Genomic DNA, 54,795 nt, shown 5'->3' on the forward strand with positions numbered 1-54,795 from the left:
ACCCTGTGGGAGAGTAGGACGCCGCCGAACAAATCGTGGGAAAGCCCCGCACCGATATGGTGCGGGGCTTTCTGCATTTCAGGACGGCTCGACCAGTTTCGTGTCGTACGCCAGGATCACTGCCTGGATGCGGTCCCTTGAGCCCGTCTTCGCGAGAATGCGACCCACGTGTGTTTTCACCGTCGATTCGGCGAGGTGGAGGCGGGTGGCAATCTCCGTGTTGGTCCAGCCCCGGCCGATGACCGTGAGGATCTCGCGTTCCCGCTCCGTGAGGGCGGACAGGCGTGGGTCGTCGGGGGACACGTCCACCTCGTCGCCCCCGGTCGGCAGATGGTGGACGTAGGCGTCGAGGAGGCGGCGGGTCAGGCCGGGCGCGACGACGGCGTCCCCGGTGGCGACGGAGCGGATGCCGGAGAGGAGTTCTTCCGGCTGGGCGTCCTTGATGAGGAAGCCGGAGGCGCCGGCGCGGAGACCTGCGTATGCGTATTCGTCCAGGTCGAAGGTTGTGAGGATGAGGACGCGGGTGCGGTTGCCGGTGGCGACGATGCGGCGGGTAGCCTCGATGCCGTCCAGGCCGGGCATGCGGATGTCCATCAGGACCACGTCGGGGTTCAGCTCTGCCGTCATACGGATCGCTTCCGTGCCGTTCGACGCCTCGCCGAGGACCGTGAGGTCGTCCTGGCTCTCCAGGAGCATGCGGAAGCCGAAGCGCTGGAGGGGCTGGTCGTCGGCGATGAGGACGGTGGTCACTGCGGGGTTTCCTCCGGGAGGTGCAGATGGACGCGCCAGCCCTGCTCGGGGTGTGGGCGTGGGCCGGCCTCAAGTGTGCCCCCGTACAGGGCGGTTCGTTCGCGCATGCCGGGGAGGCCGCGGCCGTCGGACGGGATGGTGGTCGGTGTGCCGCGTCCCGTGTCGGTGATGGTGGCCGTGACGGCGCCCTGGTCGCCGTAGGTGATGGTGATCTCGGAGGCCGCGTCGGGGCCGGCGTGCTTGAGGGTGTTGGTGAGTGCTTCCTGGATGACCCGGTAGACGGTGAGCTGGCGGCCCGGAGGGAGCGTGGCGTGGCCCTCGACGGTGGTGTGGACGGGCAGGCCCGCGTTACGGACGCCGTTGATGAGCCGGTCGAGGTCGGCGAGGGCGGGCTGAGGGGTGAGCTCGGCGGGGTGGGCCGATCCCTCGTCCTTCAGGACATCCAGGAGGCGGCGTAGTTCGCCGAGGGCCTGGCGGCTGGTGGTGGCGATGGCGTCCAGGGCCTGCGAGGCGCGCTCCGGGGACTTGGTGGCCGCGTACTTGCCGCCGTCGGCCAGGCCCGTGATGACGGAGAGGTTGTGGCCGATGATGTCGTGCATCTCGCGGGCGATGCGGGCGCGTTCGGCGGCGGCGGCGAGTCGGGCCTGCTGGTCGCGTTCGATCTCGAGGCGGTGGGCGCGGTCTTCCAGGGCTTCGGTGTAGTTCTGGCGGGTGCGGACCGTGATGCCGATGAGGACGGCTACGACGATGGACGTCAGCTGGGAGCCGATCTGCTGGTTCCAGTCGCCCTCGCCGTAACGGGCCGTGGAGATCACCACGGGGGTGAGCATCAGAGCGGCTGCCCACCACAGGTTGCGGAGCGGGAGGCGCAGGGCGATGTGGTAGACGGCGACGAGCTGGAGCAGGGCTGCCTGGAGGACGGCGCCGGACCAGGCGTTGACCAGGGCGAACGGTGCCATGGCGAGCAGGACCGCCGCAGGGTGGGTGCGGCGCCACAGGAGGGGGACGGACAGGCCGAGGCTCAGGACGAGCAGGAGCCGACCGGGGGCGTCCGGGTTGTGGGTGATGCTGCGCCATCCGCCGCCGACGTAGTCGATGAGGGCGGCCGTTGTCCAGAAGCCGGTGAAGTGCAGGTCCCACAGCAGCGGGTGGCGCCGGTCGAACGCGCGCACCCGCTGGTTGAGGCGCTGCATGTACTGGGTGAGGGGTTCCGCCGACCGTTCTGATGGCCGCTCCGCCGGCCGTTCCGCCGCGGGTTTCTTCTGGTCGTCGTTCGCCACGAGGTTCATGGTGGTCGGTCCGGCCGCCGGGCGGAACACGGTGGGCGCCACTGCGGTCAGACGTCCCGGCGGCGCAGGGTCACTGCCGCTGCCGCGAGGGAGGCCGCCGCCCACAGGGTCAGGGCGAGCAGGGCGGCGCCGGGATCCGCCGCATCCGGGCCGTGCTGGGCGGCGGTGAGGGACTCCAGGGCCTTGGCGGGGAAGTAGCGGACGGCGTCGTCGACGACGGAGTAGGGCAGCATCCGCAGGACCTCGGGGACGATCATGACGAGGCCGATGTAGGCGCCGGTGGCGAGGGGGATCGAGCGGGCGACGGCGCCGAGTCCGAGGGCCATGACGGCGAGGAGGGTGAGGCCGGCCGCGTTGCCGACGAGGCCGCGCAGGACGCCCGGGTCGCCGAGGGCGGCCGCCTGGTCGGTGTCGGTGAGGAAGGACTGGGCCAGCGGGAAGGTGAGCAGGTTCGTCCACAGGCTGAGGGCGAAGGCGACCACGGCCAGCACGGCGGCCTTGGACCACAGGACGGGCAGGCGGCGGGGGACCGCGGTCATCGTGGCGCGGATCTGGCCGGTGGAGTACTCACCGGCAGTGGCGAGGATGCCCAGGACGGCGAGGTTGATGGTGGCGAACTGGGTGCCGAGGAGGACGAAGACGACCGTGTCGAGGCCGCCTTCGCCGCTGCCGTCATAGGCGGCGCTGATGCCCGCGCCCATGCCGAGGGTCAGGACGGCGGTGGCGGCGAGGTTGATCCAGGTGGAGCGGAGCGTCCACAGCTTGTGCCATTCGGAGCGCAGGACGCGGACCGGAGTCACCCGGTACGAGGGGGCGGTGGTGACAGTGGCTGCGGCGGTGGAGGTCATGCTGCCGCTCCTTCCGGGATGTCCGGGGCGGTGGTGGCGGTGTACTCGACCGCGCTGTGGGTGAGGTTCATGAACGCCTCCTCCAGGGAGGCCGTGTTCGGGGTGAGTTCGTACAGGGGGATGCCGTGGGCCGCGGCGGTGCGGCCGATGTGTTCGGCGTCCGTGCCGCGCACCGTGAGGCTTCCGGGCGCGTCGGTGGCGAGGGTGACGCCGGGGGCGGCGAGAAGGCCGGCCAGGGTGGTGGCGTTCGGGGTGACGATCTTGACGGTGCCCGCGCCGGACCGGCGGACGAAGTCGGTGATGGTGGTGTCGGCGAGGAGCCGGCCGCGCCCGATGATGACGAGACGGTCGGCGGTGAGAGCCATCTCGCTCATCAGGTGGGACGAGACGAGGACCGTACGGCCCTCCGCGGCCAGGGACTTGAGCAGGGTGCGAATCCACAGGACGCCCTCGGGGTCGAGGCCGTTGACCGGTTCGTCGAGGACGAGCGCGGCCGGGTCGCCGAGCAGCGCGGCGGCGATGCCGAGGCGCTGGCCCATGCCGAGGGAGAAGCCCTTGACCCGGCGATGGGCGACCTCGGTGAGGCCGGTCCGGGCGAGGACGTGCTCGACGCGGCTCCTGGGGATGCCGTGGGTGTGGGCGAGTGCCTGGAGGTGGTGGTGGGCGGTGCGGCCAGGGTGGACCGAGCGGGCCTCCAGCAGGGCGCCGACCTCGGTCAGCGGCGCCGGGTGGGTGGCGTAGGAGCGGCCGGTGACGGTGGCGTGGCCGCGGGTGGGGGCGTCCAGGCCGAGGATCATGCGCAGGGTGGTGGACTTGCCGGCGCCGTTCGGGCCGAGGAAGCCGGTGACGGTGCCGGGGCGGACGGTGAAGGACAGGTCGGTGACGACGGTCCGGTCGCCGTAGCGTTTGGTGAGTTCCTGTGCCGTAATCATGGTTCGATGCTCGTCCGCGCGGGGGCGGTGGGCGTCGGACCACGGGCAGTATTTCGGGTGAGGGCGGTGGTACCCCGGTACTACGGTGGCCGGCATGACTACTACGCGTTCCGGGGCGGGGATCGGCACCGCCTTCGAGGACTATGTGATCCGGCAGGTGCGGGCCGAGGAGTGGGCCGCGGTGAAGGGATTGCGGCTCATCGCGCTGCGGGACCCGGTCGCGGACATCGCCTTCCTGGAGACGTACGAGACGGCGGTGACGCGGCCCGACACGTACTGGCAGGAGCGGACGGCGCGGGCGGCCGAGGGTGCGGACGGGATGCGGCAGTTCATCGCCGAGGCCGCGGACGGCACCTGGGTGGGGTCGGTCGCCGTGCTGGTCGAGGAGCCCGGTACCACGGACTTGGCCGGGTTCACCGTCGAGCGGCGGCAGGGGCATCTCCTCGGGGTGTTCGTACGGCCCGAGCACCGGGGGAACGGGCTCACCAAGGCGTTGTTCGAGGCCGCGTTGGAGTGGGCGTGGGGGGTGGGGTTGGAGCGGGTGCGGCTCATCGTGCACCCGGACAACGCGCGTGCCCTCGGCTTCTACCGCAAGGCGGGCTTCGTGGAGAGCGGGGTGAGCCTGCCGCTGGCGGGGAAGCCGGACGAGCACGAGTTGGAGATGGTCGTCGAGCGCTGACCTTGCGGCGCCTACACCGGCAGTTCGTCGTGCGGCCAGCGGGTGCGGGCCTGTTCGCGGGAGCGGAGGAGGGCCAGGGTGGGCATGCCCCGGTCCGCGCCGGTGGTCAGGAGCTCCGGGAGCTGGGGGAGCGGGGCCACGGCTGCCACGTCGTCCAGGACCAGCGTGAATGGTGGGTCGAGCCGACCGGAGGATGACCGTTCGGCCATGCGCCGGCCGTGCTCGACCACGCTTGCGGTGAGGGCCGTCAGTAACGGCATCGCACCCGGCTGGGTGCGGGGATCCTCGATGGATTCACCCACCACATAAAGCGTGCCCGTTTCGTGGACGAAGGAATCCAGGGCGAGGGCATCAGTTCGGTTCGGGGTGCAGGCCTCGCGGACGTTGACCGTCAGCAGGGCGGAGAGCGCACGCGTCGTCAACTGCTGGGCGATGTCCCGGCGTTCCGGGTACGCGGTGAGGGTCGCCTCGAGTTCGCCCGCGGCGCCCGGGGCGGCCTTGGGGTTGGTCCGCAGCACGCGTACCGCGTCCTGGACCTGGGTGCCCTGCGCCCAGCGGTGGACGTGGCGGATGGTGCGGCCGTCGATGGCGGCGGCGTGCAGGTAGCTGCGCAGGAGGGTCTGGGCGGTGTCGCTGACGGCCTGGTCGAGCCGGGAGGCGGGGCGGACCGGGGCCAGCAGGGCGGCGGCGCGTGCGACGGCCGTGTCCTTGTCCTCGCAGCCGGCCGTGGGGGACCAGTGGAGACGGTCCGGGGTGTCGCAGAGGTGGGTCGGGTCGTAGAGGTGGGTGGGGCCGAGCTTCGCCCGCGCGTCCTTGGTCTCCGTCCAGAGGGAGGGGTTGGAGGTGACGACGAGGGCGGGGCCCTCCGCGTCCCGTACGGCCGAGGCGGCGGTGGTGTGCCGGGTGTCCGGGGAGCCGTAGAACACCGGGTGGGCCGAGGCCGCCAAAGGCGGGAGGGCTTCGGTGAAGGTGGCTTCCTGCGGCGGTGCCGTGCCGGGGAGCGGCGCCGTTTCCCGCTCCTGTTCCCGTACGGGCTCGGGTGCCGCTCTCGGCGTCGGTACCTCGTGCTGGACCGGCTCCGGCGCAGCAGTCGCGCCCGCCGCCCGCTCCGCCTTCCGCCGGGCCCGTACCACCCGCCACCGGGCCACCGTGCCCAGGACGAAGATGGTGAGGACCAGCAACAGCATCAGCTGGCCGATGAACAGGCCCCAGAACAGCCCGTACCCCGAGAGTGCGGAGGCGGGGGTGTCCGGCCAGGCGCCCGGGATGTCGTGGGGTTCGGCGACGAGGTGCCGCATGGCGACCGGGGTGCGGGTGAAGGTGACGCCGGACGGCCAGGAGCCGCGGGCGACGAGGCCCGCGAGGCCGGTGGCCGTCCAGACCAGCAGGGTGATGCCGAGCAGGAACGCGAGCAGCCCGACCAGCAACCCGTCCGGGACTCCGCCCTGGCCGTTGCGCCCGTTCCCGTGGCCGTGACCGTCCGGTCTCACGCGTGTTGCCCTTCCCTGTAGTCCGACGCCCTTACGCCACCGTCGACCGGGAGTCGCCGACGTGCTGCTCCACGAAGGCCGCCGCCCGCTCCTCCGCCTCCAGTTCGGCGGCGAGCAGGGCGTCGTGGGACAGGTCGGCGGAGGACTCGGTCATCGCGCGGTCGGTGAAGACCAGCGGGCGCTCGGTCTCGGTGATCAGGTGTTTGACCACCTGCACGTTGCCGTTGACGTCCCAGACCGCGATGCCCGGGGTGAGCGAGGGGATGATCTCCACCGCCCACCGGGGCAGGCCCAGCACTCTGCCCGTCGCCCGTGCCTCGTCGGCCTTCTGGGCGTAGATGGTCCGGGTCGACGCCATCTTCAGGATGGCCGCGGCCTCCTTGGCCGCAGCCCCGTCCACCACGTCGGACAGGTGGTGGACGACCGCGACGAAGGACAGGCCGAGCCGGCGGCCGAACTTCAGCAGGCGCTGGAACAGCTGGGCGACGAACGGGCTGTTGATGATGTGCCAGGCCTCCTCGACCAGGAAGATGCGCTTCTTCCGGTCGGGGCGGATCCAGGTGTGCTCCAGCCAGACGCCGACGATCGCCATCAGGATCGGCATGGCGATGGAGTTGCGGTCGATGTGGGACAGGTCGAAGACGATCAGCGGCGCGTCCAGGTCGATGCCGACCGTCGTCGGGCCGTCGAACATGCCGCGCAGGTCACCGTCGACGAGCCGGTCGAGGACCAGGGCGACGTCCAGGCCCCAGGCCCGTACGTCGTCTATGGCGACGTTCATGGCCTCCGCCGACTCCGGTTCGGGGTGGCGCAGCCGCTCGACGATGTCGGTGAGGACCGGCTGGCGTTCGACGATCGTCTCGGTGACGTAGGCGTGCGCGACCTTGAGCGCGAAGCCGGATCGCTCGTCGAGGCCGCGGCCCATCGCGACCTCGATGATGGTGCGCAGCAGCGCGAGCTGGCCCGTCGTGGTGATGGTCGGGTCGAGCGGGTTGAGCCGGATGCCGTGGTTCAGGGCGGCCGTCGGGTCCAGCCGGATGGGGGTGATGCCCAGCTCCTGCGCGATGAGGTTCCATTCGCCGACCCCGTCCTCGCCCTGGGCGTCCAGGACGACGACCTGGCGGTCGCGGAAGCGCAGCTGGCGCAGGACGTACGTCTTCTCCAGGGCCGACTTGCCGTTGCCGGACTCGCCGAGGACCAGCCAGTGCGGTGCGGGCAGCTGCTGGCCGTAGAGCTGGAACGGGTCGTAGATGTAGCCCTTGCCGGAGTAGACCTCGCGGCCGATGATGACGCCGGAGTCGCCGAGGCCGGGGGCGGCCGTCGGCAGGTAGACGGCCTGCGCCTGGCCGGTGGACGTGCGCACCGGCAGCCGTGTCGTCTCGACCTTCCCGAACAGGAAGGACGTGAAGGCGTCGGTGACGACGGACAGCGGATCCCGCATCGGACTCAGCCCCTACCTTCGAATGCCGGTGGCGAACGGGAGCGTGTTCACGAAGGCGCGGTGGTGCTCGCGGTCGCACCACTCCAGCTTCAGGTACGACTTTCCGGCCGAGGCCCGGATGGTCCGCTTGTCGCGGGCCAGCGCCTCGGGATTGCGGGAGGAGACGGTGATGTAGCCGACGAGGTTGACGCCGGCCGCGCCGCTGGCGAGGTCCTCGCCGCGCTGGTCGAGCCTGCCGTGCGCGGCGATGTCGCGCGGGTCGACCGTGCGGTTCATCTTCGCGGCGCGGGACGCCTCGGCCTCGTCGTTGGTCTTCTCCGTCAGCATGCGTTCGATGGCGACCTCGGTGGGTTCCAGGTCCATCGTGACGGCGACGGTGCGGATCACGTCCGGGGTGTGGACGAGGAGCGGGGCGAGGAAGTTGACGCCGACCGGGGTCATCGGCCACTCCTTGATCCAGGCCGTGGCGTGGCACCAGGGGGCGCGGGTGGACGACTCGCGGGTCTTGGCCTGGAGGTAGGTGGGCTCCATGGCGTCCAGCTCGGCCGGCCAGGCGTTGCGCTTGGTCATCGCCTGGATGTGGTCGATCGGGTGGTCCGGGTCGTACATGGAGTGGATCAGCGAGGACAGCCTGCTCTGGCCCAGCGGCTGCCGTACGCGGATGTCGGCCTCCTGGAGCCGGGAGCAGATGTCGGTCAGCTCACGGGCCATGACGACGGCCAGTCCGGCGTCCCGGTCCACCTTGCGGCGGTTCTGGGTGCGCATCGCGCGGGCCATCGCGTTGGCCTCGGCGGCCAGCTCACGCGTGTAGTGCATGCAGGCGACGAGATAGGCGCGGTGCTGCTCGCTGCTGGTCGACACCATCGACTGCAGCTGGTCGTACGACTGCTGGAGCCACGGCGGTGCCTTCTCGTCCCCACGCAGGGCGACGTCCTTGGCGTGCGCGTCGGGGTCGGCGGGCAGGGTGCGGGCGAGCATCTGGATGCGGGTCACGAAGCCGTCGCCGTTCGCCACGTGCTTGAGCAGCGTGCCGAAGCGGTCGACGAGCGCCTCCTGGTCCTCGGAGTCGCGCAGGCCCACACCGGGGCCCTCGATCTCGATGGCCGCGGTGACCGTCTTGCGGTCCGCGTGCAGCTGTACGGCGATCTCGTCGGGCCCGAACGGGGCGGAGAGCCAGGTGATCCGCCCGATCCCGGGCGGCGGCCCGACCTCGACCTCCCGGCCGTCCAGCCGGGTGCCCGCTTCCACGACACCCGAGCGGTACGTCGTGCCCTGGCGCACGGTCCGCCGGTAGCTCCGGTTGATCTCGAACCACTTGTAGAACGTGCGGCCCCGGTACGGCACGTACACGGCGGCCAGCGCGATCATCGGGAGGCCCGCGAGCAGCACGATCCGTACGGACAGCACGGGGACGAGGAGACCGGCCATCATGCCGAAGAACGCGCCCAGGACGATCAGCGCGATCTCCCCGGTCTCCCGATTGCGGCCGACGATCGCGTTCGGCCGGGCCCGGCCGATCAGATACGTACGGCGGGGCGTGACCGGATGGGACAGGTGGGAATCGGTCGTCAACGCCCTTCACCTCCCGTGCTGTTGGTACTGCTGCTGTTGCTCCGGCCGGCGTGCGGCGTGCTCACCGGGCTGCCCGAGCGGGGTGCGGGTGCGGCAGGTGCGGCGGAGGGGACAGATCCGCCGCCACTGTTCGAGGGGCGCGAGCTGTGCGCGGCGACTCCGCCGGAGGCGGGGTTGGAGGGGCGCGGGCCGGACGACGAGGACTGGCCGCCTCCGTTGCTGTCGGCGCGGGTGCTGTGGGTCTTGATGCCCTGCGCGACCATGGTCGCCGGGGAGCTCATGACCGCGGCGGCCTTGCTCTCGGCGCCCTGCATGATGCGGTTGTTGCGGGAGTTGGCGATCTCGTCGCCGAAGCCCGGCACGAAGCGGTAGATCATCGCGCTGGCGAAGATGGCCAGCAGGATGATCGCCAGACCCGACACCACGGCGGAGAACGCGTTGGGCCCGTCGTCGGAGGACAGCGCGCCCGCCAGGCCCAGCACGATGACGATGACCGGCTTCACCAGGATCACCGCGATCATGATGCCCGCCCAGCGCCGGACGTGCCCCCACAGGTTCTTGTCGACCAGCCCCGCGTACACGACGGTGCCGAGCAGTGCGCCCACGTAGAGCAGGGCCGCGCGGATGACCAGCTCCAGCCACAGGACACCGGCCGCGAGGATCGACACCAGCGAGACGATGATCAGCATGATCGGGCCGCCGCCGATGCCCTCGCCCTTCTCCAGGGCGCCCGCGAACGTGCCGAAGAACGTGTCCGTCTGGTTGCCCGTCGCCGCCGCCAGGACGTCGGTCACGCTGTCCGTGGCCGACACGACGGTGTAGAGGATCAGCGGGGTGAACGCGGAGGCCAGCACCGTGAGCCAGAGGAAGCCGATGGCCTCCGAGAGGGCGGTCGTGAGGGGGACGCCTCGTACGGCCCGCTTGGCGACGGCCAGCAGCCACAGCAGGAGCGTCAGGATCGTCGACGCCGCGAAGACGACGGCGTACTGCTGACGGAACGTCGGGTTGGTGAAGTCCACGGCGGCCGTCTCGTCGACGGCGGTACTGAGCTTCTTGATCGTCCAGGCGGCGGCGTCGGCGCAGCCCCTTGCCAGGGCGGCGAGGGGGTCGAGGGCGGTGGTGGGGTCGTTGAGGCTGCCGGCTCCGCCGGACCCGCCACCGGAGCCTCCTCCGCCGTCGCGGTCGCAGTAGTCCTTGGCGGGGCCGCGGATCAGATCGCAGGGATCGTTGCTGCCCGTCGGGTTCGGTGTGGGCTCGGCGGCTGCTCGGGGGGCGAACAGCACCACTGCACCCTGTACGACGGCAACGGCGGCTGTGAGCCTGAGGAAGCGGTGGTTAGCGCGCATAGGTGAACCCTCCGAACTCCTCGACGGCCTTCGTCATGTCGTCGGCAGTGGAGGCCTTCTGATCGCGCCCGACCGGGACGGGGCCGTCCTTCTGCTGGAAGTCCGTGACCTTCCAGTCTTCGTCGATCCACGTCAGCTGATATGTGGTCGTGTACCAGCTCTCCGTCACGGGGTTGGTCGAGCCCTCGCCGGACAGGCCGAACAAGGACGTGTACCAGACCTCGACGGTGGCCTCGTCGGCGGTGGCTTTGGTGGCCTTGGTGCCCACCGGGACCACTCGGGAGACGAAGGTCTGGCCGGCGGGTGCTTTGCCGTCCTTGTCGAGACCGATGTTCGTCAGGAACTCCTGGTTGGAGTAGGCCCGGTCAAGATCTGCCTGACGAGCAGCGGCGATGCCGGGGGCGTAGACGGCGGTGACGATCTCGCGTCGGCGGTCCTTGTTGAACAACTCGGCGGAACCCAGCGCGATGGAGTAGTTCGCCGCCGCGCTCTCCGCCCCCTGGCGGTTGTGGGCGAAGCCTGAGGGGATGCCGGCTTCCTTCGACTGGACCGGCTTCTTCCCGGAGGGGGCCGTTGCCGCCGCCTTCGGGGAGTCGTCGTCCTCGCCCGTGGAGGAATCGTCTCCTCCACGGTTCGCGAAGGCGATCGCGGCGATCAGGAGCACCACCACGCCGACCACCGTGACCAGGCTGCGCGACGACGTGCGGCCACCTCTGCGCCCACCGGCGTACGGGCTGACGTCGGCCTCCGGCAGGCGGGTGTGGGTCTGGCCCGTACCGCCGTACCCACCGGAGTTCCCGTGTTCGTCTCCGAGACTCATGCCGCGTACGCCCCCTCAGCGTCGTGCGGAAACACCTCGTACTCCGCGTACTCCATGTACGACGGTAGCCGTGCTGGTCCCCGCGCGGGCGCGGTGTTATGAGTCGACATCAGGGAAACGCAACCTCAACCGGTGGGCGCGACGGGCGGGTGGGGTGGAAGGGGAGGCCGGACGGGCCCGGTCGGAGGCATGGTGGGTCTCCTACACGGCCATTCCGTACACGATGGTGAACACCGTGCCCAGAGAGCCGATGATGAAGACCCCTGTCAGGCCCGCGATGATCAGGCCCTTGCCCTGCTCCGCGCTGAAGGTGTCGCGCAGCGCCGTCGCGCCGATGCGCTGCTTCGCCGCTCCCCAGATGGCGATGCCCAGGCAGATCAGGATGGCGAGCGCCATGACCACTTCGATCATGACCTTGGCCTCGTTGCCCAAGCTGCCGAAGGGGCCCCAGTCGGGAGCGATCCCGCCGATGATGGTGTTGATGTCTCCCTCGTCGGCCGCAAAGAACATGTAAGTCACCGCCCCTGTCGGGTCGTTCCGTGCCCCCTGCGGACATGCAGAGGTCAGGCCTCATTGTCGCCGACGATGGCGCCGTCGGATGGCGACTCGGCGTCATTAGTTGGCGGGTTTCGTATGAAGAAAGTTTCTCACCGGTGTGCGCCGGTCCCCGGGAGGGGAGCGAGCCGATGGGTGATGAGTCGTATCGTCACTCTGTGTATCACGCTTCGGCCACGAAATGGTCGAACTCACCCGCGCGTACGCCGAGGACGAAGGTGTCCCACCGGTGTCGGTCGGTGGTGACGGTGGTCCCGGGGGTCGCGTCGGCGTGGATACGGACGGTGAGGTCGTCGCCGACGGTCACGTCGATGGCGGTGGGTCGGTTGGCCGCCACCTCCCGTTCCTCCTTGAGCGTCTGAAGGAGGTTCAGGAAGTCGTCCGGCGTGGTGGTGAGGATCGCTCCGCTGGGATCAGCGGACTCGGTTATGTGGATGGCCGCCCGGGGAGCGGTGGTGGCTGCGACGTGTATGCAGGATTCGCCTTCGCCGCAGTACGAGGACTTCTGCCAGTGGGACATGGGCGTGACTGCCTCTCAGATGGACTGGATGATGCGGTGGATGAGGGCTCGGGACTCGATCTCGATCAGGCTGAGGGCCAGCAGGCGATCGAGGACCTTGCGGTACTTCTCCAGCTGGGCGTCGGCGTCCAGCAGGGCGATGCCGTGGGACTGGTCGAGCTGGACGGTGTCGAGCGCCGGTACGGGGCCGTGCACGTAGTAGATCGGCTGTCCGGCTCCGGGAAAGCCGCCCGCGTCGAAGGGGATGACGTGGATCGAGATGTTGGGGTGCTCGCTCATCTTGAGCAGGTGTTTGAGCTGCCGCTTGGCCACATCCCGCCCGCCGAACCTCATCTGCAGGGCCGCCTCGTGAATGATCGCCTGGTAGGGGGCCGGCTGCTGGCGGAAGATGACAGCCTGGCGCTTGATGCGGAACGAGGTCCGGTGCTCCACATCGGGGGGTGACAGGTCGGGGACGACCTGAAGGAACACCTCGCGGGCATGGTCCATCGTCTGCAAGAGGCCGGGAATGCCGGAGGTGTGAGCAGTGCGCAGGGCGGTGCCGTGATGTTCGAGTTCGGCCAGATCCAGTAGTCCCGACGGCAGGATGTCCCGGTACTCCTCCCACCAGCCGCGTCGGCGCTCACCGGTCATTGCGGCAAGCCCTTCGACGAGATCCTTGTCGGGGCAGTCGTATTGGCAGGCCAGAGTGCGCACGCGATCGGCGCTGACTGGTTGTCGCCCTGACTCCATGTTGCTGACCTGGGCTTGCTTGGTTCCTAGGAGTTGCGCGGCCTCCGTCGAGGTCAGGCCGGCGCGCTCGCGCAGTTTGCGCAGCTCGACACCGAAGCGGCGCTGCCGGGCCGTGGGGTTGGTTCTCACGGGCATGCCCGTCGCTCCTCCGTGCCACTCGTCACCCACACAGGTGGAAAGAGTAGTTATAGCTCCGATTGGGACAAAGGAAATAGTCTCTGACTGCTAATTTCCTTCGTGGCGCTCCACCCCAGAAGTGCACTGGTCGACGGATCGGCATGCCACTGGGGAGCAACCGTACGCAACCTTCCAGCTTCCCACGGTGATCGGAGACTTCCATGCCCACCGTAGACCCGCCCTGGTCGTACGTCCTTCAACTCCCGCACGATCCCCGCGCTCCGCGCATCGCCCGGGTCACCCTGCGGACCGTGCTGGGGACGCACGGTCTCGCCGAACTCGTGCCCACCGCCGAGCTGGTGGCCGCCGAGCTCCTCGCCAACGCCCACGTGCACACCGCCGGCCCCTATGCCCTGCGGCTGCGCGCCGTCGAGGACGGGCGGCTGCGGATCGGGGTGTGGGACACGGACCCGCGGGTGCCGCCCGGGTTCGGCGACGGGGCGCCGCTCGACGTGCCGCCGGACGAGGCGGAGAACGGGCGGGGGCTGCCGCTGGTGCGGGCTTGTGCTTCCTCGTGGAGTGTGGGGGAGTTGACCGGGGGGAAGGTCCTGTGGGCGGAGTGCGGCTGACGCCGTGCGTCCTGTCCCACGCGGCACATGTGTTCCCGTCCCTCCCGTGATCACCCCGGAGAGGGGCGGGCGCCTCTATGCTGACGTGGGCAGCGGACTCCGGGGCGACGAGGGGCGGTTGACGGTGCGTAAGGCCTGGATCGCGGCAAGCGTCGCTGTGGGTTCCGCGCTCGCCTTCGTCATGCTGCTCGCCGTCGGCGTCTTCGTCATTGCCGGGAACCTCGCGGGCGGGGTCGGCGGCGGTGCCGCCAAGACGCTGGCGAAGGGGGCCGTGCCGGCCGCGTACCAGGCCCTCGTGCAGAAGTGGGGCAATCTCTGCCCGGCCATCAACCCGGCGCTGCTCGCCGCGCAGTTGTACCAGGAGAGCGGGTTCAACCCGAAGGCGCAGAGCCACGCGGCGGCGCAGGGCATCGCCCAGTTCATCCCCGGCACCTGGGCCACCCACGGTGTCGACGGGGACGGCGACGGCGACCGGGACGTATGGGACCCGAACGACGCGATTCCCTCGGCGGCGACGTACGACTGCGCCCTCGCGGGCTATGTGAAGGACGTGCCGGGGAATCTGACCGAAAACATGCTGGCCTCGTACAACGCCGGGGCGTACGCGGTCATCAAGTACCAGGGCGTGCCGCCGTACAAGGAGACGCAGAACTACGTCGAGCGCATCCTCTCGCTGGAGAAGAGCTTCGCCGCGCCGGTCGGCCGGGTCGACCCCTCCGAACAGGCCGCCGGAGCCATCGACTACGCGCAGAAGAAGCTCGGCACGCTCTACCTCTGGGGCGGTAACGGCACCGCTGACCAGGGAGGACGCTTCGACTGCTCGGGGCTGACCAAGGCCGCGTACGAGAGCGTGGGGATCACGCTCCCGCGGGTGGCGAACGACCAGTACAACGCGGGACCGCACCCCGCGCGGGACGAACTGCTCCCCGGCGATCTGGTCTTCTTCTCGGACGACCTCACCGATTCCCGGGCCATCCGGCATGTGGGCATTTACGTCGGCGGGGGGTACATGATCGACGCTCCGCGTCCGGGTGCCGTGATCCGATTCGACCCGATCGACACGCCTGACTACTTTGGTGCCACCCGCGTCACCGAAGATGGCGCGAAAGCACTCCCCACGACGGTCTGAGCGATGCGTGAACCAGCGTCCTGAGCTGCGACGACGCATCTCTCTTCGATAACGTCTGCGTGATCATTCGATGGAGGACGGAACGTATCGGCGGGGGCCGTGCGTTCCTGTTGTCGTAGCCGAACAGGCCAGCGGATCTACACCACGGGGGTGGGGTAGAGGCGTACGCACGGTGCGCCGGAAGACATGACGAAGGGGCCTCAGCACCATGGCTGGACTCGCAGATTCCGGGTCGAACCCCGACGTCGACCTGCTCTATGACATCAACGGCCTGGCGAAGGCCGCACCGCCGTGGTTCGACCACCTCATGGAGTTCGTGGGCGAGTTCGGCCTGTTGTTCGCCTTGTTGGGGTTGCTGCTGTGGTGCTGGTGGGGCGTCAGGAAGCGGGGCGGCGAGGACGCGGCCCCGACCGTGGCGGCCCTGGTGTGGGCCCCGCTCGCGGCGGGCGTCGCGGTCCTGGTGAACGTGCCGATACGTGAGTTCGTGGAGCGGCGCCGGCCCTTCCTCGACCATGAGGGGCTCGAGGTCCTGGTCGACGGCAAGACCGACTACTCGTTCGTCAGCGACCACGCGACGCTCTGCATGGCGTTGGCGGTGGGGCTGTTCCTGGCCAACCGGCGGCTCGGACTCATCGGTCTGGTGTTCGGGGTGCTGGGCGGGTTCATCCGGGTCTACATGGGCGTGCACTACCCGACGGACGTCGTGGGCGGGCTCGCGCTCGGTACGGCCGTCGCGCTGCTGCTGTCGCCGCCCGCCATGGCGCTGCTGACCCCGCTGATGCGGGCGATCGAGCAGTCACGGCGGGGCGCGTGGCTGATCAAAGGGAACGGGATCGAGGCGCGGGTGACCCCGGGAGAGGCCCGGCGGTCCGGGCCGGGGGAGCGCGACCTGGCGGCGTAGCCCGTCGTCCCGTGTGACATGTGACGTGTGTCATGAGGTGGAGTGGCCCCGGGGTGGTTCCCCGGTCCGGGTCACTCCACCGAGTGTTTCTGGGCGTCCGTACGGGCCTGGCTTCTGGCTCTCCTCGCGGGGCCGCGCCAGCCGCAGACGCAGCGGGCGACGCAGAAGCGCCCCTGCTCGGATGTGGTTGTCCTGTGTTCCTGGAGGCTTACCGGGGCTCCCTGCTGTTCCACGCGACAAAGGTACCGCTCCGGGTGTGCCTGCGTGACGGGGTCCCCCACCGGTCGTTAACCGGGAGGACAGGCGGCCCGTGTCGGACGTAGCGGGGGTAGGCGGAGCATGGCAGGACGGGAACTGCGGCGTGGGCGGACCGGTGGTGAGGTCGTCGCCCTCGGAGCTGTCGGCTGTCTGCTGCTCGGCGGCCTCGCGGGGTGCGGCGGCAGCAGCGGGGCCGCTACCGGCGGCTCGGCGGCGGTGACAGTGGTGCGGGAGGCCGCGGACACGCTGGTGGACGCGGGCAGCTCGAAGGCGCGCACCTCGATGGAGATGGCCACCGGCGGCACCCGGGTGACCATCCGCGGGGAGGGTGTGTACGACTACCGGAAGCGGCTGGGGCGGCTGAAGGTGCTGCTGCCGCAGGACCCGTCCGGTACGTCGGTGCGCCGGCCCATCACCGAGCTGCTCGCTCCGGGCGCGCTGTTCATGAAGAACCGGGGCGCCGGGGTGCCCGCCGACAAGTGGGTGCGGGTGGACACCCGGACGCTGTCCGACGGGAACCTCGTCACCGGCGGCGTCACCGACCCGTTCGCCGCGGCCGAGCTGCTGCGCGGGACGCGGTCCGCGACCTTCGTGGGCAGGACGGAGCTCGCCGGGGCCGAGGTGCGGCACTACCGGGGCACGGCGGACCTGCACGAGGCCGCGCGCGCCGCCTCCGAGGCGAACAAGGGGCCGCTGGGCGCGGCGGCGACCGGCTTCGCCACCGCCGTGGTCCCCTTCGACGTCTACCTGGACGGCGAGGGACGCATCCGGAAGGTCCGCCACCGGTTCAGCTTCATGAACGGGGAGCGGGAGGAGCCGGTCGCGGTCGCCTCCACCACCCTCCTCTACGACTTCGGCGCCCCCGCCGACGTCCGCCTCCCGGAGCCCGCCGACATCTACGCGGGCCGGATCGCCGAGGAATGACCGGCGGGAACTAGCCCTTACGTGCCATGCGCGGGGCGCGGGGTGCTGCCTACGCTAGGGGACCTCTGCCCGTATGACGGTATGGATGAGGTGACGGGTGTGGTCCCGCTCGGTGGTGGGTTGGTTCGGGACTATGTGGCCCTCGCCGAGATCGAGTTGTGCGGAGAGCTGATCATCGCCGCCTCCGCCGCCCAGGGGCGGCTCAGCCTGGAGAGCATAGACAAGGTGCTGAAGGTGGCCGAGGTGTGCACGGAGCCGGGGGCCGGTCCGGCCGGTTCGCTCAGGTCACGTCCGTAGCATGCGGGCGATCGCCTGGGTCGCTTCCTGCACCTTGGCGTCGACCTCGTCGCCGCCCTTGAGGGCCGCGTCGGCGACGCAGTGGCGCAGGTGTTCCTCCAGCAGTTGCAGGGCGAAGGACTGCAGGGCCTTGGTGGAGGCGGACACCTGGGTGAGTATGTCGATGCAGTAGACGTCCTCGTCGACCATGCGCTGCAGGCCCCGGATCTGGCCCTCGATGCGGCGCAGGCGTTTGACGTGTTCCTGCTTCTGGTGGTGGTAGCCGTGGATGCCCCGGTCGTGGTCGGTCACGACGGCCGTGGGGCCGGTCACCTCGGTCACCTCGCTCGCTCCGGGCGCGTCCGTGGTGTCCGTCACGTCCGTGGTGTCCGGGGAGGAGGGCGCGCCGGCGCCGGTCTCGGTGGTCGTCATCGCGTCCTCCTGGCGTGGTGGTGGGCGAGATATACCCCTGGTGGGTATATGGTAGCGAACTTTGCTGGGTATAGGGACTGTGGCTGATGTCCATGGGCATCAGCCGTGCTGCGGCTTGGGGACCGCCCCGTGCCCGTCGCCCGACACCTGATGGGCGACACTGGTGGGCGGCCCGACAGTCGTGGCTGGATGGTGCGCCCGGCACCAGCCTCACCGAAACCGATGCACCCCGAGGACCCCACGTGCGCTTTCGTCTGACCCCCAGGGAGACGAGCTTCTACGACATGTTCGCCGCGTCCGCGGACAACATCGTCACGGGCTCGAAACTCCTGATGGAACTGCTCGGGGCGGACGGCCCCGCCCGGGTCGAGATCGCAGAGCGTATGCGGGCCGCGGAACACGCGGGTGACGACGCCACGCACGCGATCTTCCACCAGTTGAACTCCTCGTTCATCACGCCCTTCGACCGCGAGGACATCTACTCCCTCGCCTCGTCCCTCGACGACATCATGGACTTCATGGAGGAGGCCGTCGACCTGGTCGTCCTCTATAACATCGAGGAACTGCCCAAGGGCGTCGACCAGCAGATCGAGGTGCTGGCGCGGGCCGCCGAGCTCACGGCCGAGGCCATGCCGAACCTGCGCACCATGGACAACCTCACCGAGTACTGGATCGAGGTCAACCGCCTGGAGAACCAGGCCGACCAGATCCACCGGAAACTGCTGGCCCATCTCTTCAGCGGCAAGTACGACGCCATCGAGGTGCTCAAGCTGAAGCAGATCGTGGATGTCCTGGAGGAGGCGGCGGACGCCTTCGAGCACGTGGCGAACACGGTCGAGACCATTGCCGTCAAGGAGTCCTGAGCCCCTTCATGGACACCTTCGCTCTGGTCGTGACCATCGGGGTCGCGCTCTTCTTCACGTACACGAACGGCTTCCACGACTCGGCGAACGCCATCGCCACCTCGGTCTCGACCCGTGCGCTCACCCCGCGCGTGGCCCTCGCGATGGCCGCCGTCATGAACATGGCCGGCGCCTTCCTGGGGTCCGGGGTCGCCAAGACGGTCAGTGAGGGGCTGATCCAGACTCCCGAGGGCTCGACGGGCATGGGGATCCTGTTCGCCGCGCTCGTCGGCGCGATCACCTGGAACCTCATCACCTGGTACTTCGGACTGCCCTCCTCCTCCTCGCACGCCCTGTTCGGCGGCATGGTGGGGGCGGCGCTGGCCGGCGGGACGACCGTGTACTGGAACGGGGTGCTGGACAAGGTCGTCATCCCGATGTTCGTGTCGCCGGTGGTCGGTCTGATCGCCGGTTACCTGGTCATGACCGCGATCATGTGGATCTTCCGGCGGACCAACCCGCACAAGGCCAAGCACGGTTTCCGCATCGCGCAGACGGTGTCCGCGGCGGCCATGGCGCTCGGGCACGGTCTCCAGGACGCGCAGAAGACCATGGGCATCGTGGTGATGGCCCTGGTCATCGCGGACGTCGAGGACTACGGCGACCCCATCCCGATCTGGGTGAAGATCGCCTGTGCGGTGATGCTGTCGGCCGGTACGTACGCGGGCGGCTGGCGGATCATGCGGACGCTGGGCCGGAAGATCATCGAGCTGGACCCGCCGCAGGGCTTCGCGGCCGAGGCGACCGGCGCGTCGATCATGTTCGTCACGGCGTACCTGTTCAAGGCGCCGGTCTCCACCACGCACGTGATCACGTCGGCGATCATGGGTGTCGGGGCGACGAAGCGCATCAACGCGGTGCGGTGGGGCGTCGCCAAGAACATCGTCCTGGGGTGGTTCATCACCATGCCCGCGGCGGCACTGGTGGCGGCGGCCTCGTACGGGCTGGTCTACCTGGTGATCCTCATGTAGCACGGTCCTCGTGCAGTGCCGGAAAGTGCTCGGGCCCGCCCCCGCTATCGGGGGGCGGGCCCTTCGCGTCCTCACGGTGGCACCGCCATGCAGCACCGTGAGGGGTCCGTGATCAGCCGAAGCGGCCGGAGATGTAGTCCTCCGTGGCCTGGACCGACGGGTTGGAGAAGATGCGCTCCGTGTCGTCGATCTCGATCAGCTTGCCCGGCTGGCCGACGGCCGCCAGGTTGAAGAACGCGGTGCGGTCGGAGACGCGCGCCGCCTGCTGCATGTTGTGCGTCACGATGACGATCGTGAACTGCTCCTTGAGCTGGCCGATCAGGTCCTCGATGGCGAGGGTGGAGATCGGGTCCAGGGCGGAGCAGGGCTCGTCCATCAGCAGCACCTTCGGTTCGACCGCGATCGCGCGGGCGATGCACAGCCGCTGCTGCTGACCGCCGGAGAGGCCCGAGCCGGGCTTGTTCAGGCGGTCCTTGACCTCGTTCCAGAGGTTGGCGCCCCGAAGGGACTTCTCGACGATGCCGTCCAGCTCGGACTTCTTGTACTTGCCGTTCAGGCGCAGACCGGCAGCCACGTTGTCGTAGACCGACATGGTGGGGAACGGGTTGGGGCGCTGGAAGACCATGCCGACCTCGCGCCGCACGGCGACCGGGTCGATGCCGGCGCCGTAGAGGTTCTCGTCGTCGAGCATGACCTTGCCCTCGACCCTGCCGCCGGGCGTGACCTCGTGCATGCGGTTGAGGGTGCGCAGGAAGGTCGACTTGCCGCAGCCGGACGGGCCGATGAAGGCCGTCACGGAGCGGGGCTCGACGGTCATCGAGATGTCCTCGATGGCGAGGAAGGAGCTGTAGTAGGCGTTGAGGCCGCTGATGTCGATGCGCTTGGCCATGTGGATCACTGCTTCTTTCGGGTCCGTGTCGCTGATGGCCGCGTCAGCGACCGGTCTTCGGGGCCTTCCAGCGGGCGATGCCGCGGGCCACGAGGTTGAGGATCATGATGAACGCGATGAGCGTCAGGGCCGCCGCCCAGGCACGGTCGTAGGCTGCGCCGGAGCCGCCGCTGTTGGCGTACTGCAGGTAGATGTACATCGGCAGTGACGCCTGCGGGTCGGAGAACGGGTTGGCGTTGATCACGCTCGTACCCCAGACCAGCAGCAGCACGGGGGCGGTCTCACCGGTGATGCGGGCGATGGCCAGCATGACGCCGGTGGTGATGCCGCCGATGGACGTGGGCAGGACGACCTTCAGGATGGTGCGCCACTTCGGGATGCCGAGCGCCAGGGACGCCTCGCGCAGCTCGTTCGGGACGAGCTTGAGCATCTCCTCCGTGGAGCGGACGACCACCGGGATCATCAGGATGCTCAGGGCCAGTGAGCCGGCGAAGCCGGAGTAGCCCATGTCCAGGATCACGATCCACAGGGTGAGGATGAACAGACCGGCGACGATCGACGGGATGCCCGTCATGACGTCGACGAAGTAGGTGACGGCCTTGGCGAGCCTGCCGCGTCCGTACTCGACCAGGTAGATCGCGGTGAGCACACCGATCGGCACGGAGATCGCGGTGGCGATGCCGACCTGCTCCAGGGTGCCCAGGATGGCGTGGTAGATACCGCCGCCGGGCTCGCTGTCGGCGACGACGCCCATGGAGTGGCTGAGGAAGTAGCCGTCGAGGACCTTCACGCCGCGCTTGACCGTCTCCCAGATGAGGGAGGCCAGCGGGATGACGGCCAGCAGGAAGGCGACCCAGACCAGGCTGGTCGCGGTGCGGTCCTTCGCCTGGCGCTTGCCCTCGACCGCCGCGGAGACGGCGTAGCAGCCGAGGACGAAGAGGACCGAGGCGATCAGCGCCCACTGGATGCTGCTGTGCAGGCCGGCCAGGCTGCTGATGCCCAGGCCCAGCGCGACGGAGGCCGCGGCGACCGCCCAGGAGAACCACTTGGGGAGCGTGGCACCGCGCAGGGAGCTCGCGGACTTCGGGGTGATGGTTGCGTGGCTCATGCGTTGGCCCCCGAGTACTCCTTGCGGCGGGCGATGATCAGGCGGGCGCCGCCGTTGACCAGCAGGGTGATGACGAAGAGGACCAGACCGGACGCGATCAGCGCGTCCCGGCCCGTCACGGTGGCCTCGTTGAACTTGCTGGCGATGTTCTGGGCGAACGTGCCGCCGCCCGGGTCGAGCAGGCTGGCGTTGATGTCGAAGGACGGCGAGAGCACCATGGCCACGGCCATCGTCTCGCCGAGCGCGCGGCCGAGGCCCAGCATCGAGGCGGAGATCACGCCGGAACGGCCGAAGGGAAGGACCGACATGCGGATCACTTCCCAGCGGGTGGCGCCCAGGGCGAGGGCGGCCTCCTGGTGCATCTGCGGCGCCTGCCGGAAGACCTCACGGCTGACGCTGGTGATGATCGGCAGGATCATCAGGGCGAGCAGGATGCCGACGGTGAACAGCGAGCGCGCGGCGCCGCCGTTCCACTCGAAGATGCCGGTCCAGCCGAGGTAGTCGTTCAGCCAGCCGTAGAGGCCGGCCATGTTCGGCACCAGGACGAGAGCGCCCCACAGGCCGTAGACGATGGACGGCACGGCGGCGAGCAGGTCGATCACGTACGCGATGGGGCCGCCCAGCTTGCGCGGGGCGTAGTGCGTGATGAACAGCGCGATGCCCACCGAGATCGGGACCGCGATGATCATGGCGATGATCGACGACACGACGGTGCCGTAGACCAGGACCGCGATGCCGAACTCCGGCGGGTTGCCGCTGGGGTTCCACTCGAAGGACGTGAAGAAGTTCGCCTCGTTCTCGCTGAGCGCGAGGACGGTGCGGTAGGTCAGGAAGGCCGCGATCGCGGCCATGATCGCCAACACGAGAATGCCGGACCCTCGGGAGAACCCGAGGAAGATCCGGTCACCGGGGCGGGTGGCGCCGCGGGCGGCGCGCTTCTGCTCCGCCGGGGGCGGCGGGGGGACGGAGGGTGGAGCGGTCTGCTGTGTCGATATGTCCATCAGGGGTTCTCCGGTCTGCGGGGCCTCTCACTGGTCGAGGCCCCATGGCGGCGGTGCACCGGACGGTGCGGTCCGGCCCCTGGTCGGGAGCCGGACCGCACTCGGGGTCAGCTCAGGCTCGAGATGGTGTCGCGAACCTTGGTGATGATCTCCTCGGGCATCGGGGCGTAGCCGGCGTCCGCCAGCAGGCCCTGACCGTCCTCGGAGGCCATGTAGTTCAGGAAGGACTTCGTGGCGGGCAGGGTGTCCGCCTTGTTGCCCTTGTCGCAGGCGATCTCGTAGGTCACCAGGACGAGCGGGTAGGCACCCTCGGCCTCGGGGGTGTAGTCCAGCTCCAGCGCGAGGTCCTTGCCGGTGCCGACGACCTTGGCGGCGCCGATGGCGGCCGTGGCGTTCTCGATGGTGGCCTTGACCGGCTCGGCGGCCTCGGTCTTCACGTCGACGGTGTTGATGTCCTTGGCGTAGGAGAGCTCGAAGTACGAGATCGCACCCTCGGTCTGCTTCACCTGCTGCGCCACACCGGAGGAGCCCTGAGCGGACTGGCCGCCCTTGGCCTCCCACGACTTGCCCGGCTCGTAGGGCCAGGCCTTCGGCGCGGCGGCCTTCAGGTACTTGGTGAAGTTGTCCGTGGTGCCGGACTCGTCGGAGCGGTGGAACGCCTGGATCTTCAGGTCGGGGAGCTTCGCGTCGGGGTTGAGCTTCGCGATCTTCTTGTCGTTCCAGTTGGTGATCTTGCTGTCGAAGATCTCCGAGATGGTCGCGGCGTCCAGGACGAGCTCGTCGACACCCGGGACGTTGTAACCGATCGCGATCGGGCCGCCGACCATCGGCAGGTCGATGGCCTGGCCGTCGGTGCAGATCTCCTTGGAGTCCTCGATCTCCTCCGGCTTGAGCGCCGAGTCGGAGCCGGCGAACGCGGTCTGGCCCTGGAGGAAGGCGGTGATGCCGGCGCCGGAACCGTCAGGACGGTAGTTGATCTGCACGTCCTTGCACGCGGCCGTGTAGTTCTTGACCCAGGCGTCGATCGCGTTCTTCTGCGCGGAGGAGCCGGAGGCCTGGAGCTGGCCCTTGGCGTCGTCGCACTGGATGTTGCCGGTCTGCGCGCTGGCGGAGGAGTCGCCGCTGGCGCTGCCGCCGCTGGTGTCGTCCGACCCGCACGCCGTGAGGGCCAGGGCGCCGGAGACGGCGAGAGCGCCGAGAGCGAGGGCCCGCCGGTTCTTGCGCTGAAGCTTCACTTGAGTTCCTTCCAGGTGCCGCCGTCCTGAATTCGGCGGCGTGCGAAGTCTGAAGTCAGAAGTCCGGGCGACGCTGGTGCCCGATCGGCGGGCGGTTCGCATCGCGTAAGGCCGAAATTAGGCAGAAGAGGTGACGGCGCCGATGGGCGTAAATGAACGAGAGGTGAACCCCTAGGGACGGTGTGGTGAGGTCACGGAACGCTTACGCCAAGGACACGGGTGGATACCGGGCCGGAACGGGGCAGTCCCGTACGGCGGGGGGCTGCGGCCGGGTCGTCGTCCGGGCGTCACCGGAGGGTTGTCCGCGCGTTGCCCGGAGGTGGTGCGGGTGGTGGCAGAGGGGCGGGCGGGCGCTAGCGAGTCGGGCGGAAGGTGGCGAGCAGGGCGTCCACCAGGTCCGCGTCCCTCGGCTCGGTGAGTCGGCGGCGGGCCATGTGCGGGGGGAGCCAGAGGATGCGGTCCACCTCGTCGTTGGGGGTGAACGTGCCGGAAACGGCCTCGGCGGCCCAGTACCGGACCCGCTTCGGCCGGCCGTTCGCCACGTAGTGCGCCGACGGGAGTTCCACGACCGGCACCGCCCAGTGGCCCGTCTCCTCCGCGACCTCGCGCAGCGCCCCGGCGAGCGGGTCCTCGCCGCGCTTCAGCTTGCCCTTGGGCCAGGACCAGTCGTCGTACTTGGGACGGTGCACGAGACACAGTTCGAGCGTCCCCCCAACCGGGGAGCGACGCCACAGGACACAGCCGGCCGCCTGGACGGTGAGGGTGACGGCGGCCGGGCGCGGACCCGGGTACGGGTCCGTGGGCCGGCGGGAGCTGTCGGACGGGCTCACCGGGTGCCTCCCTACAACGAGCCGACGACGTCCGTCTGCCAGCAGTGCTGGAACGCGTACCGCGCCGCCTCCACGTCGTGCCGCTGGTCCGCGTGGAGCACGCCGAGCGCGTACGCCGTGGCCGGGGTGATCCGCGGGGTACGGGCGGCGTGCGCCGCGGCCGCCGACGCCTCGGAGGCGTCCCGGTGCCGGTCCAGGGCTTCGCCCGCGGCGACGAGGCCGACGTTCGGGGGCGGTGCCGGGGCGGTGTCGCCGGTGCTTCCGGCGTGGTTTCCGGCACGGTCGGTGCGGCCCGTGGGGCCTTCGGCGGCGTACAGGACCTCGCGGGCGTACCGGTGCAGGCGCAGCAGCAGGCGGACCTGGTGCCAGGGGACGTCCTGCGGATGCGGTGCCGGGTCCGGCGACAGCCCGTGCATCAGCGCCTCCGCGTTGTACGGGCTGCCCGCGGTACCCAGGGGCAGCGCGGCGACGGCGTCGACGAGCCGCTCCCGCGCGGCCTCGGCCAGCGGGCGCAGGTCGGCGGAGCCGGCGGCCGGGATCAGCGGAACCTCGCTGGCCAGCACGGCGACCTTGTCGGCGACCGCGTGGAAACGGGAGGAGCCGAGGGCCTGCAGCGCCGTGGAGTGCGCCCGGGTCCGGGCCAGGGTGAGCTGCCGGTCCAGCAGGGCACCGGCCTTCGCGGCACCCACGGTGAGCTTGCCGCGTTCGGACACCGCGGTGGCGGCCGTCGTCCCGGCGGGGCCGGAGGCGGTCGCCGTACGCGTGCCGGTACGCGCGCTCGCCCCGGGGGCGAGGGTGGCGACGGCGGCCGAAGGGGCCGACCGGGCCGTCCCGGTTCGGCTCCCGGCGTCCGTCTGGGCCGGGAACCCTGTGCCCGACAGCCGGTGCAGGGCCAGGAGCAGCCGCTCCAGGCGTGCCGAGCAGGCGTGTTCCAGGGCCAGCGTGCCGGAGACCCAGGCCAGTTCCGGGCGCATCGCCTCGGACCAGTCGGGGTCCAGGACCGCCTGGAAGGTGTGCAGGCTGCCGCTGATCCGGCGGGCCGAGCGGCGCAGCGCGAGCGCCGCCTCGACGGAACCCTCCGAGGACGCCGCGCCCGCCCCCGCCTCCCGGTGGAGGCGCAGCGCGCGCAGGAACTCGGTGGCCTGGGCCCGCAGATAACCGGCGAGGGCCCCCGCGGGCACCGGGCCGGTCACCGGGTCGGGCACCGGGCTGATCAGGGGGCTGGGATCCGTCGGTTCAAGGTGTTGCTGTGCCACGCCGGCGCCTCCGGGCGTCAATGAGCATCTCCTGGACGTGCCGCAGGGGCCGGCCGTCCGCGTCCACCGCGTGTCGGGTCCACGTTCCGTCCGAGCCGAGGTGCCAGGACGAGGTGGCGTCGGACATGCCGGTCTCCAGCAGCCGGTTCAGCGCCGCCCGGTGGGCGGGGTCGGTGACCCTGACCAGGGCCTCGATACGGCGGTCGAGGTTGCGGTGCATCATGTCCGCGCTGCCGAACCACACCTCGGGCTCACCGCCGTTGCCGAAGCAGAAGACACGGGAGTGTTCGAGGAAGCGGCCGAGGACGGAACGGACCCGGATGTTCTCCGACAGGCCCTCGACGTCCGGCCGGATCGCGCAGATCCCGCGCACCCACACGTCCACCGGCACCCCCGCCTGCGACGCCCGGTAGAGGGCGTCGATGACCGCCTCGTCCACCATCGAGTTGACCTTGATGCGGACGTAGGCGGGGCGTCCGGCCCGGTGGTGCTGGGCCTCCTTGTCGATCCGTGAGATCAGGCCGTCGCGCAGGGACTTGGGTGCGACGAGCAGCCGCCGGTACGTCTCGCGGCGGGAGTAGCCGGAGAGGCGGTTGAACAGGTCGGAGAGGTCCGCGCCGACCTGCGGGTCGGCGGTGAGCAGGCCGAGGTCCTCGTAGAGCCGGGCCGTCTTGGGGTGGTAGTTGCCGGTGCCGACGTGGCAGTAACGCCGTAGCGTCTCGCCCTCCTGGCGGACCACGAGGGACAGCTTGCAGTGGGTCTTCAGACCGACCAGGCCGTAGACGACGTGGCAGCCGGCCTCCTCCAGCTTGCGCGCCCAGTTGATGTTGGCGTGCTCGTCGAAGCGGGCCTTGATCTCGACCAGGACGAGGACCTGCTTGCCGGCCTCGGCGGCCTCGATCAGCGCGTCGACGATCGGCGAGTCGCCGGAGGTCCGGTACAGGGTCTGCTTGATGGCGAGGACGTCCGGGTCGGCGGCGGCCTGCTCCAGGAAGGCCTGCACGGACGTGGAGAACGAGTCGTACGGGTGGTGCAGGAGCACGTCCCGGCTGCGGAGCGCGGCGAAGATGTCGGGTGCCGAGGCCGACTCGACCTCGGCGAGGTCGCGGTGGGTGCCGGCGACGAACGCGCGGTACTTCAGCTCGGGTCGGTCCAGGCGGTGGATCCGGAAGAGACCGGTGAGGTCGAGCGGTCCCGGCAGCGGGTACACCTCGGCCTCGCCGATCTTCAGCTCGCGCACGAGCAGGTCCAGGACGTCGCGGTCGATGGACTCCTCCACCTCGAGGCGCACCGGCGGTCCGAAACGGCGCCGCATGAGCTCCTTCTCCAGGGCCTGGAGCAGGTTCTCCGCGTCGTCCTCCTCGACCTCCAGGTCCTCGTTGCGGGTGAGCCGGAAGGCGTGGTGCTGCAGCACCTCCATGCCCGGGAACAGCTCCTCCAGGTGGGCGGCGATGACGTCCTCGACGGGGACGTAGCGGCCCGGGGAGCTCTCCAGGAAGCGGGACAGCAGCGGCGGCACCTTGACCCGGGCGAAGTGCTTGTGGCCGGTGACCGGGTTGCGCACGACCACGGCCAGGTTCAGCGACAGGCCCGATATGTACGGGAACGGGTGCGCCGGGTCGACCGCCAGAGGGGTCAGCACGGGGAAGATCTGGTGCCGGAAGAGGGTGAACAGGCGGGCCTGCTCCTTCTCCGTCAGCTCGCTCCAGCGGACCAGGTGGATGCCCGCGTCCGTCAGCGCGGGGAGGACGTCCTCGTGGAAGCAGGCGGCGTGCCGCGCCATCAGCTCGCGCGAGCGGCCCCAGATCATCTCCAGCACCTCGCGCGGCTGGAGGCCGGAGGCGGAGCGGACGGCGACGCCGGTGGCGATGCGGCGCTTCAGGCCGGCCACCCGGACCATGAAGTACTCGTCCAGGTTGCTGGCGAAGATCGCAAGGAAGTTGGCCCGCTCGAGCAGCGGGGTGGCGGGGTCCTCGGCGAGTTCGAGAACCCGCTCGTTGAACGCGAGCCAGCTGCGCTCACGGTCGAGGAACCGGCCCTGGGGCAGCGGTTCGCCGCCCGTCTGCGACTCCTCGTAGGCGTCGAGATCCGCGTCGATGTCGGGTGCCAGGTCGGAGACCGTACCGGCCACGGTGGGCGGCCGGTGTGCGGCGATGGAGCCCACGGAGGGCTGCGCGTGCTGTACCTGTGCCTTTGCGTCGGCGTTCGGCTGGCTCATGGATCCATTGTTCCGCGCCGGCAGCCTCACGGGCGCGTCGGAAAGCGCGGGTGGGATGGGTGGTGCCCCTGGGACGTCCCCGTCGCCCCTCCGGGGCGGCGGTGGCTCTGCGGCGGCGGGATTCATTCGCCGAGCGTCGCAAGGCTGTCTGAATCAGTGGTTACGGAGACATGACGTGCGGGATATCGGGGGGCGGCTCGCGGGGAGCGCGTCCGGGGCGCGAACCGTACATTCCCGGCGGTATGTCCCCACGTCGATCATGTGCCCCGCCCCGGGGTGACGGTCTCGCCCGCCCCGGGCCGGCCCCACGGCCCTCCGCCGGCCGTGCGCACCGGCTGCGGGCGGGCTTGCGCCGGGGGCTGGATCCGGACCCTCGGCATCCGGACCCTCGGCATCCGGGCCCTCGGCGGGGACGGCGGGCCGGAGCGGGGCGCGTCGTCCGGCACGCCCCGCGCCTGGTCCACGTCGCGTCGGCGGCGGCCCTGTGCGGACGCGGCCGCACCGCTGCTCGTCCCGCCGGGTCCGTCAGGTCTCCGTCCGGTACATCAGGTCCGTCTCGTGGGTGAGGAAGCCCAGCCGTTCGTAGACGGCCACGGCCGCCTTGTTGTCGGCGTCGACGTACAGCATCGCGGTGGGCAGCCCCTGCCCCGCCAGGTGCCGCAGGCCGATCGTCGTCAGGGACTTGCCGAGGCCGCCGCCCTGGGCCTGCGGGCTCACGCCGAGGACGTACACCTCGCCGAGGCCCTCCGCCCGGTGCACCTTGGTCCAGTGGAAGCCGACGAGTCCGCCCTCCCGCTCGGCGAGGAAGAAGCCCTCGGGGTCGAACCAGGACTCGGCCTTGCGGTCGTCCAGGTCGCGCTGGGTGAGGGCGCCCTGCTCCGGGTGGTGGGCGAAGGCGGCGGCGTTCAGCGCGAGCCAGGCGGCGTCGTCCTGCCCGGGGACGAAGGCCCGCACGGTCACGCCCTCCGGCAGCACCGGGTCGGGCAGCTCCAGCCCGGCCAACGGCCGCCGCATCTGCCGTAGTTCGCGGAAGAGGGTGAGCCCGAGGACCTGGGCGAGGTGGCGGGCCGCGGAGTGACCGCCGTGCGCCCACACCCGCAGCCGCTTGCCGGAGGCGGCGAGCAGCGCGGACCCGAGCGCCCGCCCGTGCCCCTGCCCCCGGTGAGAGGGGTGCACGACCAGCTCGGCGGCCGGCGGCTCGACCGGGTCGGTGTCCTCCAGCTGGGCGTACCCGACGAGTTCGTCGTTCTTGCCCTCGCTGCCCTCGCTGCCCTCGCGTCCCTCGCGGGTGAGGTAGAGCAACAGATGGGTCACGCCCGCCCGTTCCCCGCCGCGCAGCTGCAACCGCCCCTGTTCGGACACCGCCTGCTGTCCGTCGGTCCGGGCGGCCTCGTCGAGCAGGGCGAGAACCGTCTCGACCTGCTCCGGGGAGAGCGCGGTGTGCGTCTGGAGCGAGCGGGTGCGGCCCGGCCGTGCGAAGTCGTCGCTGGTCATGCGTACGAGGGTAAGCGGCGGGCGCCGAAAACGGACGACGGCGGCATCGGACGCGGCCCCGGCCGCACGGTGCGACCGGTGCCGGGACGTGAAAGATGACCAGGATGTGACCACGAACCTCCTGGTGCGCTACGCGCGTTGACCCTAGGCTGCGCCGGGTGGTCGGCGCGCGCCTCACGCGGGCCCGGCCCGGTCCCGCGTAGACAGGCCCCGACCGACTCCGACCCACGCAGATCCGCAGACCCGCAGGGGGGCGCATGCCAGCCACACCCACGTCCACGTCCTTGACGTACCGTCCGCGCCGCAGACGCCGTACGAACCGTCTCCTGGTGACCGCCGCCGGTGTGCTCACCGTCGGCGCGCTGGCCGCGGCCACCCTGCCCGCGGAGGCGGCGAGCGCGGGTGCGAGCAAGGGCGGCACGTCGCACGGGCACGGCCACCACAAGGGCCACCCGGGCCGCTACCAGGACGTGCAGCTGCTGTCCTTCAACGACCTGCACGGCAACCTGGAGCCCCCGACGGGTTCCTCGGGCCGGGTCACCGAACTGCACCCGGACGGTACGACCAAGACCATCGACGCGGGCGGTGTGGAGTACCTCGCCACCCACCTGCGCGAGGCCCGTAAGGGCAACCGTCACTCCGTCACCGCGGCCGCCGGCGACATGGTGGGCGCGTCCCCCCTCATCTCCGGCCTCTTCCACGACGAGCCCACGATCGAGGCGCTGAACAAGCTCGACCTGGACGTCTCCTCCGTCGGCAACCACGAGTTCGACGAGGGCGCCGAGGAGTTGGGCCGCCTGCAGAACGGCGGCTGCCACCCCGTCGAGGGCTGCTACACGGACAAGAAGTTCAAGGGCGCCGACTTCCCGTACCTGGCGGCCAACGTCCTGAACGAGAAGACGGGCAAGCCCGTCCTGAAGCCGTACTGGGTGTGGAAGCACAAGGGCGTCAAGGTCGGTTTCATCGGCGTGACGCTGGAGGCCACCCCCGACATCGTCTCGGCGGAGGGCGTGAAGGGCCTGTCCTTCAAGGACGAGGTCGAGACGATCGACAAGTACGCCAAGGAGCTCCAGCGCCAGGGCGTGAAGTCGATCGTGGCCCTGGTGCACGAGGGCGGCTTCCCCGCCTCGTCCTCCTACAACTACGACTGCGACTCCCCGGGTGCCGGCGACGGCGTCTCCGGCCCGATCGCCGACATCGCCGAGAAGGTCTCGCCCCAGGTGGACGCGCTGGTCACCGGCCACACCCACGCGGCGTACGTGTGCACGATCCCGGACCCGGCGGGCAAGCCCCGCATGGTCACCTCGGCCGCGTCCTTCGGCCGCCTCTACACGGACACGACGCTGACGTACGACCGCGCGACGGGTGACATCGCCCGTACGGCCGTGAAGTCGGCGAACCACGTGGTGACGCGGGACGTCCCGAAGGCGCCGGACATGACCCGGCTGATCGACGAGTGGAACACCCTCGCCGCCCCCATCGGCAACCGGCCGATCGGTTACATCTCCGGTGACATCGTCAAGGACGGCACCACCGAGTCCCCGCTCGGCGACCTGATCGCCGACGCCCAACTGGCGTACGGCCGGGCGCTGGACCCGGAGACCGACCTGGCCCTGATGAACCCCGGTGGCATCCGCGCTCCCCTCACCCACGCGGCGAGCGCCGCCGAGGGCGACGGCGTGGTCACCTACGCCGAGGGCTTCACCGTCCAGCCGTTCGCCAACACGGTCAACCTCCAGGACTTCACCGGCGCGCAGCTGATCCGGGCTCTCAAGGAGCAGGTGAGCGGCGCGAACGAGGCGGCGCCGAAGATCCTCCAGGTCTCCGCCGGCCTGACCTACACCCTGGACCTGACCAGGACCGGCGCGGACCGGGTGGTCACGGACTCCATCAGGCTGAACGGCTCCGCGATCGACCCGGCCGCCACCTACCGCGTCGCCACGAACAGCTTCCTCGCGGGCGGCGGCGACGGCTTCCCGACCCTCGGCGAGGGCACGGCCGACCTGGTCGGCGACGACGACCTGACGGCCCTGGAGCAGTACCTGACGGCCAACTCCTCCCCCACGACCCCGCTCGCCCCACCGGCGGCGGACCGCATCACGGTCGTCCAGTAGTCGGCGGACGGCCCTTCGGAGGGGCCCGGCACACCTGGCAGGCCGTGCGAGGCCCGGGTGCCGGGCCCCTCCTTCCCGTTCCCGGTCAGGTCCGCTTGGGGCCGGTGATCGCCTCTCCGATCACGAAGCCCGTGGCGGGGCCCTTCGGGATGTCGACATCGGTTCCGTAGGGGACCCGGACGACGCCCAGCCAGTCGGCCTTGTCGGGCCGTGGTTCGGTGAGGACGGTGACGGTGCCCTGGGCGTCGTGGTCGTCGATGATCACGTACACGGGAATGCCGGCGCGGGCGTACTCACGGCGCTTCCTGACCCGGTCGCGGTCCTCGTGGCGCTTTCCCGGAGAGACCACCTCGACCACCAGACGAACCGCCGCCGCATCGACACCGAGCCCGTCCTCGTCCGCATACGGCTCCAGGTCCTCCGGTGCGACGAAGACATCGGGGATCCATCCCTTGTGCCGGAAGATGACATTGGCGTCCTGGTACGCCGAGTACTCGCCGTCTCCCAGGAAACGCACCAGCGCGTTGCGCAGCCGGTTGGCGATCCGGGCATGGGACAGGCGACCGGTGGGCGACACCTCGATGGCTCCCTCGATGATCTCGGCGCGGTAGCCCTCCGGGAGTTCCACAGCCTTCCATGCCTGCCACACGACCTCGTCCAGGTCGGGTCCGTTCTCGGTTCCGTTCTCCGGCCCGGCCGCGGTCCTGATCTCCGACATGGTCTCGGGCCTCTCGTGCGCAAGAGTGGTCATGGTGGCGTCACCTCCTCAAGTGTGGGCTGGGCGTGCTCAGGGCACAAGCAACGCGATCACGGTAGGCGCGGCGGTACGGCTGACCAGGGAAACGGCTCCGGCTCACTCGATCGGATGAGGACGACGCCCGGCCGGGCCGACCGTGCGCACGCCCGGCGCGTGCCCGTCACGTCGAGGCGACGTCTCCCGTTCCGGGCCACACGACCGCCTGCGCGACGATCACCCGCTCGCCGTTGAACGTGACCGACGGCCCTTCGTGGAGTCGGTAACCCATGGCCAGGGCCTCGCTCACCCGACGGCAGAACGCCACATCGTCAGGACCGGTCAGCACGCGGTACACAGGCAGCCCGTCCGGGGGTGTCTTCATGATCCCAGCGTGTCACACGCGTCCCCGGTGTCAGAGGGCCACGAGGTCGATGACGTTGATGACGACGTGGCGGTTGGACACGACGTAGGTGACGAAGCCGCCCCGGAAGCCCGCGGACCAGCTGTTGTCGCGATTGCTGAGCGCCGGCGGACCGAACGGGTTGAGGGTGAGCAGCTTCTCGAGGTTCTCGAGCGACGTCCGCTGGGAGTCCGGTAACGCGGCCTTCCGCGCCGCCGCGCGGTCCACGTACCGGATGGAGTACGCGCTCACCGGCGTCCGCCCGCCTCGACGGGCCGGCCGGCCGCGTCGTAGCCGTGCCCCTCCGCGTCGCGGAACACGAGGCCTTCGGTGTCGTCCGCCGTCATGCGCTTGACGGTCTGTTCGACGTCGTCGAGGTAGCTCGGTGTGGCGCAGGCGCAGGCGAAGGGGAACCACTTGTCGATCACGGCGTCGAGCGCCGACTGGTCGAAGTCGGCGGCGGCACTCAGCCACTCCTGCTCGAAGGCCTGCAACCAGTCCCGGCGCCGCTGCAGGGCCGCTCGGATCGCCTCGGGTGTCCTTTCGCAGGAGTTCGGATCCACCTCGTGGGCCATGGTCGGCTCCTCTCCTCCGGCCGGGGTGTGACGTGGGGGCCGGAGGTCCACGGTAGAACGCGGGGGACGCCGGACGTGGGCGGTCGGACGTGTCACCTGCCACCACCCGCCCCGATGCGTTCCCCCCGGCTGACCACGACACGCAGGACGTCGCCCAGGGACTCCGTCGCCCTGGTGAGCGCGCAGCGCACCGCCCGCTCCCCGGCCTCCGGGTCGCCGGGCACGGCCCTGGCACCCGCGAGCACCTGCTCACCCGAGTCCCACTGGGCCGCCTCGATGGGAGGCCGGCTGCTGAAAACCGTGAGCACTCGGCGGTCGAATGTCACTCAAGCGCTCAGATGAGCGGTATGCGAACAGCAGGGGCCGATGTGCTCACGGTTTCCACGCGGTACCGGAGGAGCACCGGCCTCGTCCCGGTCCGTGACGGCAAGGCGCGGACGGCACGGTGTTCGCCTTCGGCTCTGACGCGTGGGCGACGTTCCTGACAGCGGCTCAAGCCTCGGGCACGGGCAGAGGCTGGGCGACTGTGGTGTCAGTGACGGCTGCCAGGATGACACGTATGGCGATCAAGGATGTAGCTCGGCATGACGTGAGTGAGCGGGGTGTCGAGCAGGCACTGGAAGACATCGAGCGGCGGACCAGACGCCGCTGGCACACGATGCAGTACGACTGCTACTCCGACACGGAGTTGCAGGCCATGCGCGATGACCTTCTCGATCACCTCGCCGCCTGCACGGTGGTGGACCCCCGACTCGGCAGCGCCCCGCCCGGCGGCGTCCTGCGCACTGCGGCGGAGTGCGCCCTGGGGTTCCTGGAGCTTGGCTGTCATCCCAACGGTGACCAGGAAATCCCCTTTCCCCTGATAGGCGAGAGCATCAGCAGCGAGGACACGGACTTCGAGGCTGCGGTGGAGCACGCCTCCACCGCGAGGGACTGGCTGGATGCCTTCGCGCTGTGCCTGATGAGCGGCATGGTGTGGGAACAGGACCGGATCATCGGGCTACTGCTGCGTGAGCACGTGTCCACGATCCACGACGGGGTGCCGTACTCGAAGCTGGAATCGAAGTCGGATCCGGCGGAACTGGCGGAGATGGACACCCTCGCCTGCTATCTGAACCAGGATCGCGGGCACCTGCCCCAGGGCTGGCCGTCGGTGCCGTTGCGCATGCCGGAGGTCGACGAACGCCTCGACGCGGCGCTACGACTGAATGCGCTCGGCACCCTGACGCCGGACCAGCGACTGCTGCGCGTGCTCCTGGAGGACAACCAGTCAGCCTTCGAACAGGCTCTGGCGCATCGTCTGGCCCAGCACCGGGAGAGCGCACCGCCCGATGCGGCGCTCCGCAGCCTGCTTCCGCAGAAGACCATCGCCCTGGCCGCACTGGCAGTCCAGGTACACGGCTGGGACGTGCGCGTCCGATCCGCCTACCTGCCGCCCGCTTTGCTCAATGCCCCGGAAGGCGCTCCGTCAGTCAGTAGGTGAATCAGCGTCCAGCAGGTGGATCGGCGTCCCGACCCCCGTTCGGGCGGAAGTTCCACACTGCACCACCGGTTGGGCGGCGGGACGGACGCAGGCGCGTGGAGTCTGTTCCGCGAGCGCTCACGGCACCTGTGCCCTGCGGAGCAGTGTGGAGCAGGAAGAAGGCCCTGCGAAGCCGTGGCCGACCGGGCCGTGCCCACATCCCGTCACGGCACCTCGGGTGGTGGGGTGGGGGCGCCGGGGAGGCGGATCGTGGCGGTCGTGCCGCCGCCGTCCGCGCGGGTCAGGGTGACCTCGCCGCCCGCCTGCTGGACCGTGCGGGCCACGATGGACAGGCCGAGGCCCGAGCCGGGGAGGGCGCGGGCGGTGGGGGAGCGCCAGAAGCGGTCGAAGACGTGGGGGAGTTCGTCGGCGGCGATGCCGGGGCCGTGGTCGCGGACGGTGAGGACGCCGTCGGTGAGCCGTACCTCGATCGTGGCGCCCTCCGGGCTGAACTTCACCGCGTTGTCCAGGACGTTGACCATGGCCCGCTCCAGCGCGGAGGGCTCCGCGCGTACGTACCAGGGCCGGAGGTCCGCCGTGATGGTCAGCTCCGGGCCGCGCAGCCGGGCCCGGCGCAGTGCCGCTTCCACGACGTCCTGCCAGGCGACGATCTGCGCACGGCCCTCGTGCTGGCCGGTGTCCGGCCGGGACAGCTCCTGAAGGTCGCCGATGAGCGCCGCCAGTTCCGTCATCTGTGCCTTGACCGAGGCGAGCAGTGCCGTGCGGTCCTCGGCGGGCAGGGGGCGGCCCGTCTCCTCGCTGCGGGTGAGGAGTTCGATGTTGGTGCGGAGGGAGGTGAGCGGGGTGCGCAGCTCGTGGCCGGCGTCCGCGATGAGCTGCTGCTGCAGGTCGCGGGAGCTGGCCAGGGCGGACGTCATCGAGTTGAAGGAGCGGGAGAGGCGGGCGACCTCGTCCTCGGAGTCGTCCTCCACGGGGATGCGGACGCCCAGGTCCTCGGTGCGCGCCACGTGCTCCACGGCCTCGGTGAGCCTGTCGACGGGACGCAGACCGGCGCGGGCGACCGCGAGCCCCGCCGCGGCCGCACCGAGCACTCCGACACCGGAGACGAGGAGCAGGATCAGCGCGAGGTCGCCCAGCGTCGACCGGGTGCTGTCGAGAGGGACGGCGGCGACATAGGCGTAGTCATGGGCCGTGCCCCGGCCCAGGGGGATCTTGACGGTGACCGCGGTGGTCAGCACGCGTACCTGGTCACCGTTGCTGTCGACGCCGTTGCGGAACCGTGCGGAGTCGGGGTCCGGGTTCTTCGCCACGTCCTTGTCGCCGCCGGTGACCTTGACCGCGGCCGAGGCGAAAGGCAGCAGGCAGACGGTGCCGTCCGTTCTCACCAACTGGCCGTAACTCCCGCTCTGCGGGCCGATGGCGTCCGTCCACGAAGGTGTCCGGCTACAGGTGTCGACGATTCTGTCGAGCTGGTTCTTGTCCAACTCGACGACCGACGCCTGCAGGTCGTCGTCGAGTTCCGCGTACAGCTTCCCCTGCACGATGAACCAGCACGTCACCGACACCGCCGCCACCGCGAACGCCACCGCCGCCGCCACCAGCAGCGACAGCCGTGCCCGGATGGGCAGCGCGCGGAACCGGCGGGCCAGTGCCGTCACTCCGCGCCGTCCTGCCGCAGGGCGTAGCCGACGCCCCGCACCGTGTGCACCAGGCGCGGTTCGCCGCCCGCCTCGGTCTTGCGGCGCAGATACATGACGTACACGTCGAGGGAGTTCGACGACGGCTCGAAGTCGAAGCCCCAGACCGCCTTCAGGATCTGCTCCCGCGTGAGCACCTGGCGCGGGTGCGCCAGGAACATCTCCAGCAGGGTGAACTCCGTGCGGGTCAGCTCCACCCGTCGCGCGCCCCGCGTCACCTCGCGGGTCGCCAGGTCCATGCGCAGGTCGGCGAAGGCCAGGACGTCGTTCTCCTCCGTGCTGCCGGCCATGGCCGCCGCGTACGAGCTGCGGCGCAGCAGTGCGCGGATACGGGCGAACAGCTCGTCCAGCTCGAACGGCTTGACCAGGTAGTCGTCCGCCCCGGCGTCCAGCCCGGTCACCCGGTCGCCGACCGTGTCCCGGGCGGTCAGCATCAGGATGGGTGTGGTGTCGCCGGTGGCCCGGATGCGGCGGGCGGCGGTCAGGCCGTCCATCCGGGGCATCTGGATGTCGAGGACCACCAGGTCGGGCCGGTGGGCCGCGGCCTTCTCCAGGGCGTCCGCGCCGTCGACGGCGACCTCGGTGCCGTATCCCTCGAAGGCCAGGCTGCGCTGGAGCGCTTCGCGCACCGCCGGCTCGTCGTCGACGATCAGGATGCGCTGGGGGTCGCGGTCACGGTCGCCGTCTACGGGGCTCATGGGGTCGGGGATCCTCTGGTCTGCCGGGATGTCGGGCCGGCGGTGTGTCGGGCTGCTGGACTGGGAGGGGAGCACGCGGCTGGGAGCTCGGGCGCTCAGGATCCCAGGCTCGCACGAGTGCCCGGGGCGTGTGCGCCGCGGGTCAGCCGCGCGCGGTGCGGCGGTGTCCGTGCCCGTTGGCGGTCCTGCGGCGGGTCGTGGCCGGGGCGACCTCCGGGGCCCGCCGTACCGGGGTGGGCAGCTCGGCCGCGACCTCCAGCGCGAGGGCGAGACCGGCCGGGTCGGCGCCGGGGACCTCGTGGGTGACCTGCTTGATCTGCCTGGCCTGTGTGATCATGTCGGACTCCTCGGGTGGGAACCGAATCGGATCGGTGCGTACCGCGTGCGGCGGCGGTTCGCGGCGCCGTCAGTCCATGGCGCCGGACCGCAGGGCCGGGAGGTCCGCCTTGACCGTGTTGACCGGGATGGCGAAGCCCAGGCCCACGCTGCCGGCGTCGGACGAGGAGGAGCCGCTGCCGCTCGACGAGTACATCGCGGAGTTGATGCCGATGATGGCGCCGTTCATGTCGATCAGCGCGCCGCCGGAGTTCCCGGGGTTCAGGGACGCGTCGGTCTGGATCGCCTTGTACGTCGTCGTGGACCCGCCGGTGTCGCCGTTGAACTGCTGCCCGCCGAACCCGAAGGGCCGGCCGCCCTGCTGTCCCTGCTGTTGCTGACCCTGGCTCCCGTCGGTGGAGACGGTCACGTCGCGGTTGAGCGCCGAGACGATGCCGCTGGTGACGGTGCCGGTCAGGCCCTCGGGGGAGCCGATCGCCACGACCTCGTCGCCGACCCGTACGCGGTCGGAGTCGCCGAGGGTGGCCGGTGTCAGGCCCGAGGCGTCCTTCAGCTTGATCAGCGCGAGGTCCTTCGAGCTCTCCGTGCCGACGACGTCCGCGGTGTACGTCGTGCCGTCGCCGGTCCGCACCTTGACCGAGGAGGCGCCGGCGACGACGTGGTGGTTGGTGATGATCTCGCCGTCCTTGGTGATGATCACACCGGAGCCGGTGGACGATCCGGCGTCGGAGGTGGCGTCGATCTCGACGATGCTCGGGCTGACCGCCTCGGCGACGCCGGACACCGTGCCCTTCTGGCCGGTCGGCACCACAGGGGCACTGCTCGCGCTCGACGAGGCGACGGTGCCGTTGCCGGTCAGCTCCTGGATGCCGTAGGCGGTGCCGCCGCCCACGGCCGCCGCCACGATCGCCACGGCGGCGAGCAGGGCGGCCGGGCCACGGTTCCGCTTCCGGCGGGGCCCGGCGGGGTCGGCGGCGACCGGATGCCCCGGCGCGAACGTCGGCGGGGGCGGCCACTCGGGGTTCACAGAGGAGGGGTGCTGCGGGCCGCCCGTGTGCGGGCTCTCGTGATCGCCGCTGCGGCGAAAGGATCCGGTCATGTCGACGAGCCTCCCGTCCGACCATGAGAGCACTCTGAGTGCCCGCTGAGAAGCCCGACAGAACCTCGTATGCCCGATATGAGGAAGCCCTCGACGGCCCGGTCGCTACGCGCAGCCGCAGGAGCGGCGGATCACCAGTCCGGACGGGAAGACCTTCAGCCGCTCGCGCTGCACGCCGGCCACCCGCAGCCCGTCGTCGAGGACGAGGTCGACCGCCGCGCGGGCCATCGCCGAACGGTCGGAGGCGACCGTGGTCATCGGCGGATCGGTGAGCGCCGCCTCCTTGATGTCGTCGAACCCGACGACCGCGAGCTCGCCGGGCACGTCGATGCGCAGCTCGCGCGCCGCGCGCAGCACGCCGATCGCCTGGTCGTCGGTGGAGCAGAAGATCGCGGGCGGGCGGTTCGGCCCGGAGAGGATGTCGAGCCCGACGCGATAGGCGTCGTAGCGGTTGTACGGGGCCTCGAAGAGGCGGCCCTCGGTCGGGATGCCGGCCTCCTTCATCGCCCGCCGCCAGCCCTCGACGTGGTCGGAGACCGGGTCGCCGACGGAGGGGGTCTCCGCGGTGCCGCCGACACAGGCCACGTACGCGTTGCCGTGCTCCAGCAGGTGGCGGACGGCGAGCTGGGCGCCGCCGAGGTCGTCGGTGACGACGGCGACGTCGTCCATGGCCTCGGGGCGCTCGTGCAGCAGGACGACTTTGGCGTCCCAGGCGTCGATCTCCGCGGCGGCCAGGTCGTTGAGCGCGTGACTGACCAGGATCAGCCCGGAGACGCGCATCCCCAGGAACGCCCGCAGGTAGTGGACCTCGCGCTCGCCGATGTAGTCGGAGTTCCCGACGAGCACCATTTTCCCGCGCTCGGCCGCGGCCTGTTCGACCGCGTGCGCCATCTCCCCGAAGAAGGGCTGGCGCGCGTCCGGGACGATCAGGCCTATCAGGTCCGTGCGCCGCGACGCCATCGCCTGGGCGACCCGGTCGGGCCGGTACCCCAGCTCCTTGATCGCGGCGAGTACGCGTTCGCGCGTGGCCGGGGCGACCGGCCGGGGTCCGTTGTTGATGACATAGCTGACGACGGCGGTGGAGGTACCCGCCAGCCGTGCCACGTCATCCCTTGTCACCTTGGCCACGCGCGGAGTCTACGCGGATATAACCGGTCCCGGCAGTGTGAGAGGGAGCCTGTGAGCAGCGGAAAACAACGGGAACGGTGAGAAACCGCGGGAAAAGGACGCGTGCCCGCGAAGGCGCGCGGAATCTCAGGCCTGCGTCCGTGCCTCCGTGGTCCCCCGGACGGCCTTCTCGTCCGTATCCGCCGCCCTCTGCCGGTCGGCGGCCTTGCCCTCCTTGGCGGCCCGCTCGCCCTTCTCCGGCGTAACGAATCGATAACCCACGTTCCGGACGGTGCCGATCAGCGACTCGTGCTCGGGTCCGAGCTTGGCCCGCAGTCTCCGTACGTGGACGTCGACCGTGCGGGTGCCGCCGAAGTAGTCGTAGCCCCAGACCTCCTGCAGCAGCTGGGCACGGGTGAACACCCGGCCGGGATGCTGGGCGAGGTACTTCAGCAGCTCGAACTCCTTGAAGGTGAGATCGAGGACGCGCCCTTTCAGCTTGGCGCTGTAGGTCGCCTCGTCGACGGACAGGTCGCCGCTGCGGATCTCCATGGGGGAGTCGTCGCCGGTGATCTGCAGCCGGCCCATGGCGAGCCGCAGCCGGGCCTCGACCTCCGCCGGTCCGGCGGTGTCGAGGAGGACGTCGTCGATGCCCCAGTCCGCGGTGACGGCGGCGAGGCCGCCCTCGGTCACCACGAGGACGAGGGGACAGCCGGGGCCGGTGGAGCGCAGCAGCTGGCAGAGGCTGCGGACCTGCGGGAGGTCGCGCCGGCCGTCGACGAGGATGACGTCGGCGCCGGGGGTGTCGACCAGGGCGGGTCCCTGCGCCGGGGCCACGCGCACGTTGTGGAGCAGCAGGCCGAGGGCGGGGAGCACCTCCGCCGACGGCTGGAGGGCGTTGGTCAGCAGGAGCAGTGAACTCATCGCACCCCTCCCTCGAGATCTCGGCGCCGGCAGCCGAGCTCGCGGAGCCGGCTGCCGGGCTCCCGGTCCGGCGCGGGTGCTGCCCACTTCCGGGTCGTCGTACGGTCGTGCACGGTTCGCTCGCCCATGACGTCTGGTTCCTCCTCGGTCCCTGCGACGGGGTACCTCCCACGCCGTCGGGGCAGTGGGGGAGTCTGCGGCTTGCTTCGTGCGTTCGACGGCCCGTACACCGGCGGTTTCCCGCGTCGTATACAACGCTCCCGAAAGCACAAAAGGACCCGGGGGCTTCGCTGCCCGAGTCCTCTCCCTCGCAGAATAGCCGACATGAGCACCGGTCCGGCAGGTCATATGGCACGTTCCGCCATTCGTCCGAATTCCGAGACGCATGGCGCAACACGTGGTGGTACGTCTTTGCGGACGTTTCTGCGCACCGCGGACGGTGTACGGATCGATTCCGTGTACGAATCGGCGGCCGTGCCGGCGGCGACCGGGAACAACGGCTTCCGGCCGCCTTCCCACGACCCGGTGTTCGTGATCGCGCACGGGTTCACGGGGCACGCGGACCGGGCGCACGTACGCAGGGTGGCGCGGGCTTTCGCGCGGCACGGGGCGGTCGTGACGTTCTCCTTCCGCGGGCACGGCGCGTCGGGCGGGCGGTCCACGGTGGGGGACCGCGAGGTGCTGGATCTGGCGGCGGCGGTGTCGTGGGCGCGGGAGCTGGGGCACGCGCGCGTGGCGACGGTCGGGTTCTCGATGGGCGGCTCGGTGGTGCTGCGGCACGCGGCGCTCGGCGCGGGAGATGCCGGTGGTGCCGGTGGTGCCGGTGGTGCGGACGGTCCGGATGCCGTGGTGTCCGTCAGCGGGCCCGCCCGGTGGTTCTACCGGGGGACGGCTCCCATGCGGCGGCTGCACTGGCTGGTGACCCGGCCCTCGGGGCGGGCGGTGAGTCAGTACGGGCTGCGGACGCGGGTCCACCGCCGGAACTGGGAACCCGTCCCGCTGTCCCCCGTCGAGGCGGTCCCGCGCATCGCGCCGACGCCGCTGCTGGTCGTGCACGGCGACCGGGACGGCTACTTCCCGCTCGACCATCCGCGCATGTTGGCGGCCGCGGCCGGCGAGCACGGGGAACTGTGGGTGGAGCCGGGCATGGGGCACGCGGAGAACGCGGCGTCCGACGGGCTGTTGCACCGGATCGGGGACTGGGTGGTGGCCCGGGCGGGCTAGCCTGACCGTGTTCACCGTCAACCCGATTGAGGAACCAGCAGATGGCAAAGGTCACGGTGCGGTACTGGGCCGCCGCCAAGGCCGCGGCCGGGGTGGCCGAGGAGACGTTCGAGGCGACCACGCTCGCCGAGGCGCTCGACACGGCACGCGAGCGGCACCCCGGCGAACTCACGCGCGTCCTGCAGCGGTGCTCCTTCCTCGTCGACGGTGATCCCGTGGGCACCCGCGAACATGAGACGGTACGGCTGGCCGACGGCGGCACGGTCGAGGTGCTCCCGCCGTTCGCAGGAGGGTGAGCGATGACCGACCAGCCGTATCAGGGCTACGACGGGCACGAGGGACAGTGGGGCCACGACCCCCACGGGCGGTCCCTGCCCCAGCAGGACCAGCGGTACCAGCAGAACCCGCAGCCCCGGCACCCCGAGTCGCAGGCGTGGCCCGGGGGGCAGCAGGGACACGGGGATCCGCACGCCGCCATGCAGTACACGCAGCAGTGGCAGGGGCAGACGTGGGAGACGCGGATGCAGCCGCCGGTCCCGGCGGCGACCTCGGCGGAGGAGACGTCGTACCTGCCGCAGACCCCGCCGCCCCCGCAGGGGCAGGGCGGGCCCGCGGTGTACGCCGGGTACGGCGCGGCCCCGGCCCACGGGGCCCCGGCGGGCGCCGTTCCCGCGGGCGGGGCCGTGCCCACACCCCCGCCCGCACCCTCCGCGCCCGCTGACGGTCCCGAGTACGGGCCCGCCACCCTCGCCGGGAACACCAGGGTCACGGACGCGCAGCGCGCCCGCGCGGAGGGGCGTTCGCCGATCATCGAGCCCGGCATGCAGCCGGCGGCGCTCACCGCGCTGCTGGGGCTGCTGCTCGCCGGCGGGGCGGCGCTGGGTACGTACGCCCTGCTCGTACCGCTGGTGGCCCTCCAGGGGCTCACCGCCGCGGGCTGGTTCCGGCTGAACGGGATGTGGCCCGCGCGGCAGGGCATCGCGCTGGGCTTCCTCGGGGCGCTGGTCGCCGACGTGGCGCTGCTGGCGTCCGACCGTTCACCGTCGGCCGTCCTCGGCACGCTGGGGGTGTGGGTGGTGCTGTCGCTGGTGCTGCAGCTGCGCTCGCACGCCGACCCCGACGAGCGGATGTACGGCCTGACGGCGACGGTCGCCGCGTCGGCACTGGCGATCGTGGCGAGCGGATACCTGGCGGCCGAGGCCGACGCGGTGACGGTCGGCGGGGTCGCGCTGGCGGCGGCGGTCGTGGCGCGTGCGCTGCCGTTGCCGACACCGGCGTCCCTCGTGGTCGCGCTGCTCGTGGCGGCGGGTGCGGGTGCGGCGGTCGGCGGGATGACGGGGTTCGGCGCCTCGGGCGCGCTGATCGGTGCGGGCGCCGCGGTGTGCGCCCTGATCGGGCACCGGGTCGCGAGCTACGACTACCCGTCCCGGTTCGTCCACTTCACGGCCGGGGTGGCCCTGCCGCTGGCCGCGGCGGCACCGGCGGTGTACGTACTGGGGCGCGTCGTCGGCTGACGGCACAGACGGCACGGACGACCGGCGGACCTGCGGCCCCTGTCACAGGTGATCGACAATCTCGGGGTTTCCCCGGTCGTGCGGGTTACCCTCGCGCAGGACGGCTGCCCGGCCGTCCGTGGGGGACTGCCGTCGAAAGCACCTAGGTGGGGGAACCAACCGCATGCGCGCACTGCGAATACTTCTGGTCGTCGTCGTGATTCTGGGCGGCATCTTCGTGATCGTGGACCGGGTCGCGGTCAACTTCGCGGAGGGCGAGGTGGCCGACCGGCTCAAGTCGACGGAGAACCTCGCCGCCACTCCCGACGTGTCCATCAACGGCTTCCCCTTCCTCACCCAGGTCGCCGGCGGCACCCTCGACGAGGTGCAGATCGGCATCGAGGGCTACGAGGCCACCACCGGCGACGGCGCGAAGAACATCCGCATCGCCGACCTGCGCGCCGACATGGAGGGCGTCGAGTTCTCCAGCGACTTCAGCTCCGCCACCGCCGCCGCCGCGACCGGCACCGCGACCGTCGCCTACGACGAGCTGCTCAAGACCGCCAAGTCCGATTCCACGCAGGTGGCCCCCGGTGTCACCGCCAGCGTCGTCGGCCTCTCCGACGGCGGCAACGGGAAGATCAAGGTGATGGTGGAGGCCACCGTCCTCGGCACCAAGCTGCCCGAGCCGGTCTCCGTGCTCAGCTCCGTGACGGTCGTGGACGGCGACACCGTGCGGGTGCGGGCGGACGGGCTGCCGAAGTTCGGCGGCGTCGAGATCGCCGAGACGCGGGTGCGGGCGATCACCGACTTCGAGCAGAAGATCAACGGTCTGCCCGGCGGCATCAAGCTGGACAAGGTCGAGGCCGCGGAGAGCGGCGTCCACATCACCGTGAAGGGTTCCGACGTCCGCCTGGCCGGGTAGGTAGCGAGCGGCGGGCCCCGGGGGCGGGGCCCCGGGGATCCCCGACGAACCCCTGACCAACCCGCCCAGCAAATCCCCGACGGACCTCAGGCGTCCGACAGGCGAGACGAAGCGTCCGTAGAGCAGATGCGGCGGCGTACGCGCCGCCGCCCGGGGTGCCCGGGGGCGGACCCGGCAGCACAGCCATCCCGCATCGCGGACAATCCTGTATCAGCATGTGACACATCGGTGACACGCCCGCCCGCCCTCCCTACGATCGACGGCATGCAGTGTCAGACGAGCGTCCTCCGAGCACGAGGACAAGCGGATCTCACGAAGCGGCGGGCAGTCGACCTGTGCCGCGTCGCCGCCATGCTCTGTCGACCTTTCTGAGCGGCCGCATCGCCGTCCGTGTTTTTCGGTTTTCGGTTTTCGGTTTCCGCTTTCACGGTTCCCGCCTTCCCGCCTCGCCCCCCGAGGGGCGTCCGTGCGCCGCCCCCGTGGGGCGCGCAGCCTCTCTACCCGCACGCCCCGCCGCAACTGCCCCGGAGGAGACAGAACATGAGCCGCAACGACGTACTGGTCGACGCCGACTGGGTCCAGGAGCACCTGGACGACCCGACGATCGCCATCGTCGAGGTGGACGAGGACACCACCGCCTACGAGAAGAACCACATCAAGAACGCCATCCGGATCGACTGGACCAAGGACCTCCAGGACCCGGTCCGCCGTGACTTCGTCGACCAGGCGGGCTTCGAGAAGCTCCTGTCGGAGAAGGGCATCTCCAACGACCACACGGTCGTCCTCTACGGCGGCAACAACAACTGGTTCGCCGCGTACGCCTACTGGTACTTCAAGCTGTACGGCCACGAGAACGTCAAGCTCCTCGACGGCGGCCGCAAGAAGTGGGAACTGGACGCCCGCGAGCTGGTCGCCGGCGACGAGGTGCCGGAGCGGGCGAAGACCGAGTACCGGGCCAAGCCGCAGGACCTGTCCATCCGCGCCTTCCGCGACGAGGTCGTGGACGCCATCGGCGTGCAGAACATCGTCGACGTGCGTTCGCCCGACGAGTTCTCCGGCAAGCTGCTCGCGCCGGCCCACCTGCCGCAGGAGCAGTCGCAGCGCCCCGGCCACGTGCCGAGCTCCCGCAACATCCCGTGGTCCAAGAACGCCAACGACGACGGCACCTTCAAGTCCGACGAGGAGCTCAAGAAGCTCTACGAGGACGAGCAGATCGACCTGTCGAAGGACACCATCGCCCTGTGCCGCATCGGTGAGCGCTCCGCGCTGTCCTGGTTCGTGCTGCACGAGCTGCTGGGCGTGGAGAACGTCAAGAACTACGACGGCTCCTGGACCGAGTACGGCTCCCTCGTCGGCGTGCCGATCGAGCTCGGCGACGGCAAGTAAGCCCGGCCGACCGACCCTTCCAGACCACTAGACCACTTCAGGAGTACGCCATGTGCGGTGCGAAGGCCGGTGGCCCGGACGCTTCGACGATCAAGCCCGGCGAGACCACCATCCAGGGTCAGGTGACCCGTGACGGCGAGCCGGTGACGGGCTACGTCCGTCTGCTGGACTCGACCGGCGAGTTCACGGCCGAGGTCCCGACCTCCGCCACCGGACAGTTCCGCTTCTACGCGGCCGAGGGCACCTGGACCGTCCGTGCCCTGGTGCCCGGCGGCAGCGCCGACCGCACGGTCGTCGCCCAGCAGGGCGGGCTGGCCGAGGTCGCCATCGCGGTGTGAGGGCTCGTCCCGCAGGTTCGTCCGCGGGACCAGTGACGATCGAAGGGCCGCATCCCGGGCCGGACGCCAGGATGCGGCCCTTCGTGCTGTTCGGTTCTAGGCTGGAGACATGTACGCGCGCAGGCGTCATGTCTACTTCGCCATGATGGGGACGTGCATCGCGTTGTTCGTCCTGGCCTGGGGCGTCGTGCGGCTGTGGTCGGTGCCGGTGGCCGTGGGCATGTGCGTGGTGGCCATGGTCATCCCGCCGGTCGCCGCGATGATCGCCAACCGGCGCGGCCCCGAGGACCGCTGGTGGGACGACCCCTCCGGCGACCCCCAGTCCGACGAATGGTGGGACGAACTGGACGGCAAGAAGGGACCGCGGCCGCCCCGGTGAGAGGCCGGCGGCGGATCCTCAGTACACGAGTGCCTGGGTGTCGTCCGCCAGCGCCTCCTGCACGAACACCTGCGCGCCCGCGATCCGTACGCCCTCGATGACGTCCTTCTCCGTGATGTCCCGGCGGGCCGCGCACTGCGTGCACAGGGTCAGACGTCCACCCGCGACGATCGAGTCCAGCAGGTCGGGCAGCGGGGCCGCGTGCGGCAACTCGAACTCCGCGGCACGGCCCGGCAGCGCGAACCACGCGGACTCGCCGGTGAGCCACAGGGAGACGTCGACCCCGCTCGCCACGGCCACCGCCGCCACCGTGAACGCCTGCGAGCAGCGTTCGGGGGCGTCGGCCCCCGCGGTCACCTTGATCACAAGCTTCTTCGCCATGGCTGAATCGTAATCCTGATGCCTACAACTACCCGTGTGACCCATGGGCCCTCTGCGAGAGCGCGACACGGAACGCGCTCTTCTCGCTCGGTCTGCGGCACACCGAGGCCCGCGACCGGACCATGGTGGACGGCACCAGGACCCGGATCCACCTGCTGCGATGCGACACCGCTGCCGTCGTCGACGCGCTGTTCCAGGACGGTCCGGCCCCGCACGGCAGCTCCGAGTACCGGCTGCGCGGTACCGAAGAGTCCCGGTTCGACTGAGCCGGCCCGGCGAGGGGGCGCGGAGGCGCACCTCATACAGAGGGCCGGGTCCCGGCCGCGTAAGCTGGGGTCGGCCCTGTGTACACGAAACGCACCGCACCCGCTCAAGGAGCACCCCGTGGAGATCTTCTTCTCATTGCTGCTGGTCCTGGTCGCCGTCGGCGTCCTCGCCTTCGCCGGGCTGGCCGTGAAGAAGCTGTACCAGGGTCAGCGCTGACCACCCACGTCCAGGAACTGCCACTGATGATCGAGATCCCGTCCGACCTCCACAAGGACCTCGTGCCGCTCGCCTTCCTGCTCGGCGACTGGGCGGGTGCCGGGGTGCACGACTTCCCCGGCGCCGAGAAGTGCAACTTCGGGCAGGAGGTCTCCTTCACCCACGACGGCCGGGACTTCCTGGAGTACAGCTCCCACACCTGGGTGCTCGACGGGGACGGCAAGAAGGTCCGGCCCCTGGAGTCCGAGCACGGCTTCTGGCGGATCGACGCCGCCCGCAAGGTCGAGGTGACGATGACCCGCGACGACGGCGTCATCGAGATCTGGTACGGCGAGCTGGCCGACCAGAAGCCGCAGATCGACCTGGTGACGGACGCGGTGGCGCGCACCGCCGCCGCCGATCCCTACAGCGGCGGCAAGCGGCTGTACGGCTACGTCAAGAGCGACCTGATGTGGGTCGGCGAGAAGCAGACCCCCGAGGTCGAGCTGCGCCCCTACATGTCGGCGCACCTGAAGAAGGTCGTCACCCCGGAGGACGTCGAACGCTGGGCCAAGGCCCTCCCCGACGACATGCCGGACGACGGAATCGCCTTCTTCAAGTGAGCTCCCGGGCCGCACGGCCCCGGGTTCCGGGCTCCGCGTCCTAGACTCGTGGTGTGGTGAGCACCGACTGGAAGAGCGACCTCAGGCAGCGCGGCTACCGGCTGACGCCGCAGCGCCAACTCGTGCTCGAAGCCGTCGACACGCTGGAGCACGCGACCCCCGACGACATCCTCGTGGAAGTGCGCAAGACGGCGTCGGGGGTCAACATCTCCACCGTCTACCGCACCCTGGAGCTACTGGAGGAGCTGGGCCTGGTCAGCCACGCCCACCTCGGGCACGGCGCCCCGACCTACCACCTCGCCGACCGGCACCACCACATCCACCTCGTCTGCCGTGACTGCACCAACGTCATCGAGGCGGATGTGGAGGTGGCCGCCGAGTTCACGGCGAAGCTGCGCGACATGTTCGGTTTCGACACGGACATGAAGCACTTCGCGATCTTCGGCCGCTGCGAGGACTGTTCCCTGAAGCGTTCAACTACCGAGTCGTAGGCTAAGGGTATGAAGAGCCCCCTGCTGACCCTGTCCGGCGCCGTCCCCGCCGAGGGCGTGGACGAAGGCGTGGCCGCGCACTACGGCGACCTGTTCCGCGAGCAGCGCGCCCTCGCCGACGGCACCGGCTTCGTCGACCTGTCCCACCGCGGGATCGTCACCGTCTCCGGGGCGGAACGACTGAGCTGGCTGCATCTGCTGCTCACCCAGCACGTCAGCGACCTCCCGCCGCACCAGGCCACCGAGGCGCTGATCCTCTCCGCGAACGGCCACATCGAGCACGCGCTCTACCTGGTCGACGACGGTGAGACGGTCTGGGCCCACGTCGAGCCCGGCACCCAGGACGCGCTGATCGCCTACCTGGAGTCGATGAAGTTCTTCTACCGGGTCGAGGTCGCCGACCGCACCGCCGACTTCGCGGTGGTGCACCTGCCGGCCGGTTCCATAGCGGAGGTGCCCGAGGGCGTCGTCGTCCGGGAGACGCCGTACGGCCGTGACCTGTTCCTGCCCCGCGCCGACCTGGAGTCGTTCGCGGAGAAGGCGGGGCCGCCCGCCGGCATCCTCGCCCACGAGTCGCTGCGGGTCGAGCAGCACCGCCCGCGGCTCGGCTTCGAGACCGACCACCGCACCATCCCGCACGAGCTGGGCTGGATCGGCGGTGCGGTGCACCTGCAGAAGGGCTGCTACCGGGGCCAGGAGACGGTCGCCCGGGTCCAGAACCTGGGCAAGCCGCCGCGCAGGCTGGTCTTCCTGCACCTGGACGGCAGCGAGGTCCACCTGCCGCCGGCCGGGACCGACATCCGGCTCGCCGACGCGGGCCCGGACGGGCGCAAGATCGGCTTCGTCACCACGTCCGTACGCCACCACGAACTGGGCCCGGTCGCCCTCGCGCTGATCAAGCGGAACGTCCCCGTCGACGCCCGCCTGATGGCCGGGGACACGGCGGCGGCGCAGGAGACCGTGGTCGAACCCTGATCGTCGGGTCTCCGACCTGAGGGCTCGAGGGGCAGAGGGCCAGGGGGCCCGCGGGTCAGACCTCCAACAGCACGGTGAACGGGCCGTCGTTGGTCAGCGACACCCGCATCTGCGCGCCGAAGCGGCCCGTCGCCACCGTCGCGCCCAGGGACCGCAGCCGGGCCACCACCTCGTCGACGAGCGGTTCGGCGACGTCCCCGGGGGCCGCGGCGCTCCAGGTGGGGCGACGGCCCTTGCGGGCGTCGCCGTAAAGGGTGAACTGGCTGATCACCAGGAGCGGCGCGTCGATGTCGCTGCACGACTTCTCGTCCTGGAGGATCCGGACCGACCAGAGCTTGCGGGCCAGCTGGGCCGCCTTCTCCTTGGTGTCCTCATGGGTGACGCCGACGAGGACGCACAATCCCTCGCCCTCGATCGCCCCCACCGTCTCGCCGTCCACGACGACGCTCGCGCCGTCCACCCTCTGCACCACCGCACGCATACGTCCATCATGCCGGTCGGCGAACGGACGGCTGACGGCGGCCCGTGCGGGGCCCCGGTCGGGCTATTTTTACTCCTTAACCCCCATCTGGGGTGGATCAGGGGCACTCGGTCACATAGCGGCCACCAGGGGTGGCACGATGCTGGCACACACCGGTCGAGGGGACGGTTGAGGCACATGAGCACACCAGGAACCGGGCAGCAGCCCGGCCCTGTCCTGTCGGCGCCGACCGGAGTGGGGGTCGGGGAACGAGTCGGGGAACACGATTTCCACCGTCCGCCCGCCCAGCGCACGGACAGTCCGACACTGGAGCCCGATCCGGCACCGGAGCCCGAGCTGATCGCGCGCAGCCTGCCCGACCTGCGCGCGCTGCGCCGTGACGCGCAGCGCGACGAGGCCGACCTCAGCTATGTGCGGCGGCTGCTCCAGGGGCGCATCGACATCCTGCGGGCGGAACTGGCCCGGCGTACGCCGGTGGACGGGTCGGCGGGTGCCGGTGCCGACCCGGGCACGTCCGGCGGTGGTACGGTTCCGGTCGTCGCGCCGGTGGAGGCGTCCGTGGTGGAGCGGCTTCCGGAGATCCTGCGGGACACCCCGGCCCGCCACCGTTCCTCCGCCCGCCACGTGACCCTGGGCACCCCGCGCAGCGAGGAGTCCCGGCGGCTGGCGGCGGAGATGCTCGCCGAGGTGGAGCTCTCGGACCTGGGAGCCCGTACGGACGGCGAACTGCGCGCCGCGATGGGCCGGCTCGTGCGGTACGAGGAGCAGGTCTCCCGGCGGCGGCAGGGGTTGCAGCGCACCGCGGACGACTGCGGTGCGGAGATCGCGCGCCGGTACCGCGAGGGGGAGGCCCAGGTCGACGACCTGCTCGAGTGAGGCGGGGCGCCGGAGCAGGCGGCCGGAACAGGCGGTCGGGGCAGGCGGCCGGACCGTCGGAAAAGTGCGCGACACCCCGCCCGGGCGCGATCTACCGTGAACGCATGACCTCCAGCGCCGCCACCCCCCGTGCCGCCACCTCCCGCACCGACATCGACGTACGCCCGATCACCGAGACCGAGTTCGAGGACTGGAACCGGGCGTTGAACACCGGGTTCCTGCGCGAGCCCACCCCCGCCCGGGAGGAGCTCGACGCGCGGCGCCCGGAGTTCCGGCCGGGCCGGTCGCTGGGGGCCTTCGACGGCGGCCGGTGTGTCGCGACGCTCCGCTCCTTCGCGCAGGAGCTCACCGCCGTCGGCGGCGCCGCCGTGCCCGCCGACGCCATATCGAACGTCACCGTCAGCCCCACCCACCGCCGGCGCGGCCTGCTGAGCCGCATGATGGCGCAGGACCTCGCCGCCGCGAAGGAGCGCGGGGACGTCGTCGCGACGCTCATCGCCGCCGAGTACCCGATCTACGGCCGGTACGGCTTCGGCCCCGCCACCTGGATGACCGAGTGGACCGTCGACGTCCCGCGCAGCGGCCTCGACCCGCGTTGGGCGGGCCCCGAGGACGGTGGACGCGTCGACCTCGTGGACGCCGAGGACGTACGCAAGCTCGGCCCGGAGCTGCACGAGCGGCTGCGCGCGGCCCAGCCGGGTGCCGTCAGCCGCACGGAGCAGTGGTGGAAGTTCGCCACCGGTGCCCTGAGCCACCGCCCGAACTGGACCGAGCCCTACTTCGCCGTGTACCGCTCGGCGGACGGCGAGGTCGAGGGCATGGTCTCCTACAAGGCGGACGACCACTGGGACGACAGCATGCAGCCGCAGAACACGGCGAGTGTGAACTGGCTGCTCGCGGTGAGCCCGGCCGCGGAGCGCGCGCTGTGGCAGTACCTGTGCTCGATCGACTGGATCGTGAAGGTGAGGAGCGGCTGGCGGGCCCCCGACGACCTGCTCCCGTCCTTCCTGCCGGACCCGCGCGCGGCGACCGTGACGATCCAGACGGACTGGCTGTGGGTGCGTGTCCTGGACGTCGTACGGGCGCTGGAGGCCCGGACGTACGGCGCGGCGGGGACGTTGGTGCTGGAGGTGGCGGACGGCGCGGGACTGGCCGGTGGCCGCTACCGGCTGGAGGTCTCGGCGGACGGGACCGGAGCCTGCGCGGCGACCACGGAGAACGCCGATCTCACGCTGGACGTCGCCGAGTTGGCGGCGCTGTGGCTGGGCGACGGGTCGGCGGTGCGGCTGGCGGCGCTGGGCCGGGTGCGGGAAGAACGAGCGGGCGCCGCCCGTCAGGCCGACGCCCTGCTGCGTACGTCCAGGCGCCCGTGGTGCCCGGACCTCTTCTGAGCGCTTCTGCTGCTCCCCTTCCCTTCTCCGGTCGGCCTGTCTGCCGACTGCGGGTGTTCGACCGTCATCCGTAGCCGTCTGCTGTTCAGTTGTGGTTGTCGCGCTGTCGCGCCGTGGTGCTGACCGGCCGGGTTCCCGGCTCCCCTCCAGGAGGGAAGCCCGGCCGGCTCCTTGAGGGGTGCTCCCGACGGTCACCGTGGAGAGCCAACCTCCCAAGAGGTTCGACCAGGTCGTCCAAGTTGGCGACCAACTTCTCTTCAGTTATCTCCGCCTGGAAGCGGCTCATAACCACCTTTCCCTGAACTGCCCAAAGATGGCGCGAAGTTGTAGGGTTTGGCCGTGGACCCGGAATACGCCCCCGTCAATGGACGGAAGAGGTCACAGCGGCCACAGAGGACACATCGCGAGGTGGCCGACGAGTTGCGCGCCCGGATCAGGTCCGGCGAGCTGAGCCCTGGCCAACGCATGCCCACCCAGGCCCGGATCGCCGAGGAGTTCGGCGTCGAGCGCGGTACCGTGCGCCAGGCGCTGCGCATCCTGCAGTCCGAGAGGCTCCTCACCAACGTCTCCAAGGGGGCCCCGGCGCTCGTCGCCGTCGACCCCGGCAGCGCGCCGACCGGCCCCGTAGCGCCGCCGCAGCCCACCATGGTGGCTCTGGCGCCCCGTATCGCCGCCGCGTTCGCGGCCGAGCGCGTCGAGATCGACGCCGTCTGCCTGACCGCCGTATCCCTCACCCTCGCGATCGGCGCACCGCTGCGCCAGATCCACGCCGGGCGACTGAAACCGGCCAAGGTCGACGTCCGTGTCCTGCTGCCCAGCCGGGACATCGACCTCGCCTTCCCGGTGGCGGTCGAGGGCCGCGGTGACGACCACGCCGTGCACGAGCGGTGGCTGTCGATGCGCAACGCCCAGGGTCAGGTGCTCCAGCACAACCTGCTCGCCCTGCGCGCCACCCACGGCATCGACGTCCGTGTCTCCTTCCGGGCCCTGCCCTTCACCCCACCGGTGAAGCTGTACCTGCTCAACGACACGGAAGCGCTGTTCGCCTACTACACGCTGGCACGCAGCGAGGCGCAGATCGACCAGGAGAACTTTCAGACGTACGACGTGCAGGGCGCCCGATCCGTGCTGTTCGCCTTCGAACAGGGCGCCGGGACGCGGGACACCACCTTCGTGGAGCAGTCTCATCTGTGGTTCAACGCACTGTGGGAGACGATCAGTTCGGAGCTGGTGCTCACCGACTGACGTCTCCCGGCCGTGGGTGCCGACGGCTCACAGGGCGGGCCGCGCCACCAGCAGGGCGAGCAGGACCGCTCCTGCGGAACTGACGCCGGGGCTCTTGGCCTTGATGCCCACGGTGAGCAGCAGCAGGCCGACGATGCCGGCGATGCCGTACTTCCATTCGAGGTACTGCTCGACGGTGATGACGACCACCGCGGAGATGAGAGCGAGGACAGGCACGGCATTCCCCCTTCGCGCTTTCCCGGCAGCGGAAGCGGAACTTCCGCCAACCCGGTCAAGTTGCCCAAGTTGGCAACCAACTCTTGCTAGGTTGTCCCCACTTGGTGGGTATCTATAAACAACTTCCAAACAACTCCCCATAGATGGATCAAAGTTGTAGCGTTTGGTCGTGACCCAGGAGAACGTCGCAGTGAACGGCAGCAAGAGGAAATCGCCCCAGGAGATCGCCGACATCCTGCGCGAACGCATCCGCGCCGGGGAGCTCAAGGTCGGCGAGCGCCTGCCCACCCAGGCCGAGCTCGCCGTGGAGTTCGGCGTGGAGCGCGGCGTCGTCCGCCAGGCCCTGCGCGTCCTTCGGGAGGACGGCCTCCTGAGCAACGTCAGCAAGGGCAGCCCGCCCCGGGTCGCCGTACCGGCCCCGGTCCCCGACGAACCCCAGCGGACCATGGTCGGCCTGGCCCCCCGCCTCACCGAGGCCTTCTCGGCGGCGCACGTCCGCATCGACGTCGTGTGCCACACGTCCGAGACCCTGATGATCGCCGTAGGGGAACCCGTGCGGCTGATCCATGAGGGCACGCTCCGCCCCGAGTCGATCGAGTTCCGTGTCCTCCTGCCGTCCCGGAAGATCAACCTGGCCTTCCCCGTCCTGGTCGACGAGGACGCCGACGGCGGCGACCCGGTGCACGAGCGGTGGCTGCAGATGCGCAACGCCCAGGCCCGGGTGCTCCAGCACAACCTGCAGGCGGTCCGCCACACCCACGGCATCGACGTCCACGTCAGGTTCCGTGCCCTCCCCTTCACCCCACCGATGAAGCTCTACCTGCTCAACGGGCAGGAGGCACTCCTCGGGTACTACATGCTCGCCAGACGCGAGGAGGAGTGGGGCACCCAGACCCTGGACATGTACGACGCCCTGGGCTCCCAGTCCCTGCTCTTCCTCTTCGCCAAACAGGCCGGACAACGGGACCAGGCGTTCGTGGAGGAATCGCAGAAGTGGTTCGACGCCCTCTGGGAAACCATCACGACGGACCTGACACTCTCCTGGTGACTTCTGATGCGACACAGGCCGATCCGGTGACACAAAAGTCCGAGAAGGGCCGGAAAGATCCCGGCGATCCCGAAAATTCGAGCGACCTGAACGATCCGAGCGACCTGATCAGAGGCGCCCGCGTGGTGCTGTGGGACTTCGACGGGCC

General features: G+C 70.5%; 61 protein-coding genes (1 of these 61 only partly in view). 26 read left to right on the forward strand and 35 right to left on the reverse strand.

All coding sequences use genetic code 11. The features are described 5' to 3' along the window. Positions 1–78: 78 nt before the first annotated feature. Genes JL475_RS22680 through JL475_RS22695 form a run of 4 tightly spaced genes read right to left on the reverse strand, consistent with a single transcriptional unit; the run spans position 79 to position 3,819 of the window. Positions 79–750 (reverse strand): response regulator transcription factor, encoded by a 672-nt coding sequence (locus JL475_RS22680; RefSeq protein WP_202279665.1) that lies wholly within the window; start codon positions 748–750, stop codon positions 79–81. Further along, positions 747–2,039, reverse strand: a complete 1,293-nt coding sequence (locus tag JL475_RS22685) for a sensor histidine kinase (protein WP_202279741.1) — start codon at positions 2,037–2,039, stop codon at positions 747–749. Before JL475_RS22685 ends, JL475_RS22680 begins: the two co-directional genes overlap by 4 nt. A gap of 47 nt (positions 2,040–2,086) precedes the next feature. Beyond that, complete coding sequence (locus JL475_RS22690; RefSeq protein WP_202279666.1) at positions 2,087–2,887, reverse strand: ABC transporter permease; 801 nt, start codon at positions 2,885–2,887, stop codon at positions 2,087–2,089. Next, complete coding sequence (locus JL475_RS22695; protein ID WP_202279667.1) at positions 2,884–3,819, reverse strand: ABC transporter ATP-binding protein; 936 nt, start codon at positions 3,817–3,819, stop codon at positions 2,884–2,886. The genes JL475_RS22690 and JL475_RS22695 overlap by 4 nt, the downstream gene beginning before the upstream one ends. Positions 3,820–3,913: 94 nt before the next feature. On the opposite strand from JL475_RS22695, the gene JL475_RS22700 reads away from it, so the two are divergent. Further along, positions 3,914–4,498, forward strand: coding sequence for a GNAT family N-acetyltransferase (locus JL475_RS22700; protein ID WP_202279668.1), 585 nt, complete (start codon positions 3,914–3,916; stop codon positions 4,496–4,498). Between the two features lie 11 nt (positions 4,499–4,509). On the opposite strand, the gene JL475_RS22705 is transcribed toward JL475_RS22700, so the two are convergent. From JL475_RS22705 to JL475_RS22740, 8 genes are all read right to left on the reverse strand, one after another. Beyond that, a complete protein-coding gene (locus JL475_RS22705) occupies positions 4,510–5,988 on the reverse strand; it encodes a type VI secretion protein (protein ID WP_202279669.1) in 1,479 nt (492 codons plus the stop codon). Positions 5,989–6,019: 31 nt separating this feature from the next. Further along, on the reverse strand, positions 6,020–7,429 hold the full coding sequence (locus JL475_RS22710) for an ATP-binding protein (protein WP_202279670.1): 1,410 nt from the start codon (positions 7,427–7,429) through the stop codon (positions 6,020–6,022). 12 nt (positions 7,430–7,441) lie between these two features. Continuing rightward, on the reverse strand, positions 7,442–9,001 hold the full coding sequence (locus tag JL475_RS22715) for an SCO6880 family protein (RefSeq protein ID WP_202279671.1): 1,560 nt from the start codon (positions 8,999–9,001) through the stop codon (positions 7,442–7,444). After that, positions 8,998–10,347 (reverse strand): hypothetical protein, encoded by a 1,350-nt coding sequence (locus JL475_RS22720; RefSeq protein ID WP_202279672.1) that lies wholly within the window; start codon positions 10,345–10,347, stop codon positions 8,998–9,000. Before JL475_RS22720 ends, JL475_RS22715 begins: the two co-directional genes overlap by 4 nt. Beyond that, entirely contained in the window at positions 10,337–11,167 is an 831-nt protein-coding gene (locus JL475_RS22725) for a hypothetical protein (protein ID WP_202279673.1), read from the reverse strand. Before JL475_RS22725 ends, JL475_RS22720 begins: the two co-directional genes overlap by 11 nt. A 201-nt stretch (positions 11,168–11,368) precedes the next feature. Next, positions 11,369–11,677 carry a hypothetical protein gene (locus tag JL475_RS22730; protein WP_042174769.1) on the reverse strand — a complete coding sequence of 103 codons (309 nt, stop codon included), beginning with the start codon at positions 11,675–11,677 and terminating at the stop codon, positions 11,369–11,371. Positions 11,678–11,885: 208 nt separating this feature from the next. Next, a complete protein-coding gene (locus JL475_RS22735) occupies positions 11,886–12,242 on the reverse strand; it encodes a DUF397 domain-containing protein (protein ID WP_202279674.1) in 357 nt (118 codons plus the stop codon). 15 nt (positions 12,243–12,257) lie between these two features. Continuing rightward, a complete protein-coding gene (locus tag JL475_RS22740; protein ID WP_202279675.1) occupies positions 12,258–13,109 on the reverse strand; it encodes a helix-turn-helix transcriptional regulator in 852 nt (283 codons plus the stop codon). Positions 13,110–13,312: 203 nt separating this feature from the next. Here JL475_RS22740 and JL475_RS22745 point away from each other — a divergent pair, with 203 nt between their 5' ends. The 5 genes from JL475_RS22745 to JL475_RS22765 all read left to right on the forward strand — a co-directional run bounded on the left by JL475_RS22745 (position 13,313) and on the right by JL475_RS22765 (position 17,229). Then, complete coding sequence (locus JL475_RS22745; protein WP_202279676.1) at positions 13,313–13,720, forward strand: ATP-binding protein; 408 nt, start codon at positions 13,313–13,315, stop codon at positions 13,718–13,720. A gap of 118 nt (positions 13,721–13,838) precedes the next feature. Beyond that, positions 13,839–14,849 carry a bifunctional lytic transglycosylase/C40 family peptidase gene (locus JL475_RS22750; RefSeq protein WP_202279742.1) on the forward strand — a complete coding sequence of 337 codons (1,011 nt, stop codon included), beginning with the start codon at positions 13,839–13,841 and terminating at the stop codon, positions 14,847–14,849. Between the two features lie 208 nt (positions 14,850–15,057). Continuing rightward, positions 15,058–15,750, forward strand: coding sequence for a phosphatase PAP2 family protein (locus tag JL475_RS22755; protein WP_202279677.1), 693 nt, complete (start codon positions 15,058–15,060; stop codon positions 15,748–15,750). Between the two features lie 339 nt (positions 15,751–16,089). Further along, on the forward strand, positions 16,090–16,932 hold the full coding sequence (locus tag JL475_RS22760) for a hypothetical protein (protein ID WP_202279678.1): 843 nt from the start codon (positions 16,090–16,092) through the stop codon (positions 16,930–16,932). A gap of 81 nt (positions 16,933–17,013) precedes the next feature. After that, the gene (locus tag JL475_RS22765) at positions 17,014–17,229 is read left to right on the forward strand and encodes a hypothetical protein (protein WP_237407997.1); all 216 of its coding nucleotides are present in this window, start codon (positions 17,014–17,016) and stop codon (positions 17,227–17,229) included. Here JL475_RS22765 and JL475_RS22770 read toward each other — a convergent pair. After that, complete coding sequence (locus JL475_RS22770; protein ID WP_202279679.1) at positions 17,218–17,640, reverse strand: metal-sensitive transcriptional regulator; 423 nt, start codon at positions 17,638–17,640, stop codon at positions 17,218–17,220. The two genes, JL475_RS22765 and JL475_RS22770, sit on opposite strands and share 12 nt — an antisense overlap. 242 nt (positions 17,641–17,882) lie before the next feature. Between JL475_RS22770 and JL475_RS22775 the strand changes: the two genes are divergently transcribed. Together JL475_RS22775 and JL475_RS22780 are read left to right on the forward strand one after the other, a co-directional pair. After that, entirely contained in the window at positions 17,883–18,503 is a 621-nt protein-coding gene (locus tag JL475_RS22775) for a DUF47 domain-containing protein (protein WP_109379201.1), read from the forward strand. An 8-nt stretch (positions 18,504–18,511) separates the two neighbouring features. Continuing rightward, positions 18,512–19,513: an inorganic phosphate transporter gene (locus JL475_RS22780; RefSeq protein ID WP_202279680.1), complete on the forward strand. Its 1,002-nt coding sequence runs from the start codon at positions 18,512–18,514 to the stop codon at positions 19,511–19,513. A gap of 112 nt (positions 19,514–19,625) precedes the next feature. Here the strand turns inward: JL475_RS22780 and pstB are convergent, their stop codons facing one another. The 8 genes from pstB to mshD all read right to left on the reverse strand — a co-directional run bounded on the left by pstB (position 19,626) and on the right by mshD (position 29,544). Next, complete coding sequence (pstB, locus tag JL475_RS22785; RefSeq protein WP_202279681.1) at positions 19,626–20,402, reverse strand: phosphate ABC transporter ATP-binding protein PstB; 777 nt, start codon at positions 20,400–20,402, stop codon at positions 19,626–19,628. 43 nt (positions 20,403–20,445) lie between these two features. Beyond that, positions 20,446–21,510 (reverse strand): phosphate ABC transporter permease PstA, encoded by a 1,065-nt coding sequence (gene pstA / locus JL475_RS22790; protein WP_202279682.1) that lies wholly within the window; start codon positions 21,508–21,510, stop codon positions 20,446–20,448. Next, on the reverse strand, positions 21,507–22,511 hold the full coding sequence (gene pstC, locus JL475_RS22795; RefSeq protein WP_202279683.1) for a phosphate ABC transporter permease subunit PstC: 1,005 nt from the start codon (positions 22,509–22,511) through the stop codon (positions 21,507–21,509). Before pstC ends, pstA begins: the two co-directional genes overlap by 4 nt. 107 nt (positions 22,512–22,618) lie before the next feature. Beyond that, positions 22,619–23,746 carry a phosphate ABC transporter substrate-binding protein PstS gene (gene pstS, locus JL475_RS22800; protein ID WP_202279684.1) on the reverse strand — a complete coding sequence of 376 codons (1,128 nt, stop codon included), beginning with the start codon at positions 23,744–23,746 and terminating at the stop codon, positions 22,619–22,621. 353 nt (positions 23,747–24,099) lie between these two features. Next, positions 24,100–24,576 (reverse strand): NUDIX hydrolase, encoded by a 477-nt coding sequence (locus JL475_RS22805; RefSeq protein ID WP_202279685.1) that lies wholly within the window; start codon positions 24,574–24,576, stop codon positions 24,100–24,102. Between the two features lie 11 nt (positions 24,577–24,587). After that, positions 24,588–25,832, reverse strand: a complete 1,245-nt coding sequence (locus JL475_RS22810) for a CHAD domain-containing protein (protein WP_202279686.1) — start codon at positions 25,830–25,832, stop codon at positions 24,588–24,590. After that, positions 25,813–28,050 (reverse strand): RNA degradosome polyphosphate kinase, encoded by a 2,238-nt coding sequence (locus tag JL475_RS22815; protein ID WP_202279687.1) that lies wholly within the window; start codon positions 28,048–28,050, stop codon positions 25,813–25,815. Before JL475_RS22815 ends, JL475_RS22810 begins: the two co-directional genes overlap by 20 nt. Positions 28,051–28,575: 525 nt before the next feature. Further along, a complete protein-coding gene (gene mshD, locus JL475_RS22820) occupies positions 28,576–29,544 on the reverse strand; it encodes a mycothiol synthase (protein ID WP_202279688.1) in 969 nt (322 codons plus the stop codon). Positions 29,545–29,801: 257 nt separating this feature from the next. Between mshD and JL475_RS22825 the strand changes: the two genes are divergently transcribed. Continuing rightward, positions 29,802–31,658, forward strand: coding sequence for a bifunctional UDP-sugar hydrolase/5'-nucleotidase (locus JL475_RS22825; protein ID WP_202279689.1), 1,857 nt, complete (start codon positions 29,802–29,804; stop codon positions 31,656–31,658). Between the two features lie 85 nt (positions 31,659–31,743). On the opposite strand, the gene JL475_RS22830 is transcribed toward JL475_RS22825, so the two are convergent. The 5 genes from JL475_RS22830 to JL475_RS22850 all read right to left on the reverse strand — a co-directional run bounded on the left by JL475_RS22830 (position 31,744) and on the right by JL475_RS22850 (position 33,677). After that, positions 31,744–32,409, reverse strand: coding sequence for a Uma2 family endonuclease (locus JL475_RS22830; protein ID WP_202279690.1), 666 nt, complete (start codon positions 32,407–32,409; stop codon positions 31,744–31,746). A 166-nt stretch (positions 32,410–32,575) separates the two neighbouring features. Next, complete coding sequence (locus JL475_RS22835; protein ID WP_202279691.1) at positions 32,576–32,776, reverse strand: DUF1737 domain-containing protein; 201 nt, start codon at positions 32,774–32,776, stop codon at positions 32,576–32,578. A 30-nt stretch (positions 32,777–32,806) separates the two neighbouring features. Then, positions 32,807–33,046: a hypothetical protein gene (locus JL475_RS22840; protein ID WP_202279692.1), complete on the reverse strand. Its 240-nt coding sequence runs from the start codon at positions 33,044–33,046 to the stop codon at positions 32,807–32,809. Next, positions 33,043–33,369 carry a DUF6247 family protein gene (locus tag JL475_RS22845; RefSeq protein WP_202279693.1) on the reverse strand — a complete coding sequence of 109 codons (327 nt, stop codon included), beginning with the start codon at positions 33,367–33,369 and terminating at the stop codon, positions 33,043–33,045. The genes JL475_RS22840 and JL475_RS22845 overlap by 4 nt, the downstream gene beginning before the upstream one ends. Before the next feature lie 92 nt (positions 33,370–33,461). Next, on the reverse strand, positions 33,462–33,677 hold the full coding sequence (locus JL475_RS22850) for a hypothetical protein (protein WP_237408000.1): 216 nt from the start codon (positions 33,675–33,677) through the stop codon (positions 33,462–33,464). Between the two features lie 251 nt (positions 33,678–33,928). Between JL475_RS22850 and JL475_RS22855 the strand changes: the two genes are divergently transcribed. After that, positions 33,929–34,852, forward strand: a complete 924-nt coding sequence (locus tag JL475_RS22855) for an immunity 49 family protein (protein ID WP_237408001.1) — start codon at positions 33,929–33,931, stop codon at positions 34,850–34,852. A gap of 203 nt (positions 34,853–35,055) precedes the next feature. Here JL475_RS22855 and JL475_RS22860 read toward each other — a convergent pair whose 3' ends face one another. The 6 genes from JL475_RS22860 to JL475_RS22885 form a co-directional block, all read right to left on the reverse strand. After that, a complete protein-coding gene (locus JL475_RS22860; RefSeq protein ID WP_202279694.1) occupies positions 35,056–36,510 on the reverse strand; it encodes a cell wall metabolism sensor histidine kinase WalK in 1,455 nt (484 codons plus the stop codon). After that, on the reverse strand, positions 36,507–37,247 hold the full coding sequence (locus JL475_RS22865) for a response regulator transcription factor (RefSeq protein WP_202279695.1): 741 nt from the start codon (positions 37,245–37,247) through the stop codon (positions 36,507–36,509). The genes JL475_RS22860 and JL475_RS22865 overlap by 4 nt, the downstream gene beginning before the upstream one ends. 142 nt (positions 37,248–37,389) lie before the next feature. Next, positions 37,390–37,584 (reverse strand): hypothetical protein, encoded by a 195-nt coding sequence (locus JL475_RS22870; RefSeq protein WP_202279696.1) that lies wholly within the window; start codon positions 37,582–37,584, stop codon positions 37,390–37,392. A 69-nt stretch (positions 37,585–37,653) separates the two neighbouring features. Further along, positions 37,654–38,682, reverse strand: a complete 1,029-nt coding sequence (locus tag JL475_RS22875; protein ID WP_202279697.1) for a S1C family serine protease — start codon at positions 38,680–38,682, stop codon at positions 37,654–37,656. Between the two features lie 105 nt (positions 38,683–38,787). Beyond that, positions 38,788–39,810, reverse strand: coding sequence for a LacI family DNA-binding transcriptional regulator (locus tag JL475_RS22880; RefSeq protein ID WP_202279698.1), 1,023 nt, complete (start codon positions 39,808–39,810; stop codon positions 38,788–38,790). A gap of 126 nt (positions 39,811–39,936) precedes the next feature. After that, the gene (locus JL475_RS22885; protein WP_202279699.1) at positions 39,937–40,713 is read right to left on the reverse strand and encodes a response regulator transcription factor; all 777 of its coding nucleotides are present in this window, start codon (positions 40,711–40,713) and stop codon (positions 39,937–39,939) included. 348 nt (positions 40,714–41,061) lie between these two features. Between JL475_RS22885 and JL475_RS22890 the strand changes: the two genes are divergently transcribed. The 7 genes from JL475_RS22890 to JL475_RS22920 all read left to right on the forward strand — a co-directional run bounded on the left by JL475_RS22890 (position 41,062) and on the right by JL475_RS22920 (position 46,458). Then, positions 41,062–41,937, forward strand: a complete 876-nt coding sequence (locus JL475_RS22890; RefSeq protein WP_202279745.1) for an alpha/beta hydrolase — start codon at positions 41,062–41,064, stop codon at positions 41,935–41,937. 41 nt (positions 41,938–41,978) lie between these two features. Continuing rightward, on the forward strand, positions 41,979–42,233 hold the full coding sequence (locus tag JL475_RS22895; protein WP_202279700.1) for a MoaD/ThiS family protein: 255 nt from the start codon (positions 41,979–41,981) through the stop codon (positions 42,231–42,233). Between the two features lie 3 nt (positions 42,234–42,236). Next, positions 42,237–43,451 carry a hypothetical protein gene (locus JL475_RS22900; protein ID WP_202279701.1) on the forward strand — a complete coding sequence of 405 codons (1,215 nt, stop codon included), beginning with the start codon at positions 42,237–42,239 and terminating at the stop codon, positions 43,449–43,451. A gap of 163 nt (positions 43,452–43,614) precedes the next feature. Then, entirely contained in the window at positions 43,615–44,355 is a 741-nt protein-coding gene (locus tag JL475_RS22905) for a DUF2993 domain-containing protein (RefSeq protein WP_202279702.1), read from the forward strand. Positions 44,356–44,895: 540 nt separating this feature from the next. Beyond that, complete coding sequence (locus JL475_RS22910; protein WP_202279703.1) at positions 44,896–45,741, forward strand: sulfurtransferase; 846 nt, start codon at positions 44,896–44,898, stop codon at positions 45,739–45,741. Positions 45,742–45,791: 50 nt separating this feature from the next. Then, positions 45,792–46,079 carry a DUF1416 domain-containing protein gene (locus JL475_RS22915; protein WP_006139129.1) on the forward strand — a complete coding sequence of 96 codons (288 nt, stop codon included), beginning with the start codon at positions 45,792–45,794 and terminating at the stop codon, positions 46,077–46,079. 109 nt (positions 46,080–46,188) lie between these two features. Then, positions 46,189–46,458 carry a DUF3099 domain-containing protein gene (locus JL475_RS22920; RefSeq protein WP_202279704.1) on the forward strand — a complete coding sequence of 90 codons (270 nt, stop codon included), beginning with the start codon at positions 46,189–46,191 and terminating at the stop codon, positions 46,456–46,458. A gap of 18 nt (positions 46,459–46,476) precedes the next feature. On the opposite strand, the gene JL475_RS22925 is transcribed toward JL475_RS22920, so the two are convergent. Further along, the gene (locus JL475_RS22925) at positions 46,477–46,839 is read right to left on the reverse strand and encodes a DsrE family protein (RefSeq protein ID WP_042174837.1); all 363 of its coding nucleotides are present in this window, start codon (positions 46,837–46,839) and stop codon (positions 46,477–46,479) included. Positions 46,840–46,961: 122 nt separating this feature from the next. Between JL475_RS22925 and JL475_RS22930 the strand changes: the two genes are divergently transcribed. The 4 genes from JL475_RS22930 to JL475_RS22945 all read left to right on the forward strand — a co-directional run bounded on the left by JL475_RS22930 (position 46,962) and on the right by JL475_RS22945 (position 49,390). Then, positions 46,962–47,105, forward strand: a complete 144-nt coding sequence (locus JL475_RS22930) for a hypothetical protein (RefSeq protein WP_202279705.1) — start codon at positions 46,962–46,964, stop codon at positions 47,103–47,105. Between the two features lie 243 nt (positions 47,106–47,348). Next, on the forward strand, positions 47,349–47,924 hold the full coding sequence (locus tag JL475_RS22935) for an FABP family protein (protein WP_202279706.1): 576 nt from the start codon (positions 47,349–47,351) through the stop codon (positions 47,922–47,924). A gap of 53 nt (positions 47,925–47,977) precedes the next feature. Next, positions 47,978–48,415, forward strand: coding sequence for a Fur family transcriptional regulator (locus JL475_RS22940; RefSeq protein ID WP_109379229.1), 438 nt, complete (start codon positions 47,978–47,980; stop codon positions 48,413–48,415). Positions 48,416–48,424: 9 nt separating this feature from the next. Continuing rightward, on the forward strand, positions 48,425–49,390 hold the full coding sequence (locus JL475_RS22945) for a folate-binding protein YgfZ (RefSeq protein WP_202279707.1): 966 nt from the start codon (positions 48,425–48,427) through the stop codon (positions 49,388–49,390). A gap of 55 nt (positions 49,391–49,445) precedes the next feature. Here the strand turns inward: JL475_RS22945 and dtd are convergent, their stop codons facing one another. Further along, the gene (gene dtd, locus JL475_RS22950) at positions 49,446–49,871 is read right to left on the reverse strand and encodes a D-aminoacyl-tRNA deacylase (RefSeq protein ID WP_109379231.1); all 426 of its coding nucleotides are present in this window, start codon (positions 49,869–49,871) and stop codon (positions 49,446–49,448) included. 177 nt (positions 49,872–50,048) lie between these two features. Here dtd and JL475_RS22955 point away from each other — a divergent pair, with 177 nt between their 5' ends. The 3 genes from JL475_RS22955 to JL475_RS22965 all read left to right on the forward strand — a co-directional run bounded on the left by JL475_RS22955 (position 50,049) and on the right by JL475_RS22965 (position 53,383). Further along, on the forward strand, positions 50,049–50,747 hold the full coding sequence (locus JL475_RS22955; protein ID WP_202279708.1) for an aerial mycelium formation protein: 699 nt from the start codon (positions 50,049–50,051) through the stop codon (positions 50,745–50,747). A 104-nt stretch (positions 50,748–50,851) separates the two neighbouring features. After that, the gene (locus tag JL475_RS22960; RefSeq protein ID WP_202279709.1) at positions 50,852–52,138 is read left to right on the forward strand and encodes a GNAT family N-acetyltransferase; all 1,287 of its coding nucleotides are present in this window, start codon (positions 50,852–50,854) and stop codon (positions 52,136–52,138) included. A gap of 333 nt (positions 52,139–52,471) precedes the next feature. Then, entirely contained in the window at positions 52,472–53,383 is a 912-nt protein-coding gene (locus JL475_RS22965) for a winged helix-turn-helix domain-containing protein (RefSeq protein WP_202279710.1), read from the forward strand. Positions 53,384–53,410: 27 nt separating this feature from the next. On the opposite strand, the gene JL475_RS22970 is transcribed toward JL475_RS22965, so the two are convergent. Next, positions 53,411–53,599 carry a hypothetical protein gene (locus tag JL475_RS22970; protein WP_202279711.1) on the reverse strand — a complete coding sequence of 63 codons (189 nt, stop codon included), beginning with the start codon at positions 53,597–53,599 and terminating at the stop codon, positions 53,411–53,413. Between the two features lie 163 nt (positions 53,600–53,762). On the opposite strand from JL475_RS22970, the gene JL475_RS22975 reads away from it, so the two are divergent. Both JL475_RS22975 and JL475_RS22980 read left to right on the forward strand, forming a co-directional pair. After that, on the forward strand, positions 53,763–54,647 hold the full coding sequence (locus JL475_RS22975) for a winged helix-turn-helix domain-containing protein (RefSeq protein ID WP_202279712.1): 885 nt from the start codon (positions 53,763–53,765) through the stop codon (positions 54,645–54,647). Continuing rightward, on the forward strand, positions 54,593–54,795 hold the 5' portion of the coding sequence (locus JL475_RS22980; RefSeq protein ID WP_202279713.1) for an HAD family hydrolase. The gene runs 640 nt beyond the window's last position; 203 of the gene's 843 nt are visible here — the first part of the coding sequence; the start codon lies at positions 54,593–54,595; its stop codon lies beyond the right edge, outside the window. Before JL475_RS22975 ends, JL475_RS22980 begins: the two co-directional genes overlap by 55 nt.

The organism is Streptomyces sp. M2CJ-2, from assembly GCF_016757295.1.
Taxonomy (GTDB): Bacteria; Actinomycetota; Actinomycetes; order Streptomycetales; family Streptomycetaceae; genus Streptomyces.

Bases quoted from the DNA above. Each gene is read 5' to 3' on its own strand.
- JL475_RS22755 (WP_202279677.1), top strand. From the start codon at position 15,058: ATGGCTGGACTCGCAGATTCCGGGTCGAACCCCGACGTCGACCTGCTC.
- JL475_RS22725 (WP_202279673.1), bottom strand. From the start codon at position 11,167: ATGAGTCTCGGAGACGAACACGGGAACTCCGGTGGGTACGGCGGTACG.
- mshD (WP_202279688.1), bottom strand. From the start codon at position 29,544: ATGACCAGCGACGACTTCGCACGGCCGGGCCGCACCCGCTCGCTCCAG.
- JL475_RS22890 (WP_202279745.1), top strand. From the start codon at position 41,062: ATGGCACGTTCCGCCATTCGTCCGAATTCCGAGACGCATGGCGCAACA.
- JL475_RS22920 (WP_202279704.1), top strand. From the start codon at position 46,189: ATGTACGCGCGCAGGCGTCATGTCTACTTCGCCATGATGGGGACGTGC.
- pstC (WP_202279683.1), bottom strand. From the start codon at position 22,511: ATGGACATATCGACACAGCAGACCGCTCCACCCTCCGTCCCCCCGCCG.
- JL475_RS22730 (WP_042174769.1), bottom strand. From the start codon at position 11,677: ATGTTCTTTGCGGCCGACGAGGGAGACATCAACACCATCATCGGCGGG.
- JL475_RS22745 (WP_202279676.1), top strand. From the start codon at position 13,313: ATGCCCACCGTAGACCCGCCCTGGTCGTACGTCCTTCAACTCCCGCAC.
- JL475_RS22685 (WP_202279741.1), bottom strand. From the start codon at position 2,039: ATGAACCTCGTGGCGAACGACGACCAGAAGAAACCCGCGGCGGAACGG.
- dtd (WP_109379231.1), bottom strand. From the start codon at position 49,871: ATGCGTGCGGTGGTGCAGAGGGTGGACGGCGCGAGCGTCGTCGTGGAC.
- JL475_RS22765 (WP_237407997.1), top strand. From the start codon at position 17,014: ATGGATGAGGTGACGGGTGTGGTCCCGCTCGGTGGTGGGTTGGTTCGG.
- pstB (WP_202279681.1), bottom strand. From the start codon at position 20,402: ATGGCCAAGCGCATCGACATCAGCGGCCTCAACGCCTACTACAGCTCC.
- JL475_RS22895 (WP_202279700.1), top strand. From the start codon at position 41,979: ATGGCAAAGGTCACGGTGCGGTACTGGGCCGCCGCCAAGGCCGCGGCC.
- JL475_RS22835 (WP_202279691.1), bottom strand. From the start codon at position 32,776: ATGAAGACACCCCCGGACGGGCTGCCTGTGTACCGCGTGCTGACCGGT.
- JL475_RS22900 (WP_202279701.1), top strand. From the start codon at position 42,237: ATGACCGACCAGCCGTATCAGGGCTACGACGGGCACGAGGGACAGTGG.
- JL475_RS22930 (WP_202279705.1), top strand. From the start codon at position 46,962: ATGGTGGACGGCACCAGGACCCGGATCCACCTGCTGCGATGCGACACC.
- pstA (WP_202279682.1), bottom strand. From the start codon at position 21,510: ATGAGCCACGCAACCATCACCCCGAAGTCCGCGAGCTCCCTGCGCGGT.
- JL475_RS22910 (WP_202279703.1), top strand. From the start codon at position 44,896: ATGAGCCGCAACGACGTACTGGTCGACGCCGACTGGGTCCAGGAGCAC.
- JL475_RS22825 (WP_202279689.1), top strand. From the start codon at position 29,802: ATGCCAGCCACACCCACGTCCACGTCCTTGACGTACCGTCCGCGCCGC.
- JL475_RS22700 (WP_202279668.1), top strand. From the start codon at position 3,914: ATGACTACTACGCGTTCCGGGGCGGGGATCGGCACCGCCTTCGAGGAC.
- JL475_RS22915 (WP_006139129.1), top strand. From the start codon at position 45,792: ATGTGCGGTGCGAAGGCCGGTGGCCCGGACGCTTCGACGATCAAGCCC.
- JL475_RS22720 (WP_202279672.1), bottom strand. From the start codon at position 10,347: ATGCGCGCTAACCACCGCTTCCTCAGGCTCACAGCCGCCGTTGCCGTC.
- JL475_RS22855 (WP_237408001.1), top strand. From the start codon at position 33,929: ATGGCGATCAAGGATGTAGCTCGGCATGACGTGAGTGAGCGGGGTGTC.
- JL475_RS22830 (WP_202279690.1), bottom strand. From the start codon at position 32,409: ATGACCACTCTTGCGCACGAGAGGCCCGAGACCATGTCGGAGATCAGG.
- JL475_RS22935 (WP_202279706.1), top strand. From the start codon at position 47,349: ATGATCGAGATCCCGTCCGACCTCCACAAGGACCTCGTGCCGCTCGCC.
- JL475_RS22760 (WP_202279678.1), top strand. From the start codon at position 16,090: ATGGCAGGACGGGAACTGCGGCGTGGGCGGACCGGTGGTGAGGTCGTC.
- JL475_RS22955 (WP_202279708.1), top strand. From the start codon at position 50,049: ATGAGCACACCAGGAACCGGGCAGCAGCCCGGCCCTGTCCTGTCGGCG.
- JL475_RS22780 (WP_202279680.1), top strand. From the start codon at position 18,512: ATGGACACCTTCGCTCTGGTCGTGACCATCGGGGTCGCGCTCTTCTTC.
- JL475_RS22740 (WP_202279675.1), bottom strand. From the start codon at position 13,109: ATGCCCGTGAGAACCAACCCCACGGCCCGGCAGCGCCGCTTCGGTGTC.
- JL475_RS22815 (WP_202279687.1), bottom strand. From the start codon at position 28,050: ATGAGCCAGCCGAACGCCGACGCAAAGGCACAGGTACAGCACGCGCAG.
- JL475_RS22865 (WP_202279695.1), bottom strand. From the start codon at position 37,247: ATGAGCCCCGTAGACGGCGACCGTGACCGCGACCCCCAGCGCATCCTG.
- JL475_RS22735 (WP_202279674.1), bottom strand. From the start codon at position 12,242: ATGTCCCACTGGCAGAAGTCCTCGTACTGCGGCGAAGGCGAATCCTGC.
- JL475_RS22945 (WP_202279707.1), top strand. From the start codon at position 48,425: ATGAAGAGCCCCCTGCTGACCCTGTCCGGCGCCGTCCCCGCCGAGGGC.
- JL475_RS22770 (WP_202279679.1), bottom strand. From the start codon at position 17,640: ATGACGACCACCGAGACCGGCGCCGGCGCGCCCTCCTCCCCGGACACC.
- JL475_RS22960 (WP_202279709.1), top strand. From the start codon at position 50,852: ATGACCTCCAGCGCCGCCACCCCCCGTGCCGCCACCTCCCGCACCGAC.
- JL475_RS22885 (WP_202279699.1), bottom strand. From the start codon at position 40,713: ATGAGTTCACTGCTCCTGCTGACCAACGCCCTCCAGCCGTCGGCGGAG.
- JL475_RS22710 (WP_202279670.1), bottom strand. From the start codon at position 7,429: ATGCGGGATCCGCTGTCCGTCGTCACCGACGCCTTCACGTCCTTCCTG.
- JL475_RS22845 (WP_202279693.1), bottom strand. From the start codon at position 33,369: ATGGCCCACGAGGTGGATCCGAACTCCTGCGAAAGGACACCCGAGGCG.
- JL475_RS22875 (WP_202279697.1), bottom strand. From the start codon at position 38,682: ATGACCGGATCCTTTCGCCGCAGCGGCGATCACGAGAGCCCGCACACG.
- JL475_RS22925 (WP_042174837.1), bottom strand. From the start codon at position 46,839: ATGGCGAAGAAGCTTGTGATCAAGGTGACCGCGGGGGCCGACGCCCCC.
- JL475_RS22695 (WP_202279667.1), bottom strand. From the start codon at position 3,819: ATGATTACGGCACAGGAACTCACCAAACGCTACGGCGACCGGACCGTC.
- JL475_RS22690 (WP_202279666.1), bottom strand. From the start codon at position 2,887: ATGACCTCCACCGCCGCAGCCACTGTCACCACCGCCCCCTCGTACCGG.
- JL475_RS22905 (WP_202279702.1), top strand. From the start codon at position 43,615: ATGCGCGCACTGCGAATACTTCTGGTCGTCGTCGTGATTCTGGGCGGC.
- JL475_RS22870 (WP_202279696.1), bottom strand. From the start codon at position 37,584: ATGATCACACAGGCCAGGCAGATCAAGCAGGTCACCCACGAGGTCCCC.